Annotated in this window: 54 protein-coding genes and 1 tRNA gene (1 of these 55 only partly in view); 33 read left to right on the forward strand and 22 right to left on the reverse strand. The window is 64.8% G+C overall.

What is annotated here, in order from left to right; translation table 11 throughout:
* The 7 genes from V5F77_RS21375 to denD form a co-directional block, all read left to right on the forward strand.
* Nucleotides 1-1,645, forward strand: a 1,645-nt coding sequence (locus tag V5F77_RS21375) for a TonB-dependent receptor (RefSeq protein ID WP_429007373.1), incomplete at its 5' end; no start/stop codon positions are given.
* Between the two features lie 89 nt (nucleotides 1,646-1,734).
* Nucleotides 1,735-2,415, forward strand: a complete 681-nt coding sequence (locus V5F77_RS21380; protein WP_429007374.1) for a Fe2+-dependent dioxygenase — start codon at nucleotides 1,735-1,737, stop codon at nucleotides 2,413-2,415.
* A gap of 68 nt (nucleotides 2,416-2,483) precedes the next feature.
* Nucleotides 2,484-3,665, forward strand: coding sequence for a low temperature requirement protein A (locus V5F77_RS21385; RefSeq protein ID WP_429007375.1), 1,182 nt, complete (start codon nucleotides 2,484-2,486; stop codon nucleotides 3,663-3,665).
* Nucleotides 3,666-3,782: 117 nt separating this feature from the next.
* Entirely contained in the window at nucleotides 3,783-5,609 is a 1,827-nt protein-coding gene (locus tag V5F77_RS21390; RefSeq protein WP_429007376.1) for an IlvD/Edd family dehydratase, read from the forward strand.
* A 9-nt stretch (nucleotides 5,610-5,618) separates the two neighbouring features.
* Nucleotides 5,619-6,329: a GNAT family N-acetyltransferase gene (locus V5F77_RS21395; protein WP_429007377.1), complete on the forward strand. Its 711-nt coding sequence runs from the start codon at nucleotides 5,619-5,621 to the stop codon at nucleotides 6,327-6,329.
* A 36-nt stretch (nucleotides 6,330-6,365) separates the two neighbouring features.
* On the forward strand, nucleotides 6,366-7,109 hold the full coding sequence (locus V5F77_RS21400; RefSeq protein ID WP_429007378.1) for an SDR family oxidoreductase: 744 nt from the start codon (nucleotides 6,366-6,368) through the stop codon (nucleotides 7,107-7,109).
* 44 nt (nucleotides 7,110-7,153) lie between these two features.
* On the forward strand, nucleotides 7,154-8,131 hold the full coding sequence (denD, locus tag V5F77_RS21405; protein ID WP_429007379.1) for a D-erythronate dehydrogenase: 978 nt from the start codon (nucleotides 7,154-7,156) through the stop codon (nucleotides 8,129-8,131).
* Nucleotides 8,132-8,277: 146 nt separating this feature from the next.
* On the opposite strand, the gene V5F77_RS21410 is transcribed toward denD, so the two are convergent.
* The gene (locus V5F77_RS21410; RefSeq protein ID WP_429007380.1) at nucleotides 8,278-8,733 is read right to left on the reverse strand and encodes an arsenate reductase/protein-tyrosine-phosphatase family protein; all 456 of its coding nucleotides are present in this window, start codon (nucleotides 8,731-8,733) and stop codon (nucleotides 8,278-8,280) included.
* A gap of 252 nt (nucleotides 8,734-8,985) precedes the next feature.
* On the opposite strand from V5F77_RS21410, the gene V5F77_RS21415 reads away from it, so the two are divergent.
* Nucleotides 8,986-9,960, forward strand: a complete 975-nt coding sequence (locus tag V5F77_RS21415) for a hypothetical protein (protein WP_429007381.1) — start codon at nucleotides 8,986-8,988, stop codon at nucleotides 9,958-9,960.
* 129 nt (nucleotides 9,961-10,089) lie between these two features.
* Here the strand turns inward: V5F77_RS21415 and V5F77_RS21420 are convergent, their stop codons facing one another.
* The 5 genes from V5F77_RS21420 to V5F77_RS21440 form a co-directional block, all read right to left on the reverse strand.
* Nucleotides 10,090-10,875 carry a succinate dehydrogenase iron-sulfur subunit gene (locus V5F77_RS21420; protein ID WP_429007382.1) on the reverse strand — a complete coding sequence of 262 codons (786 nt, stop codon included), beginning with the start codon at nucleotides 10,873-10,875 and terminating at the stop codon, nucleotides 10,090-10,092.
* A 70-nt stretch (nucleotides 10,876-10,945) separates the two neighbouring features.
* The gene (sdhA, locus tag V5F77_RS21425) at nucleotides 10,946-12,784 is read right to left on the reverse strand and encodes a succinate dehydrogenase flavoprotein subunit (RefSeq protein WP_429007383.1); all 1,839 of its coding nucleotides are present in this window, start codon (nucleotides 12,782-12,784) and stop codon (nucleotides 10,946-10,948) included.
* A 1-nt stretch (nucleotide 12,785) separates the two neighbouring features.
* Nucleotides 12,786-13,187: a succinate dehydrogenase, hydrophobic membrane anchor protein gene (gene sdhD, locus V5F77_RS21430; RefSeq protein WP_429007384.1), complete on the reverse strand. Its 402-nt coding sequence runs from the start codon at nucleotides 13,185-13,187 to the stop codon at nucleotides 12,786-12,788.
* Nucleotides 13,188-13,199: 12 nt separating this feature from the next.
* Nucleotides 13,200-13,601 carry a succinate dehydrogenase, cytochrome b556 subunit gene (gene sdhC / locus V5F77_RS21435; RefSeq protein WP_429007385.1) on the reverse strand — a complete coding sequence of 134 codons (402 nt, stop codon included), beginning with the start codon at nucleotides 13,599-13,601 and terminating at the stop codon, nucleotides 13,200-13,202.
* Between the two features lie 403 nt (nucleotides 13,602-14,004).
* Complete coding sequence (locus V5F77_RS21440; RefSeq protein ID WP_429007386.1) at nucleotides 14,005-14,688, reverse strand: OmpW/AlkL family protein; 684 nt, start codon at nucleotides 14,686-14,688, stop codon at nucleotides 14,005-14,007.
* 222 nt (nucleotides 14,689-14,910) lie between these two features.
* On the opposite strand from V5F77_RS21440, the gene V5F77_RS21445 reads away from it, so the two are divergent.
* Both V5F77_RS21445 and V5F77_RS21450 read left to right on the forward strand, forming a co-directional pair.
* Nucleotides 14,911-15,858, forward strand: coding sequence for a class I SAM-dependent methyltransferase (locus V5F77_RS21445; RefSeq protein WP_429007387.1), 948 nt, complete (start codon nucleotides 14,911-14,913; stop codon nucleotides 15,856-15,858).
* Nucleotides 15,859-16,031: 173 nt separating this feature from the next.
* Nucleotides 16,032-17,204 (forward strand): alpha/beta hydrolase family esterase, encoded by a 1,173-nt coding sequence (locus V5F77_RS21450; protein WP_429007388.1) that lies wholly within the window; start codon nucleotides 16,032-16,034, stop codon nucleotides 17,202-17,204.
* 99 nt (nucleotides 17,205-17,303) lie between these two features.
* On the opposite strand, the gene oxlT is transcribed toward V5F77_RS21450, so the two are convergent.
* Nucleotides 17,304-18,608, reverse strand: coding sequence for an oxalate/formate MFS antiporter (gene oxlT / locus V5F77_RS21455; RefSeq protein ID WP_429007389.1), 1,305 nt, complete (start codon nucleotides 18,606-18,608; stop codon nucleotides 17,304-17,306).
* Nucleotides 18,609-19,261: 653 nt separating this feature from the next.
* Nucleotides 19,262-20,311 (reverse strand): MaoC family dehydratase, encoded by a 1,050-nt coding sequence (locus tag V5F77_RS21460; RefSeq protein WP_429007390.1) that lies wholly within the window; start codon nucleotides 20,309-20,311, stop codon nucleotides 19,262-19,264.
* A 194-nt stretch (nucleotides 20,312-20,505) separates the two neighbouring features.
* Here V5F77_RS21460 and V5F77_RS21465 point away from each other — a divergent pair, with 194 nt between their 5' ends.
* Together V5F77_RS21465 and V5F77_RS21470 are read left to right on the forward strand one after the other, a co-directional pair.
* Nucleotides 20,506-21,426, forward strand: coding sequence for a cation diffusion facilitator family transporter (locus tag V5F77_RS21465; RefSeq protein ID WP_429007391.1), 921 nt, complete (start codon nucleotides 20,506-20,508; stop codon nucleotides 21,424-21,426).
* A 306-nt stretch (nucleotides 21,427-21,732) separates the two neighbouring features.
* Entirely contained in the window at nucleotides 21,733-23,250 is a 1,518-nt protein-coding gene (locus V5F77_RS21470; RefSeq protein WP_429007392.1) for a sensor domain-containing diguanylate cyclase, read from the forward strand.
* Nucleotides 23,251-23,313: 63 nt separating this feature from the next.
* Here V5F77_RS21470 and V5F77_RS21475 read toward each other — a convergent pair whose 3' ends face one another.
* The 3 genes from V5F77_RS21475 to V5F77_RS21485 are packed head-to-tail and all read right to left on the reverse strand — an operon-like array spanning nucleotide 23,314 to nucleotide 25,095.
* Nucleotides 23,314-23,517 carry a DUF1737 domain-containing protein gene (locus tag V5F77_RS21475; protein ID WP_429007393.1) on the reverse strand — a complete coding sequence of 68 codons (204 nt, stop codon included), beginning with the start codon at nucleotides 23,515-23,517 and terminating at the stop codon, nucleotides 23,314-23,316.
* 13 nt (nucleotides 23,518-23,530) lie between these two features.
* Entirely contained in the window at nucleotides 23,531-24,211 is a 681-nt protein-coding gene (locus V5F77_RS21480) for a DJ-1/PfpI family protein (protein WP_429007394.1), read from the reverse strand.
* A gap of 5 nt (nucleotides 24,212-24,216) precedes the next feature.
* Nucleotides 24,217-25,095: an HpcH/HpaI aldolase/citrate lyase family protein gene (locus tag V5F77_RS21485; protein ID WP_429007395.1), complete on the reverse strand. Its 879-nt coding sequence runs from the start codon at nucleotides 25,093-25,095 to the stop codon at nucleotides 24,217-24,219.
* Between the two features lie 491 nt (nucleotides 25,096-25,586).
* Between V5F77_RS21485 and V5F77_RS21490 the strand changes: the two genes are divergently transcribed.
* Nucleotides 25,587-27,098, forward strand: coding sequence for an acetyl-CoA hydrolase/transferase family protein (locus V5F77_RS21490; RefSeq protein WP_429007396.1), 1,512 nt, complete (start codon nucleotides 25,587-25,589; stop codon nucleotides 27,096-27,098).
* A gap of 75 nt (nucleotides 27,099-27,173) precedes the next feature.
* On the opposite strand, the gene V5F77_RS21495 is transcribed toward V5F77_RS21490, so the two are convergent.
* On the reverse strand, nucleotides 27,174-28,208 hold the full coding sequence (locus V5F77_RS21495) for an aspartate-semialdehyde dehydrogenase (protein WP_394084893.1): 1,035 nt from the start codon (nucleotides 28,206-28,208) through the stop codon (nucleotides 27,174-27,176).
* Nucleotides 28,209-28,451: 243 nt separating this feature from the next.
* Between V5F77_RS21495 and V5F77_RS21500 the strand changes: the two genes are divergently transcribed.
* The 3 genes from V5F77_RS21500 to cysW all read left to right on the forward strand — a co-directional run bounded on the left by V5F77_RS21500 (nucleotide 28,452) and on the right by cysW (nucleotide 30,529).
* Nucleotides 28,452-28,769: a hypothetical protein gene (locus V5F77_RS21500; RefSeq protein ID WP_429007397.1), complete on the forward strand. Its 318-nt coding sequence runs from the start codon at nucleotides 28,452-28,454 to the stop codon at nucleotides 28,767-28,769.
* A gap of 62 nt (nucleotides 28,770-28,831) precedes the next feature.
* Entirely contained in the window at nucleotides 28,832-29,653 is an 822-nt protein-coding gene (cysT, locus tag V5F77_RS21505) for a sulfate ABC transporter permease subunit CysT (protein ID WP_429007398.1), read from the forward strand.
* Nucleotides 29,654-29,656: 3 nt separating this feature from the next.
* Entirely contained in the window at nucleotides 29,657-30,529 is an 873-nt protein-coding gene (gene cysW, locus V5F77_RS21510) for a sulfate ABC transporter permease subunit CysW (protein WP_429007399.1), read from the forward strand.
* A gap of 112 nt (nucleotides 30,530-30,641) precedes the next feature.
* On the opposite strand, the gene V5F77_RS21515 is transcribed toward cysW, so the two are convergent.
* The 6 genes from V5F77_RS21515 to V5F77_RS21540 all read right to left on the reverse strand — a co-directional run bounded on the left by V5F77_RS21515 (nucleotide 30,642) and on the right by V5F77_RS21540 (nucleotide 37,084).
* The gene (locus V5F77_RS21515) at nucleotides 30,642-30,974 is read right to left on the reverse strand and encodes a lipopolysaccharide assembly protein LapA domain-containing protein (protein WP_429007400.1); all 333 of its coding nucleotides are present in this window, start codon (nucleotides 30,972-30,974) and stop codon (nucleotides 30,642-30,644) included.
* On the reverse strand, nucleotides 30,971-31,255 hold the full coding sequence (ihfB, locus tag V5F77_RS21520) for an integration host factor subunit beta (RefSeq protein ID WP_348846829.1): 285 nt from the start codon (nucleotides 31,253-31,255) through the stop codon (nucleotides 30,971-30,973). The genes V5F77_RS21515 and ihfB overlap by 4 nt, the downstream gene beginning before the upstream one ends.
* Before the next feature lie 123 nt (nucleotides 31,256-31,378).
* Nucleotides 31,379-32,350 (reverse strand): signal peptide peptidase SppA, encoded by a 972-nt coding sequence (gene sppA / locus V5F77_RS21525; RefSeq protein ID WP_429007401.1) that lies wholly within the window; start codon nucleotides 32,348-32,350, stop codon nucleotides 31,379-31,381.
* A 182-nt stretch (nucleotides 32,351-32,532) separates the two neighbouring features.
* The gene (rpsA, locus tag V5F77_RS21530; protein ID WP_429007402.1) at nucleotides 32,533-34,233 is read right to left on the reverse strand and encodes a 30S ribosomal protein S1; all 1,701 of its coding nucleotides are present in this window, start codon (nucleotides 34,231-34,233) and stop codon (nucleotides 32,533-32,535) included.
* 389 nt (nucleotides 34,234-34,622) lie between these two features.
* The gene (locus V5F77_RS21535) at nucleotides 34,623-36,107 is read right to left on the reverse strand and encodes a M48 family metalloprotease (protein WP_429007432.1); all 1,485 of its coding nucleotides are present in this window, start codon (nucleotides 36,105-36,107) and stop codon (nucleotides 34,623-34,625) included.
* A 62-nt stretch (nucleotides 36,108-36,169) separates the two neighbouring features.
* Nucleotides 36,170-37,084 (reverse strand): thermonuclease family protein, encoded by a 915-nt coding sequence (locus tag V5F77_RS21540; RefSeq protein WP_429007403.1) that lies wholly within the window; start codon nucleotides 37,082-37,084, stop codon nucleotides 36,170-36,172.
* Nucleotides 37,085-37,337: 253 nt separating this feature from the next.
* Between V5F77_RS21540 and V5F77_RS21545 the strand changes: the two genes are divergently transcribed.
* Nucleotides 37,338-37,814 (forward strand): MarR family winged helix-turn-helix transcriptional regulator, encoded by a 477-nt coding sequence (locus V5F77_RS21545; protein WP_429007404.1) that lies wholly within the window; start codon nucleotides 37,338-37,340, stop codon nucleotides 37,812-37,814.
* A gap of 11 nt (nucleotides 37,815-37,825) precedes the next feature.
* On the opposite strand, the gene V5F77_RS21550 is transcribed toward V5F77_RS21545, so the two are convergent.
* Entirely contained in the window at nucleotides 37,826-38,026 is a 201-nt protein-coding gene (locus V5F77_RS21550; protein ID WP_429007405.1) for a hypothetical protein, read from the reverse strand.
* A gap of 73 nt (nucleotides 38,027-38,099) precedes the next feature.
* Between V5F77_RS21550 and V5F77_RS21555 the strand changes: the two genes are divergently transcribed.
* The 5 genes from V5F77_RS21555 (at nucleotide 38,100) to V5F77_RS21575 (ending at nucleotide 42,230) form a co-directional block, all read left to right on the forward strand.
* A complete protein-coding gene (locus V5F77_RS21555) occupies nucleotides 38,100-39,503 on the forward strand; it encodes a UbiD family decarboxylase (protein WP_429007406.1) in 1,404 nt (467 codons plus the stop codon).
* Between the two features lie 43 nt (nucleotides 39,504-39,546).
* A complete protein-coding gene (locus V5F77_RS21560) occupies nucleotides 39,547-40,332 on the forward strand; it encodes an ABC transporter ATP-binding protein (RefSeq protein ID WP_429007407.1) in 786 nt (261 codons plus the stop codon).
* A gap of 156 nt (nucleotides 40,333-40,488) precedes the next feature.
* Nucleotides 40,489-41,112 carry an ABC transporter permease gene (locus V5F77_RS21565; RefSeq protein ID WP_429007408.1) on the forward strand — a complete coding sequence of 208 codons (624 nt, stop codon included), beginning with the start codon at nucleotides 40,489-40,491 and terminating at the stop codon, nucleotides 41,110-41,112.
* Nucleotides 41,113-41,115: 3 nt separating this feature from the next.
* Complete coding sequence (locus V5F77_RS21570) at nucleotides 41,116-41,658, forward strand: TIGR02444 family protein (protein ID WP_429007433.1); 543 nt, start codon at nucleotides 41,116-41,118, stop codon at nucleotides 41,656-41,658.
* On the forward strand, nucleotides 41,658-42,230 hold the full coding sequence (locus V5F77_RS21575) for a UbiX family flavin prenyltransferase (protein ID WP_429007409.1): 573 nt from the start codon (nucleotides 41,658-41,660) through the stop codon (nucleotides 42,228-42,230). The genes V5F77_RS21570 and V5F77_RS21575 overlap by 1 nt, the downstream gene beginning before the upstream one ends.
* Nucleotides 42,231-42,422: 192 nt before the next feature.
* Here the strand turns inward: V5F77_RS21575 and V5F77_RS21580 are convergent, their stop codons facing one another.
* Together V5F77_RS21580 and V5F77_RS21585 are read right to left on the reverse strand one after the other, a co-directional pair.
* On the reverse strand, nucleotides 42,423-43,319 hold the full coding sequence (locus V5F77_RS21580; protein WP_429007410.1) for an amidohydrolase family protein: 897 nt from the start codon (nucleotides 43,317-43,319) through the stop codon (nucleotides 42,423-42,425).
* On the reverse strand, nucleotides 43,316-45,022 hold the full coding sequence (locus V5F77_RS21585) for an IlvD/Edd family dehydratase (RefSeq protein ID WP_429007411.1): 1,707 nt from the start codon (nucleotides 45,020-45,022) through the stop codon (nucleotides 43,316-43,318). Before V5F77_RS21585 ends, V5F77_RS21580 begins: the two co-directional genes overlap by 4 nt.
* A 192-nt stretch (nucleotides 45,023-45,214) precedes the next feature.
* On the opposite strand from V5F77_RS21585, the gene V5F77_RS21590 reads away from it, so the two are divergent.
* The 10 genes from V5F77_RS21590 (at nucleotide 45,215) to V5F77_RS21635 (ending at nucleotide 53,669) form a co-directional block, all read left to right on the forward strand.
* Nucleotides 45,215-46,498, forward strand: coding sequence for an ABC transporter substrate-binding protein (locus V5F77_RS21590; RefSeq protein WP_429007412.1), 1,284 nt, complete (start codon nucleotides 45,215-45,217; stop codon nucleotides 46,496-46,498).
* Nucleotides 46,499-46,522: 24 nt separating this feature from the next.
* Nucleotides 46,523-47,461, forward strand: a complete 939-nt coding sequence (locus tag V5F77_RS21595; protein WP_429007413.1) for a carbohydrate ABC transporter permease — start codon at nucleotides 46,523-46,525, stop codon at nucleotides 47,459-47,461.
* Between the two features lie 2 nt (nucleotides 47,462-47,463).
* The gene (locus V5F77_RS21600; RefSeq protein WP_429007414.1) at nucleotides 47,464-48,333 is read left to right on the forward strand and encodes a carbohydrate ABC transporter permease; all 870 of its coding nucleotides are present in this window, start codon (nucleotides 47,464-47,466) and stop codon (nucleotides 48,331-48,333) included.
* 12 nt (nucleotides 48,334-48,345) lie between these two features.
* Nucleotides 48,346-49,497: an ABC transporter ATP-binding protein gene (locus tag V5F77_RS21605; RefSeq protein ID WP_429007415.1), complete on the forward strand. Its 1,152-nt coding sequence runs from the start codon at nucleotides 48,346-48,348 to the stop codon at nucleotides 49,495-49,497.
* Nucleotides 49,494-50,507: a Gfo/Idh/MocA family protein gene (locus tag V5F77_RS21610; RefSeq protein ID WP_429007416.1), complete on the forward strand. Its 1,014-nt coding sequence runs from the start codon at nucleotides 49,494-49,496 to the stop codon at nucleotides 50,505-50,507. The genes V5F77_RS21605 and V5F77_RS21610 overlap by 4 nt, the downstream gene beginning before the upstream one ends.
* Entirely contained in the window at nucleotides 50,504-51,214 is a 711-nt protein-coding gene (locus tag V5F77_RS21615; protein ID WP_429007417.1) for a GntR family transcriptional regulator, read from the forward strand. Before V5F77_RS21610 ends, V5F77_RS21615 begins: the two co-directional genes overlap by 4 nt.
* A 97-nt stretch (nucleotides 51,215-51,311) precedes the next feature.
* The gene (locus V5F77_RS21620) at nucleotides 51,312-52,100 is read left to right on the forward strand and encodes an SDR family oxidoreductase (protein WP_429007418.1); all 789 of its coding nucleotides are present in this window, start codon (nucleotides 51,312-51,314) and stop codon (nucleotides 52,098-52,100) included.
* A gap of 9 nt (nucleotides 52,101-52,109) precedes the next feature.
* Nucleotides 52,110-53,039, forward strand: a complete 930-nt coding sequence (locus V5F77_RS21625; protein ID WP_429007419.1) for a dihydrodipicolinate synthase family protein — start codon at nucleotides 52,110-52,112, stop codon at nucleotides 53,037-53,039.
* 191 nt (nucleotides 53,040-53,230) lie between these two features.
* Nucleotides 53,231-53,307 (forward strand) — tRNA-Arg (locus tag V5F77_RS21630).
* 146 nt (nucleotides 53,308-53,453) lie between these two features.
* Nucleotides 53,454-53,669 carry an Arm DNA-binding domain-containing protein gene (locus tag V5F77_RS21635; RefSeq protein WP_429007420.1) on the forward strand — a complete coding sequence of 72 codons (216 nt, stop codon included), beginning with the start codon at nucleotides 53,454-53,456 and terminating at the stop codon, nucleotides 53,667-53,669.
* 102 nt (nucleotides 53,670-53,771) lie between these two features.
* Here the strand turns inward: V5F77_RS21635 and V5F77_RS21640 are convergent, their stop codons facing one another.
* A complete protein-coding gene (locus V5F77_RS21640; protein WP_429007421.1) occupies nucleotides 53,772-54,257 on the reverse strand; it encodes a hypothetical protein in 486 nt (161 codons plus the stop codon).
* Between the two features lie 799 nt (nucleotides 54,258-55,056).
* On the opposite strand from V5F77_RS21640, the gene V5F77_RS21645 reads away from it, so the two are divergent.
* Nucleotides 55,057-55,845: the 5' portion of an IclR family transcriptional regulator gene (locus V5F77_RS21645; protein ID WP_429007422.1), read on the forward strand. It continues 18 nt past the right edge of the window; 789 of the gene's 807 nt are visible here — the first part of the coding sequence; it begins with the start codon at nucleotides 55,057-55,059; the stop codon falls past the right edge of the window.

The following is a 55,845-nucleotide window of genomic DNA, read 5'->3' on the forward strand; positions in this document are numbered from 1 at the left end:
TGCGGATCGGGACAATGTCAATGCAACCCGCTGGGGTGTCGCGCCATCGGTGACAGTCAACCTTTCCGACCGCACCACGATGACGGCGTCCTATTATTACCAGTATGAGGACGGTGTGCCGGACTACGGCGTGCCCTACCTGCCGGCGCCGACGCTCTCCACCTCAGCGGCTAATTTCGGCGCAAGCGTAGGCGGATATTACGGGAACGGTCAGGCAACCACCCCGGTCCCGGTGAACCGCAGCAATTGGTATGGGATCACCAACGGCCCGTTGCGCGATCGCGTGACAACCAGCACCAATGTCGCGACCCTGCAGTTCGAGCATGAGCTGAACGATTGGGTGACGCTGACAAACGGTACGCGCTACACGACGAACGATCGCATGGCCCGGGTGACGGCTCCACGCACCCTTGGAACTTCTAGTAACGCTGCGCTTGCCAGCCCTCTGCCGGCGCAATATTACAATTATCCCGTCTCGCTCATGACCATCGGCAGACAGCGCTTCCAGACAGAGACGGACAGCACCAACCTCACAAACATCACCGACATGGTGGCGAAGTTCCAGACTGGGATTTTCGAGCACACCATGAATGCGGGCATCGAGGCGTCGCACGAAACCCGCTCTCAAGTGCGCTACAACCTTTGCAATCAGACAGCCGTTGCCTGCCGCACCAGCCTCGCTAATCCGATCAATGTATCCTTGAATGGTGGGGTCGGCGGCTACACCACCTTCATACCCACCACCAACGATACATCCATGAGCAACGTTGCCCTGTACGGGGGCGATCAGATCAAGATCGGCAAATATTGGCAGGTGATGGCAACTGGCCGGTGGGACAATGCCGATACCGAGTATCAGGCGTTCTCAGCGACGGGCACTCCGCCGATAACGCGCCTCAACAACTCCGAGAGCTTGTTCAACTACCGTGTCGGCGCAATTTTCAGCCCGATCGAAACGGTCAACATCTATGTGACCTACGGCACCTCATCGAACCCGTCGTCGGAATACGGTGTGCTTGACTCTGGGACGGTGACCCTCGCACCGGAGAAAAACACCACCCTGGAAGGCGGCGTGAAGGCGCAGGTTCTGGACGGCCGGGTGATCCTTACCGCCTCTGCCTTCCAAACCATGAAGACCAACACACGCGTGCCCACCGATCCCACCGCCGGCCTCCCGCCCACGGTGCTCGGCGGCGAGCAAGAGGTTCAGGGCATCTCGCTCAGCGCCGGTGGCGCGATCACCGACAAGTGGAACCTCACCGCGAGCTACACCTATCTGCAGTCGGAGATCCTCAGCGTCGGCCCCGGCACCCTGGCGAACCAGACTCAGGTCGGTAAGCAGTTGCCCAACACGCCGCCAAATTCCTTCTCCATGTGGACGAGCTACAATATCACCCCGCAATTCATTGTCGGCGGCGGTGCGACCTATAATGACGATACATTCGCCAACACGACCAACACGGTGTACGTGCCCTCCTATTGGTCCTTCGACGCCATGGCGAGCTATCAGTTCACCAAGAACTTCCAGCTTCAGCTGAACGTCTACAACATCACCGACGAACTCTATTACGCGCAGTATTACGGTGGCCATGCCGTGCCGGCTGCCGGCCGCTACGCGGCGCTCACCGCGCGGGCGACCTTCTGACCTGAAGGCTCGCTTTCGCAGCACCCGCACTGCCTGGTGACCTCCGGCGGTGCGGGTCTTTTTATTTTCGCCTTCCAGGAACGCCGGCCATGATGATCCACATTCCCAACGTCCTCACGCCGGAGCAGGTGGCGCGATGCCGGGCCGTCATGGCCGAGGCCGCCTGGGCCGACGGGCGGGCGACTGCCGGCTTCCAGTCGGTGGCCGTGAAGCGCAATCTCCAGCTTGCCGACGGCAGCCGCGAAGCGGCGGATCTGGGGGCCATGGTGCACGCCGCCCTGGAACGCTCGCCTTTGTTCATGTCGGCTGTGTTGCCCAAGCAGATCATGCCGCCCATGTTCAATCGCTATGATGCTGGCATGACCTTCGGCTCGCACGTGGACAATGCCATCCGCGTGGTGCGAGGCACCGGCCTTGCCATGCGCACGGATGTCTCCACCACGCTGTTTCTCAGCGACCCAGAGGAGTATGACGGCGGCGAATTGGTGGTCGAGGATACCTACGGCTCCCATCAGGTGAAGTTGCCGGCGGGCGATGCCATCATCTATCCCGCGACATCGTTGCACCACGTCACGCCCATCACACGCGGCTCGCGCGTCGCATCGTTCTTCTGGACCCAGAGCCTGATCCGCGATGTGATCCAGCGGGCGCTGCTGTTCGACATGGACATGGCCATCATCCGCCTGAATCAGGACCATCCCAGCCACCCCTCGGCGGTGCAGCTCACGGGCGTCTATCACAACCTCCTGCGCCAATGGGCGGAGGTCTAGCTCCAGCGTCTGTTGACCTTGGCGGCCCTTGCCCCTGAGATGGGCCCAGCACAAGGAGCGGGCAGGGCATGAGCTGGAACACGCGGACCATCCTGCGGGAGACCAAGGGCGAGCATCACCGCGTCACCTTCGCGGAATTGTTCTTCGACCTCGTCTTTGTGTTCGCGGTCACGCAATTGTCCCACACCCTGCTGCACCACCTCGACCCCATGGGGGCACTGCAGGTGGTGTTTCTGTTCCTCGCGGTCTGGTGGGCCTGGATCGACACCGCCTGGGTCACCAACTGGATCGATCCGGACAAGGCGCCGGTGCGCCTCCTGCTTCTGCTGCTGATGTTGGCGGGACTGGTGATGTCCATGTCCTTGCCCGCGGCTTTCGGCGACCTCGGCCTTGCGTTCGCTTGCGCTTACGCCGTCTTCCAGTGCGGCCGCTCCGCCTACATGTTCCATGCGCTGCGCCACGAGGACCCGGCGCTGCGCCGCAACTTCCAGCGCATCCTCGCCTGGCATCTCGTGATCGGCGCATTCTGGATCGCCGGCGGGCTGGCGGACGGCAATGGCCGGCTTGCCTTATGGGCGCTCGCGCTGGTGCTGGAGAATGCGGCGCCGATCCTCGGCTTCTTCGTTCCCGGCCTGGGCAAGTCGCAGACCACGGAATGGACGGTGGAAGGCGGCCATATGGCCGAGCGATGTGCCCTGTTCGTCATCATCGCCCTTGGCGAGTCGATCCTGGTCACCGGCGCCACGTTCGCGGAACTGCCGTGGAGCGCGATCAATATGGGCGCCTTCCTCGTGGCCTTCCTCGGCACGGTGGCCATGTGGTGGATCTATTTCGACACCGGCGCCGAGCGCAGCACTGCCCGAATCACCTCCTCCGACGATCCGGGCCGGCAGGCGCGCCTCGCCTATACCTATCTGCACATGCTGATCGTGCTCGGCATCATCCTATGCGCGGTGTCGGACGAGGTGCTGCTCGCCCATCCCGCAGACGTGCCGGGCGGGGCGGCGGCGGCCGTCATCCTTGGCGGCCCGGCGTTGTATCTGCTGGGCGTCGGCCTGTTCAAATGGCCGCTGCTGCGGCGCTTCCCGCTGTCGCACCTGGTGGGGCTGGGCGTCATTCTCTTGTCCTGCCTGCTGGCGCCGTTTGCCAGCGCCCTTGTGCTCGCGGGCTGCGCGACGCTGGGCCTGTTGGCGACGGCAGCGTGGGAAACGTTTGCATTGCGCAAGATCGGCGTGGTCGGCGCCGACTGATTGGGACGCTTCCAAATGCGTTGATTTCGCCTGGGGGCGGGCGCATATATCGAAAAATCAAATCGTTTGAAAATGCCGGCCGAGCTACTTATCAGGCCGGAGGGACGGGAGACGTCGATGTCCGAGAATGAAAAAAGGTCGGGAGATCAACCCGAGCTGCACGGTCGCAAGCTGCGGTCCCAATTATGGTTCGACAATCCCGACAATCCCGGCATGACCGCGCTCTATCTTGAGCGCTACCTCAATTTCGGTCTCACCCGCGCTGAGCTGCAATCCGGCAAGCCGATCATCGGCATTGCACAGACGGGCTCCGACCTCTCGCCGTGCAACCGCCACCATATCGAGTTGGCAAAAAGGGTGCGTGAGGGCATCGCCGCTATGGGCGGCATTGCGTTCGAATTCCCGGTCCATCCGATCCAGGAGACCGGCAAGCGCCCCACCGCCGCTCTGGACCGCAACCTCGCCTATCTCGGCCTGGTGGAGATCCTCTACGGCTACCCCCTCGACGGCGTGGTGCTCACCACCGGCTGCGACAAGACCACGCCCGCTTGCATCATGGCGGCTGCGACCGTGGACATTCCCGCGATCGTGCTTTCCGGCGGGCCGATGCTGAACGGCTGGTGGAAGGGGGAGCGCACCGGCTCCGGCACCGTGGTGTGGAAGGCGCGCGCCCAGCACGCGGCGGGCGATATCGATTACGACACCTTCATGGATATCGTCGCGTCCTCCGCCCCCTCGGTCGGTCATTGCAACACCATGGGCACCGCCTCCACCATGAACGGGCTCGCCGAGGCGCTCGGCATGTCGCTGCCCGGGTGCGCCGCCATCCCCGCGCCGTATCGCGAGCGCGGCCAGATCGCCTATGAGACCGGCAAGCGCATCGTCGACATGGTCTGGGAGGATTTGCGCCCCTCCGCCATCCTGACCCGTGAGGCGTTCGAGAACGCCATTCGCGTTAATTCCGCCATCGGCGGTTCCACCAATGCGCCGATCCACCTCAATGCCATTGCGCGCCATGTGGCCGTGAAGCTGGATGTGGACGATTGGCAGGAGGTCGGCCACAAGATCCCGCTGCTGGTGAACCTGCAGCCCGCCGGCGAATATCTCGGCGAAGAATTCCACCGGGCCGGTGGCATTCCCGCCGTGGTCGCGGAACTCATCGCCAAGGGCAAGATCCACGAAGGCGCGCTGACCGTGAACGGGCGCACCATGGGCGAAAATTGCGCGGGCAAATTTTCCTGGGATCGTGAGGTCATCCGAGCCTATGACACGCCACTGAAGGAAGATGCCGGTTTCATCGTGCTGCGCGGCAATCTGTTCGACAACGCCATCATGAAGACCAGCGTGATCTCGGATGAGTTCCGCGCCCGCTTCCTCTCCAACCCGGCAGATCCCGATGCCTTCGAGGGGCCGGCCATGGTGTTCGAGGGGCCGGAGGATTACCACCACCGCATTGAGGATCCCTCGCTCGGCATCGACGAGCACACCTTGCTGTTCATTCGCGGCACGGGGCCGCTGGGCTATCCGGGTGGCGCGGAAGTGGTGAACATGCAGCCGCCGGCAGCGCTGCTGAAGAAGGGAGTTTCAGCCCTGCCTTGCATCGGCGACGGACGCCAGTCGGGAACGTCCGGTTCTCCCTCGATCCTCAATGCCTGTCCGGAAGCGGCGGCGGGCGGCGGCTTGTCGCTCCTGCGCACCGGTGACCGGGTGCGTATCGATCTGCGCAAGGGAACCGCGGATATGCTGCTCTCGGACGCCGAACTGGCGCAGCGCCGCGCCGAGCTGGAGGCCAAGGGCGGCTTTCCGATTCCCGCCAGCCAGACCCCCTGGCAGGAAATTCAGCGCGGCATGGTGGCTCAGTTCGACGAGGGCATGGTCTTGAAGCCGGCGGTGAAATATCAGCGTGTGGCTCAGACAATGGGCGTGCCGCGCGACAATCACTAGGTTTGCAATATGACCGAGACCTGTGCGGCCGAGGGGCAACCCCTCGGCGCGATCCTTGAGGGTGGCCCGGCGGCCGCGCCGACGCGGGTGCCGCTGATCGGCCGCCTGGTCCATGTGGTGCCGCTCGACCCTGCCGCCCATGCGGCAGAGCTTTATGCCGCGTCCCATGGCGCGGGTGATGCGGCGCTTTGGACGTATCTGATTTCGCGCACTTTTCCTGATCCCGTGGCGTTCCGCGCTTATTACGAGGCCGCAGCATTGCGCGACGACCCTCTGCTCTTCGCCATCCTCGACGCGGCGACCGGCAAAGCGTTGGGCCATGCCGCTTATATGCGGATCGAGCCGGCGCACCGGGTCATAGAGGTGGGCAATGTGCTGTTCACCCGCGCGCTCCAACGCTCCGCGGCGGCGAGCGAGGCCATGTATCTCATGGCGCGCCATGTGTTCGAGGACCTCGGCTATCGCCGCTATGAATGGAAGTGCGACGCGCTGAATGCGCCTTCGCGCCGGGCGGCACTGCGTTTTGGTTTCAGTTTTGAAGGCATCTTCCGCCAGCACATGATCGTTAAGGGCCGCAGCCGCGACACGGCCTGGTTCGCCATGCTCGACCATGAATGGCCGGCGGTGCGCGCCGCATTCGAGGCTTGGCTTGCGCCGGAGAATTTCAGCCCCGACGGGCAGCAGAAGCGCCGGCTGGAGGACATCCGCGCCGGTCTGTGAAACGCAACCCCAAGAATCAATGCAAGAGGAAATGCCATGGGTGGACGTTTGGACGGCAAGACCTGCCTCGTGACGGCGGCAGGGCAGGGCATCGGGCGGGCGATTGCGGAGGCCTTCGCGAATGAAGGCGCGCGCGTCGTTGCGACCGACCTCGACGCCGCGAAAGTGGCCGACTTCAAGGGCGAGCATCGCGCGCTCGACGTGCTCAGCACGCCAGCCGTGGAGGCGCTGGCGCGCGAGATCGGCGCCATCGACGTGCTCGCCAATTGTGCCGGCTACGTGCACCAGGGATCGATCCTCGACACGAGCGAGAAGGATTGGGACTTCTCCTTCGACCTCAACGTGAAGTCGATGCATCGCACGCTGAAAGCCTTCTTGCCGGGCATGCTGGAAAAGGGCAGGGGCTCGGTGGTCAACATCGCCTCCGCCGCCTCCTCCATTCGCGGCGTGCCGAACCGCTACGCCTATGGCGCCACCAAGGCGGCTGTGATCGGGCTGACCAAGTCCATCGCCGCGGACTTCATCACCAAAGGCATCCGCGCCAACGCCATCTGCCCCGGCACCATCCAGTCGCCCTCGCTGGACGAGCGCATCGCCGCCGTCTCGGCCGCGACCGGGCGCAGCCTGGACGATGTGCGGGCGGATTTCGTCGGCCGCCAGCCCATGGGCCGGCTCGGCACCGCCGAGGAGATCGCGGCGCTTGCGCTGTATCTCGCCAGCGACGAGAGCGCCTTCACCACCGGGCAGATCCATATCATCGACGGCGGCTGGGCGCTCTAGGCGCCCGAGCTCCGCGCAGCGATGCCCCTTCAGGAGTCTTCTACATGCGCATTCTGGTTATCGGCGGCGCCGGCATGGTCGGCCGCAAGCTCATCGAACGGCTCGCGCGCGACGGGTCGCTGGGCGGCAAGGCCATCGGCCACCTGACCGCCCAGGACGTGGTCGCGCCGATCCCCATTTCCGCTCCGTTCCCCATCGAGGCGCGGGTGGGAGATCTCGCGGTGCCGGGTGAGGCGGCGGCCTTGGTGTCGTCGCGCCCCGACGTGATCTTCCATCTCGCAGCCATCGTCTCGGGCGAGGCGGAAGCGGATTTCGAGAAGGGGTACCGAATCAATTTCGACGGCAGCCGGGCGCTCTTCGAGGCGGTACGGGCCATCGAGGGCTACAAGCCGCGGCTGGTCTTCACCTCCTCCATCGCGGTGTTCGGCGCGCCGTTCCCGGATGCCATCGGGGACGAGTTCTTCCTGACCCCACTGACCTCCTACGGCACGCAGAAAGCCATGGGCGAGCTGCTGCTGGCGGATTATTCCCGGCGCGGCTTCTTCGACGGCGTGGGCATTCGCCTCCCCACCATTTGCGTGCGGCCGGGCAAGCCCAACAAGGCGGCCTCGGGCTTCTTCTCCGGCATCATCCGTGAGCCGCTGGCGGGGCAGGAAGCGATCCTGCCGGTTTCGGAGGATGTGCGCCACTGGCACGCCTCGCCGCGCTCGGCCGTGGGCTTTCTGCTTCACGCCGCTACCCTGGACACGGTGCCGCTGGGTGCCCGCCGCAGCCTGACCATGCCGGGGCTTTCTGTGACCGTTGGTGAGCAGATCGAAGCCCTCCGCCGGGTGGCGGGGCAGCGGGCGGTCTCCCTCATCCGCCGCGAGCCGGATCCGGTGATCGAGCAGATCGTTGCCGGCTGGCCGCGCAATTTCGATCCCGCGCGGGCGCTTTCGCTGGGTTTCCGTGCGGAATCCTCATTTGAGGAGATCATCCGCATCCATATCGAGGACGAATTGGGTGGCCAGATCGCCGTCTGAAGGCGTCGCTGATACCAAGGGCCGAGGAGTCTCACTCATCGGCCCTTGGTCGAGCCGGCCCCACAATTGAGCGAACCGGTCCGGCCTCGTCGAACACTATGGTCGTTGGCGGCGAACGATCCAAGCCACGACGGCGCCAGGGACCGTCAGGCGGCAGCGGCGAACGTCCGCGCACCAAGAACGCCGATGGCCGCGCGCAGGTCGGGCAGCAGCCGCCGATAAGCGAGACGGCGCTCGTGAATGTCGCCGAGGTCGGACACATCTTCCATTTGCCAATGATGATGATGCCGAGCGCTCGGCCGCAACGCGCTGCACTCGACGCTCGCACGGGCGCCTTGAACCAGGGAGACGACCGCGTCGATATGCGGTGCGCCGGGCAAGGTGAAGACCTCGATCGGTTTGCAGGAGAGGCCATCGGCAGGCACGCCTTCCGCGTGCAGGCATTCCACCGCCGCGAGATCGACCCGCGCCTGCAGCATCAGGCCGGCGCTGAAGGCCCGCAGATGCGGCTGGGTGTGGTTGGAAATGGCTTCAGCCAACAGGCTCAGGCCGGCATTGTCACGGCATACGAACAGGATCGAAGGCTTTGGCGCCAGCGCCATTTTACGTCTCCCAGGCAAGTGCGACCGAGCCCTCCCCGCCCCGAATCGCATCTGCCACAACCATAGATAGGGTATCCGACAGTGCGGTGACGTCCCCCGTACAGGCGACAAACGGCTGGGGATTGCGGTTTTTGCGGGTGGTCGACAGCCACGTTAACCAAATCGAAGGAAACACCAGCGATGCATCGCTTTAGGCCGGAGGAACACGATTCTGTGAGCAGTCCGGGCCTACCGGCTGATTCGGAGGCTGAAATGGCGAAGAGCGAAGTGACGAGCGCCGAGGTGAGCAAGATCGCTGCCAGGGCCCTGCGCGATCCCGCGAGCGTGACCCCTGACGAGATCAAGGCGCTGGCGGCTTCCGCACTGACCCAGGCCGCCGACAAGAAGGCGCCAAAGCCTGCGGCCGCCAAAGCCGGCCTCGCCAAAGCCACTCCTGCGAAGGCAGCCGTTGCCAAGACCGCTGTGAAAGCACCCGCGAAGGCTCCCGTTACGAAGAAGGCTCCGGCCCCCAAGGCGGCGCCAGCAATGAAGGCTGCGCCCGCCAAGGCCGCTCCCGCCAAGCCCGCTCCCGCCGAGAAGGCTTCCACCAAGAAGACTCCCAGCAAGCCGATCACGGTCGAGCCTGCCGCTCCTGTCGTGGCCGAGGTGCCGCAGGCCGCTGCCAAGGCGCCGGCTTCCAAGAAGCCGACTGCCAAGCCAGTTGGCGCCAAGAAGCCAGTCGCCAAGAAACCAGCCGCAGCCAAGGCCCCGGTCGCCGCTCCGGTCGCGATCGCTGCTCCGATTTCCGCCAAGCCCGCCTCGGTCAAAAAGGCTCCGGCCAAAGCTGCTGCCAAGCCCGTCTATGCCAAGGCTGCTCCGGCCAAGGGTCCCGTTACAAAGCCCGCCGTCACCAAGCCCGTCGCTGCCAGCGCCGCTTCTGCCAAGGCGACGAAGGGCAAGCCCGCTCCGGTCACCACCGCTCCGGTGCCCGCCGAGCCGGTGAAGGCCGCTTCTCCTGCGAAGCCGACCGCCAAGGTGAATGGCGCTAAGATTGTCGCAAAGCCGAAGACCGCCCCGAAGGTCAAGACCGCCCCCAAGGCCAAGGTCGCTGCTTCCGCACCGAAGATGGAGGCTGCGTCTGCACCTGCTGCGGATCAGGTTTCGCCGGCCAAAGCCGCCGCTCCCAAAGCCGCCGCTCCGAAGGCTGTGGCCTCGAAGCCGAAGACCAAGGCGCCCAAGAAGTCCTGAGATGACCGGGGGGCGCGGTCTCGCGCCCCCCGCATCATCCATCCGGGAAACAAAAAAACGCGCGGTGCGAGCCGCGCGTTTTTTAAACTCTCTCTCGAAGCCGGGGGCGCCTTGGCGCCGGCAAGCCGATCAGATCTGGCGTTCCACCATCATCTTTTTGATTTCGGCGATGGCCTTGGCTGGGTTCAGCCCCTTCGGGCAGGCCTGGGCGCAGTTCATGATGGTGTGGCAGCGATACAGCCGGAAGGGATCTTCCAGATTGTCGAGGCGCGAGCCCGTGCGCTCGTCGCGGCTGTCGGACAGCCAACGATGGGCCTGGAGCAGGGCTGCGGGGCCGAGATAGCGGTCGCCATTCCACCAGTAGCTAGGGCAGGAGGTGGAACAGCAGGCGCACAGGATGCACTCGTAGAGCCCATCCAGCCGTTCGCGATCATCCTTGGACTGGCGCCATTCCTTCTCGGGGGCTGTGGTGTCGGTCTGCAGCCAGGGCTCGATAGAGGCGTGCTGGGCGTAGAAGCGGGTGAGGTCGGGAACCAGATCCTTCACCACTTCCATGTGCGGCAGCGGATAGACCTTCACAACGCCCTTCACCAGCACCTCGTCCATGCCCTTGGTGCAAGCCAGGGTATTGGTGCCGCCGATGTTCATGGCGCAGGAGCCGCACACGCCCTCGCGGCAGGAGCGGCGGAAGGTGAGGGTGGGGTCGATCTTGTTCTTGATGTAGATCAGCCCGTCCAGGACCATCGGGCCGCAATCCTCGCGGTCGACATAATAGGTGTCGAGCCGCGGATTGCGTCCGTCGTCCGGGTTCCAGCGGTAGATGTGGAATTCGGTCACCTTCTTCGCGCTGGCGGGCTTCGGCCACACCTTGCCCTTGGTGATCTGCGAATTCTTCGGAAGGCTGAGCTCAACCATGGGTCATCCTGCTTCACGAAGGCGGCTGCGCCGCCCGTTCGGAACCTCGCGACGAGGGGCGCTCCGCCCCTCAGTAAACCCGCTTCTTCGGCTCGATATACTGGATGTCGTTGGACAAGGTGTAGGTGTGGACCGGCCGGTCATCCAGCCGAACCTGGCCGCTCGCCGTGTCGAGATAGGCGAGGGTGTGTTTCATCCAATTGTGGTCGTCGCGGTCCGGGAAGTCCTCGCGCGCATGGGCGCCGCGGCTTTCCTGGCGGTTCGCGGCGCTTTCCATGGTGACGACGGCCTGGGCGATCAGGTTGTCGTATTCCAAGGTTTCCACCAGATCCGAGTTCCACACCAGCGAGCGATCCGTGACGCCCACATCCGACGTCGCATTGAACACGTCGTGGATCAGCTTGCGGCCTTCGTCCAAGATCTCGCCGGTGCGGAACACCGCGCAATTGTTCTGCATCACCCGCTGCATGCGGCCGCGCAACTCGGCGGTTGCGGTGCTGCCCTTGGCGTTGCGGAAGTGATCGAGGCGGGAGAGGGCGAGGTCGGCGCTGTTGGCCGGCAGTTCGCGATGCTTCTCGCCGGGGCGCACGGTCTCCGCCGCGCGCAGGGCAGCGGCACGGCCGAACACCACGAGGTCGATCAGCGAGTTTGAACCCAGGCGATTGGCGCCATGTACGGAGACGCAGGCCGCCTCGCCGATGGCCATCAGGCCGGGCACAACGGTGTCAGGGTCGCCGTTCGACTTATTCAGCACTTCGCCGTGATAGTTCGTGGGAATGCCGCCCATGTTGTAGTGCACGGTCGGGATGATCGGGATCGGTTCGCGGGTCAGGTCCACGCCGGCGAAGATCTTCGCGCTCTCGGAGATGCCGGGCAGGCGCTCGTGGAGGATCGCCGGGTCCAGATGATCGAGATGCAGGAAGGCATGATCCTTGTTCTTGCCGACGCCGCGTCCCTCGCGGATTTCCATGGTGATGGAGCGGGACACCACGTCGCGCGAGGCCAGATCCTTAGCGGAGGGGGCATAGCGCTCCATGAAGCGCTCGCCTTCCGAATTGGTGAGATAGCCGCCTTCGCCGCGCGCACCCTCTGTGATGAGGCAGCCCGAGCCGTAGATGCCGGTCGGGTGGAACTGCACGAACTCCATGTCCTGCAACGGCAGGCCAGCGCGCAGCACCATGGCATTACCGTCGCCGGTGCAGGTGTGCGCGGAGGTGGCGGAGAAATAGGCGCGGCCGTAGCCGCCGGTGGCGAGCACCGTGGTATGGGCGCGGAACCGGTGGATGGTGCCGTCGTCCAGCTTCAGGGCGATCACGCCGCGGCAGCGGCCATCCTCGTCCATGATCAGGTCGATGGCGAAGAATTCGATAAAGAATTCCGCCTTGTGCTTCAGCGCCGCGCCATAGAGCGTGTGCAGCATGGCGTGGCCGGTGCGGTCGGCGGCGGCGCAGGTGCGCTGGGCGGTGCCCTTGCCGAAATGCGTGGTCATGCCGCCGAACGGGCGCTGGTAGATCTTGCCGTCCTCGGTGCGGGAGAAGGGCACGCCCCAATGCTCCAGCTCATAGACGGCGGCTGGCGCATTGCGCACCAGATATTCGATGGCGTCCTGGTCACCCAGCCAGTCCGACCCCTTGACGGTGTCGTACATATGCCATTCCCAGCGGTCCTCGCCCATGTTTGAGAGCGAGGCGGCGACGCCGCCCTGGGCCGCGACGGTGTGGGAGCGTGTGGGGAACACCTTGGTGATGCAGGCGGTGCGCAGGCCCGCCTCGGAACAGCCGACGACTGCGCGCAGGCCGGCGCCGCCGGCGCCCACCACGAGCACGTCGTAGCTGTGGTCGATGATCGGATAGGCCGCGCCGTTGATGCCCGGGGCGGCTGAGCCGTTGGTACCGTTGGTTTCGGCCATGTCAGCCTCCCAGGCTGATCTTGAGCACGGCGAACGCGCCGGCGAGGCCGACCGCAACCGTGAAGAAGGTGTTGGCGACGATGCAGAGCACCTTCGCGCCTTCGTTATGGACATAGTCCTCGATCACCACCTGCATGCCGATTCGCATGTGGGTGGTCACGGAGAGCAGGGTCAGCAGGATGATGACCGCGATCACCGGGTTGCCGAGGGCGGCACGCACGGTGGCGTAGCTCTCGCCGGCCAGCGAAATCACGATCGCGATGAAGGCGATCGCCAGGAACAGGTTGGCAAGGCCAGTGACCCGCTGGAGGAAGAAGTGGTCCGTGCCGGAGCGGGCGGAGCCGAGGCCGCGGACGCGGCCCAGGGGCGTGCGCATGGGGGTATGCGCTTTGGGACTGTGCATGATGCTGTCTCCTCAGCCCTTGACCGCGAGGCCGATCGCCCAAACCACCAGGGTGAGGACGATGGAGCCCGCCAGCGTCGCTTTCGCGAGCAGCACGCGCTCCTTCGGGCCGAAGCCGATGATGAAATCCCACATGAAGTGCCGGATGCCGCCGAGCGCGTGATGAATCAGCGCCCAGGTGAAGCCGAGCAGCACGAGCCGCCCGATCCAGGAGCCGGCCACGGCGGAGAAAGTGCCGTAGGCATCCGGAGAGCCGGCCGCGGCCAGCAGCCACCAGACCAGCAGGACGGTGCCGAAATACAGGGCGCAGCCGGTGATGCGGTGCACGATGGACATCATCATCGTGAAGAGCGGTCGGTAGATCTGCAGGTGGGGAGAGAGCGGACGCTCAATACGCAGCGGGCTGTCGGCCATGGGCCTCCTCCGAAAATCGACCGATCAGGTATCTCAATCGTTGGCAGTTCGCAACGATTCCAAAGGAGAGTATCGGCGCATTTGCATAAAATGACGCAGCGCAAATATTTGCGAGCGCCATAGCGTCCGGCGGGGCGAACCGCCCCGTCCACACCGATCACGCGCCATTTCCCGCGAGGGATCGGACGACGCAAGGTGCCGGACAGGACGTTACTCCCGATCGCGCCTCCAGCGCCAGGGTACCGATGGCAGGAGCACTTCTCGCAAAGCAAAAAAAACCGCTCTGCCGCTGTGGCGGCGGGAGCGGGCTATCGCTGGGGTATAAAAAAGCGCGGGACGAATCCCGCGCTCAGGTTCCTGGCTTGCACGCCCCGGCCGACGGACGCGGCCGGCGGCGCGGCCGTCAGAAGCGGTAAGTTACGCCCGCGCCGATCAACCAGGGGTTGAGATTTGCAGTTCCGGTCAACGGCAGCGCGCCGGGCGAGGTGGTGATGGTGAAGTCGGGCTCCAGGAAGAGCTTCTTCACGTCGATGTTCACACCCCAATGCTTGTCGATCATATAATCGAAGCCGGCCTGGAGGGCCCAGCCGAGGGTGTTCTTCACGTCCAGGGTGGCCACGTCCTTGGCGTCCTGGTTGAAGAACATGGTGTAGTTCAGGCCGACACCGAGATACGGCTTGAAGGCGCCGAGTTCGGTGAAGTGATACTGCAGCATCAGGGTCGGCGGCAGCAGCCACACGCGACCCACGTTGGTGCCGGCGAGCGAGCCCTGGCCATAGATGTTGTGCGGGGTCACGCCGAGGACCAGTTCAGCGGCGATGTTCTTCGTGAAGAAGTAGCTAATGTCCAGCTCCGGCACGACCGAGTCGGAATAGGACAGGTCGGAGAAGGGGACGTTGTTCACGTGGCCGCCGTCGGTGGGGAGCACTGCAAGCGCGCGCAGGCGAATCATCCAGGGGCTCTGCTCGACCACCGGAGCAACCGGAGCCTTCACCGGCGTATAGAGGTCGGCCGCATCGGCGCCCGTGGTTGCGACCAAAGCCGCCAGACCCGCAAGGGCCGCCCGGCCCCAATTTCCCATGCCCATCTTGCTACCCCAGATTTCAATTCGATGGACACATGTTTGGGCGCAGCGCCCCGTGGCGGATTTGACCGAGATCAAAAAAATGTTTCCGTAGGTTTCGTGGTGTTCTCGTGTTGCCCTTGAGCAACAGCCAATGCGCGCCGCAGCCGAAGTGCCGAGCGGTGTTTGGGCGCCGGCGCCAAAGCGGCTAAGGTCGATCTGGGGCGTTGGAGACCCAAGGCAAATATGGATCCGATTGTCATACGCGTGCCCGCCACCCTCTCGACCTATGACGAGGCGGGCTATCTGGCAGCGAATCCAGATGTGAGAGCGGCGGTCGCGAGCGGGGAATTGCCTTCCGGCCGTGCCCATTTCGACCACACAGGCCTTCGGGAAGGGCGCCACCAGCGCCGCGGCGGACCGCATCTGGCTCTTGCGCGGCAACTGAAGATGATGCGCCTGCGGCCGTTCCTGCGCACCGACATGGCCCATGCCTGGGTCGACGGTAAGGTCAATTTCCTTACCGAAGAGCTGCGCACCGACAATCGGATCGTCGATACCGACAATGTCTCCGCGAACAATTACGACTCGGTGGTGCGCGATCTCATCGACACCCACCGCGATGGCTTGGTGCTCGATTGCGGTGCCGGGCAGCGGGACGTCTATTATCGCAACGTGGTCAATTTCGAGATCGTCAATTATGATTCGACAGACGTGATCGGTGTCGGCGAACGCCTCCCGTTCCGCGACGATACGTTCGATGCAGTGATTTCGGTGGCGGTTCTGGAGCATGTACGCGATCCATTCCGGTGCGCACGCGAGATCAGCCGGGTGCTCAAGCCGGGCGGCCAATTGTTCTGCTCCGTGCCGTTCCTCCAGCCGCTGCACGGCTATCCGCACCATTATTTCAACGCCAGCCCGCAGGGCATCCGACGCCTGTTCGAGGACGAGTTGACGGTCGAGGACGTGACGGTGTTTCCCTCGATGCACCCGGTTTGGGCCCTGACATGGATACTGGACAGCTGGGCGCAGGGGCTGTCTGGCTCCACGCTGGAGCGCTTCAATGCCATGACGGTTGCAGACCTCAGGCAATTGCCGCAGGACCTGGTGAAGGATCCCATCGCCAGCGAATTGTCGATGGAGAAGCAATTGGAACTGGCCTGCGCCACAGTGCTGACAGCGCGCAAGGCTTAAGCTCGGCAAGCCGCGGGCATGAGAGCGACCTTCACGTGCTTATGCCACGCCTTGCGGTGGACATGAATGCAACCGGCGCGCAGGGGCGCCAAATCGGCCCCGGCCCTACCGGGGCCCGGTCGATCGATTTCCAAGGCAGCGCGGGTCGCGGACAAGAGACACAGGTCCTGTTGATGGTGAAGAAGCGAGATCCCGCCGCCGGGGCGGCGGGCAAGACGGGCAGCGCGGGGGGCTTGCCGGAATTGGCACGGCGGTTCGCTTATCTGCCGGCGCGAGCGGCCCTCGTCCTGGCCCTGTCCTGCGGTCCGCTGGCGGCGCAGACCGTGACGCAGAACGCCGTTGCGCCGAAGAATGTGGTGCAGGAGCACACGTTGCAGGTGGGCGATGAAAAGCGCACCTATCTCCTTTCGCGCCCCCAGGGTGTGGCCGGTCCGCGCCCCACAATCATTGCCCTGCACGGGGCGGCGCAGACCTCGCAGAGCTTCATGGGCTATTTCGGCCTGGAACCGACCGCCGTTCGCGAAGGGCTGGTGGTTGCTTATCCGCAGGGCATCGGCCGGGTCTGGGACGATTCCCGCCCCGCAGCGATGCGCCTGAAGGCAGCGCTGCGGCCGGGAGAGGATGCGCCTTATCTCCTCATGCTCGCGCAAAGCCTGGTGGCGGAGGGGATCGCCGATCCCAGCCGGATCTATCTCGTCGGTATCTCGAATGGCGGCTTCATGGTGGAGCGCATGGCCTGCGAGCATGCCGAGGTCTTCGCCGCCTATGCGGTGATCATGGCGACCGCTCCGGCCAACACCCGCGAGACCTGCCGTCCGGCGCGGGCGGTGCCCATCATGTTCATCCATGGCACCGCCGATCCGGTGATCGGCTGGGACGGCTTCTGGACCCCGCTCGGGGCCACGCTGTCTGCACCAGACAGCGCGCAGCTCTATGCCAAAGCCAATGGATGCGGGGCCGCGCAGGTGACGCAATTGCCGGACGTCGCACCGCTCGATGGTACGCGGGTGTCGGTGCGCCGCTGGGAAGGTTGCCGCGACAATGCGGAGGTCGCACTGTTCCGGGTGGATCGCGGCGGCCACCAGCCGCCCGCCCAAGTGGAGACAACGGGGGAATTGGCGCAGCCCTTTCTCGGGTTGCGCAGCCAGGACATCGATTCTGGCCAGGAGATCTGGGCCTTCTTTTCTCGCTTCGCGCTCCCCTCCCCGGCGGGCGCTGTGGTGCCGCTTGGCGCGGTCGTGTCCCCGTCCTCGCCAGGGGGAAGGGCCCTCGCCGGGGTGCCTTTGCCCCAGCCTTCGCCGGTCAAGAGTTCGCAGGGCGTGCGGCCAGCGGTGCGCCAGCAATAGCCCGGTCCCGAGACGCGCGGTCAGCCGATAGGAAAACGGGCCGGCAAGCCGGCCCGTTTCGCGATGAACAGGGGCCAGGCGAGCCGGCCCGTCGTTTCCTCAGGGTGCCGTGCGTTCCTTGAAGGTCTTGGGTGCAGCATCCACCTGCGTCGCGGTGCGGGCGAAGATCCGGGCGCGCCAGGGCTTGAGGATGAAGATGGCGAGGAACGCCGCGGTCAGGTTGAGGCCGACCGAGATGGCGAACACCATAGACCAACCGTAGGCAGCCGCGACGATGGAAGCGATCGGCACCAGAAGCGCCGCGGTGCCTTTCGCGGTGTAAAGCATGCCCGCATTGGTGGAAGCGAACTTGGAGCCGAACGTGTCGCCGCAGGTGGCGGGGAACAGCGAGTAGATTTCGCCGAACACGCCAAAGAACACGGCCGAGAAGATCACGAACACATAAGGATTGTGACCGTTGTAGACCAGCATCAGCAGTGAACCAGCGGCGATCGTGAAGGCGATGAACATCGTGTTCTCGCGGCCGATGCGGTCAGACACCCAGCCGAAGAACGGGCGGCCGAAGCCGTCGAGGATGCGGTCGAGCGAGATCGCGAAGGTCAAAGCCGCCATGGTGACGCCGAACAGGCTGACCGGCACGTCCGCAACCTTGAAGTCATGGGCGATGGGGCCAATCTGGGCGGCGGCCATCAGGCCGCCGGCGGCGACCATCACGAACATGGCGTAAAGCAGCCAGAAGATCGGGCGACCCAGCGTCTGCCGCGGAGTATATTCCACCGCGCTCTGTACCACCCGGCTCTTCTTGGGAGCCGGCGGCATTTTTCCGTGGGGATGGCGCAGCAAGAACGACAGCACCAGCACGACGGTGCCCTGGCCAATGCCGAAATAGAAGAAGGCGGCCTGATAGCCCTGGGCCTGGATCATGTGGGCGATGGGCGTGACAGTGATGGCCGCGCCGGCGCCGAAGCCTGCCGCGGTGATGCCGGCTGCAAGGCCGCGATTGTGCGGGAACCATTTCAGCGCGTTGCCGACGCAGGTGCCATACACCGAGCCGGCGCCGATGCCGGCCATGACCGCAGCCGTGTAGAGCATCAGCAGGGAGTCGGCATAGGAATTCATCACCCAAGCTCCGGCGATCATCACGCCGCCGAAGGCCACCACAAGGCGCGGGCCGTAGCGATCCACGAACCAGGCCTCGACCGGCACCAGCCAGGTTTCGGTCAGCACGAAGATGGTGAAGGCGGTCTGGATGGCCGCGCGGCCCCAATGGTGCTCGGCCTCGATGGGATCGACGAAAAGCGTCCACCCGTATTGGAGATTGGCGATCATCGCCATGCAGATCACGCCAAACGCGAGTTGAAACCAGCGTTTTGACGAGCCCTCGGATTCTGTGGCTTGTACCATGGCTATCCTCGTTCGTTCCCTCGTGGGCGGCCATTCTCGGTGGCCTTAAGGCCCGCCCGCGGTCGTGATGTGGAAAACGGGCCGCGCCGGGCGCGGCAATTCGCTTGCTCCTTCGAGACGTGACGTCTCTTCGACTGGCTCCCAAACCCCTAGGTATTTGGCATGCCAGATACGCAGGATGCGAAGCACAGCAGACGATGCGCGCGGGCGCAAGTCGTGACGTTACGAAATGCTAAGTCAGATCAACGGGTTACGTAGGGTCCGCACGCTACGGCATGCCGTTAGGTCTTCCGCAACGCGATGAGCGTGCGCGCGGCTTCCGCAAAGCAGCATTCTTTGCCTTACGCGCTGAGCAGGGCGTGCACGAACCGCGGAGCGCGGGAATGGCATTGCCCCTGGGGCAGAGCAAAAATGGCGGCAGTTCCATGACTTACCGCAAAGCCCGCGTCGGGGGTCGCCGCAGGGCTTTGAAAGCTGCGCTGCACGCTAATTTGTGGTGCGGCGCAACCGATTGCTCACTGCAACTCTAACGCCGAGTTAATCTACACGATCACGCGAGCGGCGTCATTGCGTCGCAGGCCGTGGCCGGAAAATGGACTGGGGGCAGCAGATGCTGCCCCCAGGAATCGCGCCAGGTCATCGACCTCAGGTCATCAGCGGGGGATCAGCACCCAATAATCCAGGTCGAGGACCACGCTCGGATCGTAGTCCTCGCCGTCCTTCAGTGGGAAATCGGAGCAGGGCCTGTCCTTGGTGGCGATGGTGCGCACGCGCAACGCGCCCACGTCGTCGCGACCGGACACTTCTGCCGTATCGAGAATCTCGCTCCAGGCGAACACGGTGAGCCCGGCGAACAGGGGCGAAACGTGCCGCCCGCCGTTGATCGCGGCGACATGGAAGGCATTGGCGAGGCCGTTGAAGGAGAGCGCGCGGGCCAGCGAGATGACGTGCCCGCCATAGATCAGCCGCCGGCCAAATCGGCCCTGACCCTCGGTGAATTGGTTGAAATGCACCTTCGCCGTGTTCTGGTAGAGGCGGGTGGCGATCATGTGCTCGGCTTCTTCCACGGTGGAGCCGTCCACATGGTCGATCCGCTCGCCGATCTCGTAGTCGGAGAAGCGATAGGGGCTGCCGGAAAGATCGTCGCGCCAGCCTTCGAGGTCGAGCGGCGGCACGGCATCACCCAGGGCATCGGCGGCGAGCGCGGCCGGCAGGACCGGAATGAGTGTTTCCTGGGCCATGGCGTGCGGGTCGCGCTTGCGGACCATCACCCAGCGGACATAGTCCAGCACCTCGGTGCCGTCCTGGTTGAATCCGGTGGAGCGCACATAGACGACCCCGCTCTGCCCGTTGGAATTCTCCCGCAGGCCGATGACCTCGGAGACGGCGTGCAGCGTATCGCCGGGATAGACGGGGGCGAGGAAACGCCCGCCGGCATAGCCGAGATTGGCCACCGCATTCAGCGAGATGTCGGGCACGGTCTTGCCGAACACGATATGGAATACCAGAAGGTCGTCTACCGGCGCGCGGGGATAGCCGAGGCCCTGGGCGAAACTGTCGCCCGACTGGACCGCGAAGCGCGAGCCGTACAGTGCGCTGTACAAGCTGACGTCGCCGACCGTCACCGTCCGCGGGGTCGCGTGGCGGATGATCTGGCCGATGGAAAAGTCCTCGAAGAAATTGCCCGAATTGGTCTTGGACATGGGGCCCCCTGGCGAACACTGCCCTATGTTGCCCAGCGCGCCGGGGCAGCGCAACGCCCAGCTCGGGCAAACCCTGCCGCCGCTGCCATTTGGGGCGGAATTTCCGACAAATCCGGGTGGTGCGCTGGTGTTGGCGCTTGACGGGTCGTCCGTGGGCAGTCCTCATGCGCGCTGGCGAGAGAAGGGGGCTTTGCGTGTCGGGATCCAGCAGCCAGAATCTGTCATTCCAGGCCATGATTTTTGTGGCGTGCCTGTTCCCCTTCTACGTGCTCGCTGCCACCATGACCAATTCGGCGGCGGTGCTCACGGATCTGCTGGCCACCTCCTTCGACCTCACGTCTCTGACCGCCTGCTGGCTGGTGCTGCGCATCGCACACAAGGGGAGCGCCGGCCGCTATGCCTATGGCCTCGGTAAGTTGGAGAATCTCGCCGAGCTGATGATCGCGATTCTCCAGGTGGTGCTGGTCATCATTGCCAGTTCGCGTGCCATCATGGGCGTCCTGCATCCCGAGCCGGTGAGCGGCGCCGGGCTCGGCCTCGCGGTCACCTTCGTTGCCGTGGTGGGCAATACCTATCTTAATCGCAAGGCGGCGCGCCTTGCGCGCGAGACCAAGTCGCCGGTTCTGGCTGCCCAGGCGCGCGTGCATCTGGTCTCGGCCTGCTCCAGTGGCTCGGTGTTCGTCGTCACCGTGATTACCTCGGTCTTCGATGAAATCGCCTGGGTGGCCTATCTCGACCCTGCGGCGTCCTTCGTCGTGGTCGCCTTCATGATCTACAACATCTACGAAATGCTCACGAACTCGCTCGGCTCACTGCTGGACCAGGCGATCGGCGAGGCCGGGCAGCTCCGCATCCTCAAGGCACTCACCGCCCATTTTGACGATTTCGAAGAGCTTGGCGACATCCGCACCCGCTCCCACGGCGGTAAGATGATGGTGGAGCTACACCTTGGCTTTGACCCTGCTTGGACGGTCGCCCAGGCGCGCGATGCGGTGGCCGTGCTCTCGGCCTCGGTGAAGGCGGAGTTCGCCAAGGCAGGCGACGAAGTGGATGTGGCGGTTGTGCTGCTGCCGCCCACCGCCCGCACCTTCGCCGGCGTCATGGCCGGCGGCTAGGGTCCACGGGGCCAGGTTAACGCGAGGCGGTCGCCCGACCTGTTCGAATATCTCTCCCACAAGGAGAAGGCGGCCGGTGGAAACCGCGAGGCCGGCGTGCGCGGCGTTCGATGCCTCCTACGGGGCGATGCGCGCGAGATGGCGGCTTCGTCACCGCGTGGCCGCCTGCCGCGGCGCTCCGCCGGTGGGAGCGGGCCGGCTTCTCCACAGGTTAGCCAGAGGCAAGCTGCGGCTGGTACCGATGATCTCGTGCAACTGCGCTGATTGAGGCTACTATGTTGGGCCTTCGGGAGGACCGTCTGGCCCATGAGAGAACCGCAATTGGCGTCTCCTCCGGCCCTGGTCGGCGCACCGGAGCGCCGGGCACCGACCCCTCCGGGCATCGCGCGCTTCCTCTTTCTTGGCAGCTTGCTGGCGGCGGCCCTGGTTCTGGTTCTGGCTGGGGTCACGCTTTGGCAGGGTCGACAGGACACCTGGGAGCGGGCACAGCGGGCGTCGGACAACCTCGTGCACAGCGTGACCGGATATGTGGACCGGCACATGCGCATCTATACCTTCGCCCTTGAGGTGGTCGCGGGTGCGCTGAGCGATCCCGATGCCGCGGCCCCGTCCGCCGAGGCCAAGCAGCGCATATTGAATACGGCTGCGGCAAGCACCGATTATGTCGGGAACGTCCTCGAAATCGATGCCGAAGGCAATATCGTTCGCAGCGCCCATGCGGTGCCGGGCTTCACCACCAATCTTGGTGCCCGCGACTTCTTCACGGTTCAGCGGGACAATCCCGACCTTGGCATCTATGTGAGCGAGCCTTATCGCAGCGCGCTGCGCGGGGGCGATCCGCTCATCGCCTTCAGCAGGCGCATGACGCACGCCGATGGCAGCTTCGCCGGCGTGATCGTTATCCTAGTCCGCCTTGCCTACATCGAAGCTTTCTTCTCCAATATCAACATGGGTCCCAACGGAGCCCTGCTGCTTCTCAGCGCGCAGGGGCGGATCGTGACGCGCCAGCCGCCGAGGGAAGGACAGGGCGGGATCGGCACGGACCTGTCGCACACCGAAACGTTCAAGCGCATGAGCCATGCCAATTCCGGCTCGTTCGTCGCCATCGCGGCGGTGGACGGCGTTGAGCGCTTTTACACGTTCGCGCACATTCCCAATCAGCCTCTGATCATCAACGTCGCCTTCGCGACCAAGGACTTGTTCCGGGACTGGTGGCGCAGGTCCGTGGTGATCGGCATGATCACGCTGGCGACCTGCGCGGTGATCGTCGTGCTGGCTGCGGTTTTGCGGCGCGAACTGTACCGACGGGCCCTCGCGGAGGCGGATCTGGCTTTTCTCTCCATCACGGATGGGCTGACGGGCCTTGTGAACCGGAGGCGGTTCGACGAAGTCATTCAGAGAGAATGGCGGCGCACCGGTCGCACCGGCGCTTCCCTCGCCATGCTCATGATCGACGTCGATCGGTTCAAGCAATTGAACGATCGCCATGGTCATGCGCGCGGCGACGAGGTGCTGAAGGTCCTGGCGCGCGTCATCGGCGAAAGCATCCGACGGCCCGGGGACACTGCGGCGCGCTATGGCGGGGAGGAGTTCGCGGTCATCCTGCCCGATACCGACAACAATGGGGCGGTATCGATCGCGGAAACCATCCGTGCCCGCTCGGAGGCCGGCGATGCCGGCTTGCCGCCTTTCACCGTGAGCATCGGCGTCAAGGCCATGCGCCCGTCATCCGGGGATTCCCTGACGCAGTTCCAGGAGGATGCGGACAAGGCGCTGTACCGGGCCAAGGCCGAGGGACGCAACCGCGTGGTCCTCGCGGCGTGATATGCGCTTTCGTGCCCGTAACGGTTGGCGACCCTGGTGCGTGACCTCCTTATGCCCGCGCGGTCAGTGATCTGACAGCACCACATCGTCGGACCAATCGCCCGGCACCTCTTTGACGATCGCCTGACCGCAGATCACCCGCGCCTTCACGGGATCGAAGGCGAGGGTGGGGGCGCCGTGCAATTGCCAACCTTTGTTGAGCGCCGCGCTCACGCGCTTGCAGAAGGTGACGTCGTCGGGGCCGGTGAGATAGCGATAGAGCTTCATGGGGATATCCGATTCAGGAATTGTTGAGCCGCCGGCCCACTTTTTCCGCGACCTCTTCGCGGCGGCGTTGGAACGCGGCGGTGCGGGCGCGCACTTCCTCCACCAGGCGAGGGTCTTCCTCGCGCATGGGCGGGAAGGGCGGCTGGGGATCATATTCGATGGCAAGACGGATGCGCCGCGCCTCTTCCTCTCCGGCGATCTCCTGGGCGAGCCGCAAGGCGAAATCGAGGCCCGACGTCACGCCCGCGCCGGTGATACGGTTGCGGTCCACCACCACGCGTTCCGCCACCGGAATGGCGCCCAGGAGCGCCAATTGGTCGAGCGAGAGCCAGTGGCAGGTTGCGCGATAGCCGCGCAGCAGGCCGGCGGCGGCGAGCACCAGCGAGCCGGTGCACACCGAGGTGATGTAGCGCGCGCCCTTCGCCTGGGCATAGAGGAAGTCGAGCACATCCTCGTCTTCCATCAACGCCAGCTGGCCTGGGCCGCCGGGGACGAACAGCACGTCGCCGGGCACCGCCTTGGAGAATTTCACGCTCGGCAGAATGGAAAGGCCGGCGGCGTCCGCGACCGGCTTGGTCTTCTTCCAGGCGATCTGGACCGTCGTGTCCGGCAGGCGGGCGAACACCTCGAACGGGGCGGTAAGATCGAGCTGGGTCATGCCGGGATAGGCCAGCATGGTGATGGTGAGGCCCATGGCGGTCAGTCGCGGCCCGCGATGGCGTCGGCGAGCGCCACGGTGCGGCGGGCGATATCGGCGTGCATGCGCTCCACCATGCGCCCGTCCAGCGTCACCACGCCCTTGCCGGCGTTCTCCGGCAGGTCGAACACATTGATGATGGCGCGGGCGCGAGCAATCTCGGCCTCCGGCGGGCTGAAGGCGGTGTTGCAGGGCTCGATCTGGGTGGGATGAATCAGCGTCTTGCCGTCCATGCCCATCTCGACGCCCTGTGCGCATTCGGCAAGGAAGCCGTCCATGTCCTGGAACTGGTTCCACACGCCGTCCAGCACGTCGATGCCATAGGCATGGGCGGCGGCGACCGCCATCATCAGCCAGCCGTACATAGGCGCGCGGCCGGGCACCAAAGCGGCGCGGGTCTCCTTGGCGAGATCATTGGTGCCGAGCACGAACACGTCGAGCCGGGTCAGCGGGTCGCGCGCGGCCTGGGCAATCTCCTTGAGGGCGAAGATGGCAAGCGGGGTCTCGATCATCGCCCATACGCGGGTCTCGTCCGGCACGCCGAGCGTCTTCAGGCGCGCGCCCACCACCTGCAATTGTTCGGGATCCTGGACCTTGGGAAGGAGGATGGCGTCGGGGGCGGCATCGGCGGCGGCCGCAAGGTCGTCGGTGCCCCACGGTGTGTCGAGGCCGTTGATGCGGATGACCACTTCGCGATGGCCGAAGCCGCCGGCCTTCACGCTGTCCACCACCCGCGCGCGGGCCTCCACCTTGGCGTCCGGGGCGACCGCATCCTCAAGGTCCAGGATCACCGCATCGGCCGGCAAGGCACGGGCCTTTTCCAGGGCGCGCGCATTGGAACCGGGCATGTAGAGGACGCTGCGGCGCGGACGAATGCTCATGGTGGCTTGTCTCCCCCTCAGGAATTGTGCCCTGCAACCTAGCTGGGGATGCGGGATGATGCCAACGTCAAACCTGCGCCCTCGCCAGCACCGGATGACCATGCAGAACGCCCCCTTCGCCCTGCGCATCGCATTTTTGAAGGCCGCCGGTGTGCCGACCGAGGCACTCACCGTGGCGACCGCGCGGATGCTGCGGATGGGGCTCGACGATCTTGTCGATGCCTGCGCTGCGCCTGGACCGCGATGCGGGTGGCGCACGGCATCGCGCTTTCCTATCCCGACCCGCCGGACTGCGACACCCTTCGCGTGCCCGTGGCCATCCGCGCCTGATGGGGGTGATACTTAGAGTCGACTAAGCTCTTCGCTGCGCGCACACCAGCCCTGCGAGCGACGGCCAAAAAACTGCGACCATCGGGGAATACCGGGGTCGCGGCGTGCATGCCAATGGTGTCTCTTGCCCTTGTCCTTGGGATCAGTAGGAAGCCTCGTTCATGCCGCACGACCGGATTCGCCTTGCCTCGCTCCTCGAAAAGGTGGTCTCAGCCGAGGAGGCAGCGTCCCATATCAAGGACGGCATGATGGTGGGCATGAGCGGCTTCACCCGCGCCGGCGAGGCGAAAGCCGTGCCCATGGCGCTGGCGGAACGGGCGAAGCGCGAGCCGTTCAAGATCACCCTCGTTACCGGCGCCTCGTTGGGCAACGATCTGGACAAGCAATTGGCGGAAGCTCACGTGCTGTCTCGCCGCATTCCCTTCCAGGCCGATCCGGCGCTGCGCAAGGCGATCAATTCCGGCGAGGTAATGTTCGTCGACCAGCACCTGTCGGAGACCGTCGAGCATCTGCGCACCCACCAGCTCGGGCCGATCGACGTGGCGGTGGTGGAGGCGGTGGCGATCACCGCCCAGGGCGGCATCATCCCCACCACCTCGGTGGGCAATTCGGCCACCTTCGCGATCCTGGCCGAGAAGGTGATCATCGAGATCAACCTCTCCCAGCCGCTGGAGCTGGAGGGGCTGCACGACATTTACATCCCGACCCGCCGGCCGTTCCGCGAGCCCATTCCCGTGGTGTCGCCGGAGAGCCGGGTGGGCCTGCCCTTCATCGCCATCCCGCCGGAAAAGATCGTCGCCATCGTGGTGACGAAGAAGCTGGATTCCGCCTCCACCGTCCTGCCGCCGGACCCGGAGACCGCCGCCATCGCCGGCCATCTGATGGACTTCCTGAAGCACGAGGTGGCGCGCGGGAGGCTGACCAATCGTCTCCAGCCCTTGCAGGCGGGCATCGGCACCATCGCCAATGCGGTGATGCATGGCTTCATCGAGAGCCCGTTCCACGATTTGACCATGTATTCGGAGGTACTGCAGGATTCCACCTTCGATCTGTTCGATGCCGGTAAGCTGAACTTCGCCTCCGGCTCCTCCATCACCCTGTCCAAGACGAAATATGACGCGGTGATCCCGCAGATCGGCCGCTACAAGCCGCGCCTGATCCTGCGGCCGCAGGAAATCTCCAACCATCCCGAGATCATCCGCCGCCTCGGCATCATTGCCATCAACACGGCGCTGGAGTTCGACATCTACGGCAACATCAATTCCACCCATGTGGGCGGCACGATGATGATGAATGGCATCGGCGGCTCGGGCGATTTCGCCCGCAATGCCCATTTGTCGGTGTTCGTCACCAAAGCCATCGCCAAGGAGGGCGCCATCTCCTCCATCGTGCCGTTCGTGTCCCACGTGGACCACACCGAGCACGACGTGGACGTGGTGGTGACCGACATCGGCCTTGCGGACCTGCGCGAATTGGCGCCGCGCGAGCGGGCACGCCTCGTCATCGCCAATTGCGTGCATCCGCTCTATCGCGACCAGATCGCCGATTATTTCGAGCGGGCGCTGGCGCGCGGCGGGCATACCCCGCACCTGATTGAGGAAGCGCTCTCCTGGCATGTGCGGGCGCGCGAGACCGGCTCCATGCTGCCGCCCCAGGCCCGAAAGAGCGCTTGAACACGGCTGCCCCCTAAACGAAAACGGCCCTCCGAAGAGGGCCGTTCGCACGTCACTTGTTCTAGAAGCAGAACCTCACGCGGCCTTGCGGCGCGAGGTGATCAGCTTGCGGTTGATGAGCACTTCGGCGATCTGCACCGCGTTCAGCGCCGCGCCCTTGCGCAGATTGTCGGAGACGCACCAGAAGGCGATGCCATTGTCCACGGTCGGGTCGTCGCGCAGGCGCGAAATATAGGTCGCGTCTTCGCCCGCCGCCTCGTGGGGAGTGGCATAGCCGCCCGGCTCGCGGGTATCGAGCAGCAGGATGCCCGGCGCATTGCGCAGGATCTTACGCGCCTCCTCGGCGGAGAGCGGCTTCTCGAATTCCACGTTGACCGATTCGGAATGGGAGATGAACACCGGCACCCGCACGCAGGTAGCGGTGAGCTTGATCTTGGGATCGAGGATCTTCTTGGTCTCGACCACCATCTTCCATTCTTCCTTCGTGTACCCGTCCTCCATGAATGTATCGATCTGGGGGATCAGGTTGAAGGCGATGCGCTTGGGGAAAATCTTTGGCTCGACCGGATCGGAGACGAAGATCGCCCGGGTCTGCGCGAACAATTCGTCCATGGCGTCCTTGCCGGCGCCGGAGACGGATTGGTAGGTGGAGACCACCACACGCTTGATCGTCGCGGCATCGTGCAGCGGCTTCAGCGCCACCACCAATTGCGCGGTCGAGCAATTGGGATTGGCGATGATGTTCTTCTTCTTGAAGCCGACGATGGCGTCGGCATTCACTTCCGGCACGATCAGGGGCACGTCGGGATCGGTGCGCCACTGCGAGGAATTGTCGATGACGACACAGCCCGCCGCGCCGATCTTGGGTGAGAATTCCTTCGACACGGCTCCGCCGGCCGACATCAGGCAGATGTCGGTATCGGAGAAGTCATACGTGGCGAGATCCTTCACTTTCAGGGTTTTGTCGCCGAACGAGACCTCGGTCCCCATGGACCGGCGCGACGCGAGCGCAACCACCTCGTCCGCGGGGAAGCCCCGCTCGTCGAGGATCGAAAGGATCTCCCGGCCCACATTGCCTGTGGCGCCGGCGACGGCGACCTTGTAACCCATGATCTTCCCTTGATGTTGCCGGTCTCATATGCCGGAAGGCCGTGATTTAAGCTCTCGCGGGGCTTAGCGCAATGGAGGGGGCGGCGAACGCGACGGGCGGGACGCGGCGAGGTGTTGCCGGCGGGTCACGCGATCGCGTCCTCAGTAAAGGAACCGACCTCGACCGTGAGGGTTTCCTTGCTTACAATGCCATCGTGCCGTAACCGGAATCGTGACGGCTCATGTGCCGTGCTGGAGGGTCCTATGCGTTTCGCGCCGCTTCTCACCATCGCCGTTGCGTTGACGTTCGCGTCCGTCGGCATGGCCGAGGCCCAGACCGCCTCGAGCACGACCACCACTGCCAAGCAGACGACGGCGAAATCGTCCAAGGCCCGCACCAAGATCGTCATCACCAAGCGCTCGCCGCTTGATGCCGGCACCGTGGTGAAGCCGGGTTCCAAGTCCTATCTCGATTATGCCCTGCCGGCGGAATATAATTATCCGACCTATGGTGCTGGCCAATCGGGCATCGTTCCCGGCCGCTATCCCTTGCCGGACCGCTTCTACCTGCCGGGTTACTGATCGCCCGAGCTTCGGAGCGGCGCTTACCGCGGTGCTCCGGCCAGGATTAAGAAGGACTTTTCATGTTCAGCGTGATACCGGGCTTCCGTCTGTCGCTCGGCATCACGCTCACCTATCTCGGCTTCATCGTTCTCCTGCCCATCGCGGCTTTGCTGTTGAAGGCGGGGGATGTGGGGCTGGCGCGCTATATCGCCATCATCACCTCGCCGCGCACGCTGGCTTCGTTCCAGGTGACCTTCACCACCGCCGCCGCTGCCACCGCGTTTAATGCGGTATACGGCCTTGCGCTCGCCTGGGTGCTGGTGCGCTATGAGTTTCCCGGCAAGCGCTGGCTCGACGCCCTGGTGGACGTGCCCTTTGCTTTGCCTACCGCCGTGGCGGGCCTCGCCCTGACCGCTCTGTTCGCGAAGAACGGCTGGTTCGGCGCGCCGCTGGCGGAATGGGGCATCCAGGTGGCCTATGCCCCGGCCGGCATCGCCTGCGCCATGGCCTTCACCAGCCTGCCGTTTGTGGTGCGGACCGTGCAACCGGTGCTGGAGGATCTCGCCGCCGACGTGGAGGAGGCTGCCACCACCCTTGGCGCCTCGGATCTGCGGGTGTTCTGCACCGTGATTCTGCCGGCGATCTTCCCGGCCTTCCTCGCCGGCTGCTCGCTCGCCTTCGCGCGTTCGCTCGGCGAGTTCGGGGCGGTGGTGTTCATCGCCGGCAACCAGCCGTTCCGCACCGAAATCGTGGCGCTGCTCGCCTTCATCCGCATTGAGGAATACGACTACCCCGCCGCTGCCGCCATTGCCGCGACCATGCTGGGGCTCGCCTTCCTCCTGCTGGTGAGCGTCAATCTCATCCAGGCGTGGCACCAGCGCCGCGCCATCCGGGAGGATTGAGCCATGAGCGAGCAGGGGGCGCCCGTGCGGCGCCGGGTCGGCGACGGTCTGCTCACCCGGGCGATCCTGATCGCGCTGGTGCTGGGCGTCACTTTGTTCGTGCTGCTGGCGCCGCTCGCGACCATCTTCTCGGAAGCCTTCCTGCGCGGCTGGTCGACCTATGTCGATAGCCTCACGCGCCCCGATACGCTCCACGCCATGGGCCTCACCTTGTTCGCCGCGCTGGTGTGCGTGCCGGTGAATGTGGCCTTCGGCATCGCGGCGGCCTGGACTGTGGCGAAATTCTCCTTCCCTGGCCGCGGCCTGCTGCTGGCGGTGATCGAACTGCCGTTCTCCATCTCACCCATCGTTGCAGGCGTCGCCTATCTGTTCGTTTATGGCGCGCAGGGGCTGCTGGGGCCGTATCTCCAGGCCCATGACATCAAGATCATGTTCGCCATACCGGCGATCATCCTCGCCAGCCTGTTCGTGACCGCCCCCTTCGTGGCGCGGGAGATCGTGCCGCTGATGATGGCGCAGGGGCGCGAGGAGGAAGAGGCCGCGGTGACGCTCGGCGCCTCGGGCTGGCGCATCTTGCGCACCGTCACGCTGCCTAATGTGCGCTTCGCGCTGCTTTATGGGGCGACGCTGTGCAATGCCCGGGTGATGGGCGAATTCGGCGCGGTGTCCATCGTCTCCGGCAACATCCGGGGCCAGACCTCCACCTTGCCGTTGCAGATCGAATTGCTCTACCAGGACAGCCAGGTCGCCGCCGCCTTTGCCGCCGCGACGGTGTTGGCGGCGGTGGCGCTATTCACCTTGGTGGCGAAGCTGGTGATCGAGCGGATGGATTCCGAACGGGCCCGACTGGAAATCCCGCGCGGCGTCGGCCACTGATATCAAAAGCCCCTGCGGTTGACCGATGGCCTTTGGTCAAGTTCGCGCGGCGCCTGAGGACACTCCTCGGCACCGGTCGGGGGGCACCAACAAGGCCGGCCGACCTGGATCGTCAGGCATTGCGGATGGGGGCGGGCAGGGCTGGAGCGCCGGAAGCCGCGCGCGGCGGCTCGGGCGGCAGGATCTTGCGGGCGCGCCGAGCTTCTCTGCGGAAACGCCCCTGGCTCAACCAGGTCACGCCGCCGCCGATGACCACGCCGAGGATCAGGGTGGCGAAGATCAGCGCGAACAAGGGCAGGGTCACCGCGAGTGTCGCCGAATCGGGATTGAAGGGGTCCAGCGAGACCGTCACCATCTTGCGATTGGCGACCGCCAGGGCGACCACGGCGATGCAGACGGGAAGGCCGATGAGAAGGGAAAGAAAGCGCCGCACGAACAAGGTCATCCCTCGATATTGAGACGCTCGCGCATCTCCTTGCCGGTCTTGAAATAGGGGACGATCTTCTCGTCGACGTCCACCTGCTTGCCGGTGCGCGGGTTGCGCCCGGTGCGCGCGTCGCGCTTCTTCACGGAGAAGGCGCCGAAGCCGCGCAATTCCACCCGGTCGCCGCGGGCCAAAGCGGATACGATCTGCTCCAGAATGGCGTTGACGATGTTCTCCACGTCCCGCTGGTACAAATGCGGGTTCGCCTCGGCGATCTTTTGGACCAGCTCGGACTTAATCATGGCCGCTCAGTTTCCTTCAGGACCGTTCCACAACCGCGCTCAACCGGGATGGCATGCGGGCTTCATTTCGCATCCCCTGGTTGCGGGGACGATCAGTTGAACTGTCGGGTCCAGCCTGCGGCTTCACGACCCGACCTGAGGGTGCCAGAGGGCCAATAACCCGTCAAGTTGAGTGCGTTCCAGGGCGCCTTGGGCGAGGTGCGACACAAGCTGCGCCGCCTGCTCCAGTCCGAGCGACGACAGCAGCCAGGATGCGCTGCCCCGCAGCCAGCCGAACTCATCGCCGGCGGTCTTGCTGGACCAGGTGCGGGTGCGCAGGCTTTCAGGCACGCCCTTTTCGCGCTTCAGCCAGGCGCGCGCGGTGCGTTCGTCGCCGAGCTCGTCCACGAGTTGCAGCTCCAGCCCCTGATGGCCGGTGAAGACGCGCCCGTCCGTCACGGTCGCGAGCTTGGCGTCCGAGAGGGCGCGGCGGTTGGCCACCAGGCCCTTGAACCAGTCGTAGCTGTCCACCACCAGGGAATTGATGGCCGCGCGCGCCTCGGGGCTGGTGGGCTGATAGCCGTTCGGGGCAGCCTTGAGGGGGGAGGACTTGATGTCTTCCACCGTCACGCCCACGGATTTCAGCAGTTCGGTGACATTGGGAAACTGGAAGATCACGCCGATGGAGCCCACCAGGGCATTGCGGCGGGCGACGATATGGTCGGCGCCCATGGCGGCGATATAGGCGCCCGAGGCGGCCATGCCCTCTACCACCGCCACCACCGGCTTCTTCTCGGCGAGGCGACGCAGGGCGTTGAACAATTGCTCGGAGCCGGTGACCGTGCCGCCGGGGCTGTCGATGGAGAGGATGACGGCCGAGGCACGCGATTTCGCCACACGCTCGATCAGTTCAACCCGGTCGCGGTCATTGCGGATGATGCCGCCGATGACGATGCGCGCCACGTGGGGAGAGGATTCAAGGTCGCTGCGGCCGACTGCATAATAGGTGGTGCCGCCGATGGCGGCGACCAGTGCAAGCACCGCCAGGGTGCGCCAGAACGTGAGCTTGTGCCGCAATCTACGACGATCGACGATCTGGTCCACGTCCAGCGACATCACGCTTCTCCTGCCGCCCCCGCGCGGGGCACACTTATAGGCCCCGCCTCGCGATTGGCAAGGCATCACCGGCGTGCAGCGAAGACCTGCCGCACGCACCGGGCCTGGCGCGTGCGACAATAAAAAAGGCCGGCGCGAGGCCGGCCTTTCTCATCTTGAAGCGGAAGCCCGAAGGCGACCGATCATTCCTTGGAGTCGTCCGCGCGCTGGCGCAGGGCCGCGCCCAGGATGTCGCCGAGCGAAGCGCCGCTGTCCTGCGACCCGTAAGCTGCCACGGCTTCCTTCTCCTCAGCGATCTCCAGCGCCTTGACGGAGACCTGCACCTTGCGCGCCTTGCGGTCGAACAGGGTGACGCGGGCATCCATCTTCTCGCCGACCGAGAAGCGCTCGGGGCGCTGGTCGTTGCGCTCGCGCGCCAGTTCGGAGCGCTTGATGAAGGCGGTGAGGTCGGTGCCCGTGAGCTTCACCTCGATGCCGCCGTCCTTCACGTCGGTGACTTCGCAGGTGACGATGGCGCCCTTCTTGACATCGCCGGCTTCGGCGAACGGATCGCCCGCGAGCTGCTTGATGCCGAGCGAGATGCGCTCCTTCTCGACGTCCACGTCGAGCACGATGGCCTTGACCACGTCGCCCTTGCGGAATTCGTCGATCACCTGCTCGCCGGGACGGTTCCAGTCGAGATCGGAGAGATGGACCATGCCGTCCACATCGCCGTCGAGGCCGAGGAACAGGCCGAACTCGGTCTTGTTCTTGACTTCGCCTTCGACCACTGCGCCGGGGGCATACTTCTCGCCGAACGCTTCCCACGGATTCTGAAGCGTCTGCTTCAGGCCGAGCGAGATGCGGCGCTTGGCGGGATCCACCTCGAGCACCTGCACTTCGACTTCCTGCGAAGTGGAGACGATCTTGCCGGGGTGGACGTTCTTCTTGGTCCACGACATTTCGGAAACGTGGATCAGGCCTTCGATGCCCGGCTCCAGTTCCACGAACGCGCCGTAGTCGGTGATGTTGGTGACGCGACCCTTGAAGCGGGCGTCCACCGGATACTTGGCCTCAATGCCCTCCCACGGATCGCCGAGGAGCTGCTTCATGCCGAGCGAGATGCGGTGGGTCTCGTGATTGATCTTGATGATCTTCACCTTCACCGTCTGGCCGATGTTCAGCACTTCGGTGGGGTGGTTCACGCGGCGCCAGGCGATGTCGGTGACGTGCAGCAGACCGTCGATGCCGCCGAGGTCAACGAACGCGCCGTAATCGGTGATGTTCTTCACCACGCCGTCGATGGCCTGACCCTCTTCGAGGTTCTGGACCAGCTCGTGGCGCTGCTCGGCTCTCGTCTCTTCCAGCACGGTGCGGCGGGAGACGACGATATTGCCGCGGCGGCGATCCATCTTGAGGATCTGGAACGGCTGCTGGTTGTGCATCAGCGGGCCGACGTCGCGGATCGGGCGGATGTCGACCTGCGAGCGTGGCAGGAAGGCCACGGCGCCGTCGAGGTCGACGGTGAAGCCGCCCTTGACCTGGTTGAAGATCACGCCCGTGACCTTCTCATTGGCCGTGAAGGCCTTCTCGAGCTTGACCCAGCTCTCTTCGCGGCGCGCCTTGTCGCGCGAGAGAACGGCTTCGCCCATGGCGTTCTCGACCCGCTCGAGATACACCTCGACCTCATCGCCCACGGCGATGGGCACATCCCGGCCGGGGCCGGCGAATTCACGAAGGGCAACGCGGCCTTCCGTCTTCAGGCCGATATCGATGATCGCCAGATCCTTCTCGATGGCGACCACAATGCCCTTGACGACGGCGCCTTCCTGCAAATCGGCGCGGCCGAAGCTCTCGTCGAGCAACGAGGCAAAATCTTCACGCGTGGTTTCTGCGAACGACATCTAGTCTCCGAACTGTCTCGCGCCGGCGTCTTTGATATGGACGCCCGTATCGTGCGGATGGTCCGGGAGACACCCGAACCGCCACCGGTAAAGCCGATGGGCCGGCGCAAAGGCCGCTCGATACGAAGCAGGTTGAGGTGTGCAAGGTCAGGCACCGAGCGAAAGCCAAGGCGGGCTGCCTCCGACATTTCGAGGGCAGCGTATCCCGCGCCCCCGGCCCGCCCGAACGGCCCTCGCATGAAGGTCACTGTCTCGGACGCGGCTTACGTAGTGCAGAAAAGCCCATTTTGCAAGGCTTCTGTGGGGGGGCGTGCTGGGGCGGGGGCGCGTGGCGCCCATGGTGCGGTGCACCGGAGCCCGGTTCGGCCCGGACGCACGGACGGTGGCGCTCACTCTGTGACGATCTTGACCTTCTCGCCATAGCGTAGCTTGGCGTCCTTATCGAGCCCGTTGAGGATCAAGAACCGCTCCATGGGCCGATCGGGCACCTGCATGCGGGACACCATCTTGTCCACCGTATCGCCGAGGCCGACCGACACCACGCGGATCCGCAGCGGCTTCACCGCTTCGGCCTCGTCGCTGGCGACGCGGCGGAAGGTATCGGCCGCCTCACGGAACTGCTTGTCCAGCTCCGGGGTGAGGTTCCGCGCCGCGAAGATCAGGCGGTATACGTCCGAGCCGAAGCGGATGGCAAACATGCGGAACGACCATTGCTCGCCCCGCGCCACCGCGGTCGCCGCCATGAAGCCATTGACCGTCAGGGTCTCCACCGAATTGATCTCCACTCCCTCGATCCAGCCCGAGGAGAGATATTGGCCCAGCGACTGGTCGCCGTTCACCCGCACCGCGTCGAGCCGCAGCGCCTCGGAGCCAGAGGCGGTGGCGCCGAGTACGGCCTGGGAGGTGTTCTCCAGCGAGAAGCCCTCCGGTGCAACGAAGGTGAAGCCGAGCTTGGGATGGAAGAATTTGCGACCGCGTACAAAGCCTTCCTTCGGATCATCGCCATAGACCATGCCGTCGATGGCGCCGAGATAGGCGGCCTTGTCGCGTTCGCCCGGGCTGGCGCCCGAGGCTCCGCTGCCATTGGGGGTGGCATATTGGCGGGCGTTGGCATTGGCGATGGAGATACGTTCAGGCGTCGCGGGGTGGGTCGAGAGGAAGTCCATGTCCGGCGTGGTGCCGGAGGCCATGCCGCCGAGCCCGCCGCCGCTGCTGCGCAGGCTGGCCTGCTTGCCCATGTCGGTGAGGAAGCGCGAGGCGCCGAAAGGATCGAACCCGGCGCGGGCGGCGATACCCACGCCGATGGCGTCGGCTTCCAGCTCCTGGCCGCGCGAGAAGCTGGCCAGCGACATGCGGCTCTTCGCCATGGCGAGGGCGCCGAGATCGGGATCGTTCACCACGTCCGAGATCACCCGGCTCACCAGCACTGCCTGCTTGGTCTGGTCCTCGCGGATGGAGGCGTGGCGGGCGATGACGTGCGCCATTTCGTGCGAGAGCACGGAGGACAGTTCGGACGTGTCATTGGCGAGCGCAAGGAGGCCGCGCGTCACATAGAGGGAACCATCGGGCAGCGCGAAGGCATTGATGGCGGGGGAATTCAGCACCGTCACGCGATAGCGCAGGTCCGGCCGCTCGGAGGCCGCAACAAGCCGCTCCACCACCTGCTGGATCAGCGCCTTCAGCTCGGGATCGTCGTAGGCGCCGCCATAGCTCGCCACTAGGCGCTCGTGCTCGCGCTTCTGGGCCGGGGTCATTTCCGGCAATTGGGTGCCCGCGGCGCCCTCCGCGACCGGCGAGCCGAACCGATCAACATCGATCCCGGCACAGGCGGTCAACGCCGTGCACAGACCGAGCGCAAGCAGGATCGCGCGCAAGGCCCGCCCGCCGGGATAGACCCGGCTTGCCTGTTGCCTCGACCGGAGCCCGCCAACCCCCTTCACTGCCTCTGCTCCCCGAAATCCAGCGCAGCCGTCGACGCCAGGGCGAGCAACGGCCCGCCTTGCTCGTTAACCACGCCGCGCACGCGCACAAAAGTGCCGGCCAAAATGGCGGGAGCGAGGCCGCCAGACGGTATTCTCGCAGCGCGGGAGGCTGAAAGGGTTACCGTTACGTCGTCCCGCCATCGGGAGCCGAAATTGAGATAGAGCAGGCCGAGCACAAGGTTGGCCGCGCGGACGCGGCCCTCGACGAGCGTGAACAGACCGATCCGCGCGGCGACTGCCGAGGCATCGCCGGCGCTGAGGACGGCGGAGGCGGAAGACCACAGGCCGGCGCGGCTTTGCCGCGCCCGCAATTCCGCCGCCCGCAGCTCTTCGGTACAGGCCGGCACCGCGGCGGGGTCGGCATAGGCTGCGCCCGCCTGAAGCAGCAGCAGAGAAAGAGGCAGGGTCTCGGATTCGCCCTGAACGAACGCATCGGCAACGTGACGGCCATGCCGGTCCCGCTCGCCTTGGGCGAACCGGAGGGTGCGGCCCAGGAGCAGCGCGCGTGCCGCCGCCTCCGCCCGTTCGGTCAGCTCGGCCGCGGGATTGAGGCGAGTGGGAATGACCGCGCCGCGCGGCACCAGGCGTTCGCCGCCGGACAGCAGGATCGCGCCGTCGGCGATGCCCGTCACCACCTGTAGGTGGCCGGCCGGCGCGCGGTCGCCAGGCTGGCTGTCCGTGTTGGTGATGCCGGCGGTGCCTGCCTCAGATTGGATGGCCTGGGATCGCATCGCCTGTGATTGTCTTCCGAGCGAGGGCGAAGTGCCGACCTCGGGCAGCGAAACGGCCTTGAGCTTCGGGCAGCCAGCCGCATTGGCCGCCGCTCCGCTGAGCAGCGCCATCATGACCGGCAGGACTGCGCGCCGCACCCGATGCCTCAGAACCGTCCTCCTCGAAGTGCCCGCACCATTCGAGCCCTGAGGCCAAGTGTACCTGTGGCGACCGGTTGCTCCAAGCACGCGCAGGGCGCATGCCGTTCACCCTTTCTTTCCTTCCGTGTCCTGGCCGCCGCGAGGGCGGGCGCTGGATTTTAGCAAGGGAAGGTGGTTCCCTCTGCGGCGTTGAGTGAACATGCGGATTCGTCGCATGCATTGGCATGCGCAGCAAAAAAGGGTGTGGGGCGTGTCGGAACGTGCAAGGCGCAAGGCCGAAGGACTTTTCAAGCGGCCCGGCTTCCTGATCCGGCGCCTGCATCAGATCTACGTCGCGCTCTATCTGCAGGAGTGTGAGCGGTTCGGCACCACGCCAGTGCAGTCGAGCGTGATGCAGGTTCTGCTCCTGCAGCCGGGCGTGGACCAGGCCACGCTCGCCGCCGAGATCGGTGTCGATCGCACCACGACCTCCAATGTGCTGGCGCGCCTGGAGAAGCGCGGCCTGATCAAGCGCGAGGCGACCGAGGACGACCGCCGCATCCGCCGTGCCTTCCTTACCGAGCAGGGCGAGGTGATGGTGGGCGAGATGCAGGCGGCATTGGAGAATGCGCATAGTCGCCTGATCGCGCCGCTGCCGGTGGAGGAACGGGCGCAATTCATTCGGCAGCTGCTGCTCCTGGTCGAAGCCAATAATGGCGAAGGGCGCGCGCTGCTGCGCACTTTCTAGGCAGCCGCCGCTCAGAAATTGGCGTTGACGCCCGAGCAGTCCGTCAGCACACTGATGAAATGGCGACGATGAGGGGCGGTGTGAGAGCGCGGCTCCTGATAGTCAGTATGCTGATAATGAGGGGCGGCGGATCGCGGAAACGGCGTCGAGTTCCGCCGAAGTTCGTCGAATTCGGTGTTCGCCGGATCGACGCGTGGAAAAGCAGAAAACATCTGCGGAATTCCTCGGAATTCGCGCATGAGGCGACGAGAAAAACAAAGAATTCGGCCACGAAAGGGTAGTTCCGTGCAGAACTTGGATATTTTGGACAGCCAGGGCCTTCGCGGCTTCCTGAATATGGTGGAGCATCGGTTTCCCGAGGAAATGCTGCGTATTCAAGGGCGTGTCGATATCGACCTGGAATCCACTGCGGTCGTGTTCGAGCTGGAGCGGGCCGGCCGGAGCCCGGTGGTGGTGTTTGAGGATCTGGGCGGCAGGGGTATGCCCTGCGTTACAAATACTGCGGCAAATCGAAAGTTGCTGGCTGCCTGCCTGAATGTTTCTGAAGCAGAACTTCCGCTCGCGTTTCGCGAGCGGTGCCAGAACTACATGCCGTGCGAGATCGTCGACACGGCGCCCTGGAGCGAGGTGGTCATTGAGGGCGATGACATCGACCTCACCAAGCTTCCGATTCCCCTGCAATTTTCGGTAGATGCGGCACCTTATATCACCGCGGGCCAGCTTACGGCGCGCGATCCGAAGACCGGCGTCGACACCACCGGGTTTCACCGCCTGATGCTGCGTGGCAAGAACAGGCTCGGCGTCTCCCTGCATTCGCGCCGCCGCATGTATGAATTTCATCGCCGCGCCGAGGAAATGGGTCAGAATCTGCCGGTCGCTATCACGATCGGCATTCATCCGCTGCATTATATGGGGTCGATGACCTATGCGTACCCCCCGCATGTGCGCAAGTTCGAGATTATCGGCGGCCTTTTCGGCGAACCCTATCGACTCGCACGTTGCGGCGTGGGTGATCTCGAGGTTCCCGCGGGAGCCGAGATGATCATTGAGGGTGAAATACTCGCCGATGTGCATGAGCCGGAGGGTCCATTTGGCGAATTCACCGGTTATGCATCCTATCGATCTACGCAGAACGTCTTTGTTGCAAAGCGCATCCGTATGCGGCGGGACGCGATGTTCCACAGCATCACGTCCGGGATGGCGAAGGATCACATCCTCATCTCCTGCGTGACGCGGGAGGGGGAAATCCTCAATGCACTCAAGAGAAACCTGCCGAATGTAAAGGCGGTGCACGTTCCCCACTCCACCTGCGGCGCCTTCGTCGCCATCATTTCCATGAAGAAGACGGCCGAAGGCGAGCCGCAGATGGCAGTCATGGCGACGCTGGGGACGGAACTCTATACGAAATACGTCATCGTCGTGGACGACGACGTCGATATCTTCGATATCAATGATGTTTTCTGGGCCATTGCGACGCGGGTGCGGGCGGAGAAGGACATTTTCTTCATTCCCGGCGCCAAGGGTGCGATCCTGGATCCGAGCTCCGATCCCGAAAATTTCACCCTCACCAAGATGGGCATCGACGCAACCCGGCCATCCGGCCGCGATTTTGCCGAGCGGCTCGTTATTTCCGAGGCGGACCGCGCACGCGCACGGGCCATCCTCGAAGAGGCAGGTCTGAAGCTATAGCATAATTGTCGTATCAGGCTCACGGGTCGAGGGTCCAAGTCGGATGAGCTTCATCGAAATCAGAAACGTCGATCTCAGATACGGGTCTTCGGCCACCGGGACCTTGGCGGTCTCGGGTGCCAACTTCGATATCGAGCTCGGCGAATTCGTCGCCCTCGTGGGGCCGAGCGGGTGTGGAAAGTCAACTCTTCTCAAGCTGATAGCCGGGCTTGTGAAGCCGAGCGCGGGACAGGTGCGGGTCGCCGGCCAGGAGGTGACGCAGCCCCTCAAGACAGTGGGCATGGCGTTCCAGAACGCCACCCTGCTGCCGTGGCGGACGATCCGCGAGAACATCATGCTGCCGCTCGAAATTGTCGAGCCGCACCGGCGCACCTTGCGGCAGGACCGGGAGAAAAACCGCGCCAAGGTCGACGCCCTGTTGGAAAAAGTCGGCCTCACCGGCTTTGCCGACCGCATGCCGTGGCAGCTTTCCGGCGGCATGCAGCAACGCGCGCAATTGTGCCGCGCTTTGATTCACGAGCCCTCCATCCTTCTGCTCGACGAACCCTTCGCTGCACTGGATACGTTTACGCGGGAAGATTTGTGGTCGGTGCTGCAGGACCTTTGGCTGTTCCGCAAGTGCACCATCATATTGGTGACCCATGAGCTGCGCGAGGCGGTTTACCTTGCCCAGACCGTGCACGTCATGTCGTCCCGGCCGGGCCGCATGATCCGGAACCGGAGTGTGGATCTCGGTCGCCCGCGCACCCTGGAGACCACCTTCGAACCGGCGTTCGTGGATGTGGTCCACGAACTGCGCCAAGCCATCAGCGAGGGGAAAACCCCATGAGTTCCAAGGCCCTTGAACGGATCGCCCCCTGGATCACGACGCTGGTCCTGGTGCTGCTGTGGTGGCTGGTCATCGTCGTGTTCGACGTGAAGGCCTATATCCTTCCGACCCCCCGGGGAGACGCTCCGGGCGCTCTACCAATATCGCTATCCGCTGATGACGAATGGACTCGCCACGCTGACGACCACCGTGGTGGGGTTTGCGATCGCTGTGGTATTCGGGCTCGGCCTCGGGATCATCGTCGGCTCTTCGCGTCTTGCCTATTGCGCCGTCTATCCCGTGATCGTCGCCTTCAACAGCGTGCCCAAGGCGGCGCTGGTGCCGATCCTGGTGGTGTGGTTCGGCCTCGGCTTCATTCCGGCCGTGATCACCGCCTTCATGCTGTCGTTCTTCCCGGTGGTGGCCAATGTGGCGCTCGCCTTCGCGACCATCGAGCCGGAACTGACCGAACTGATGCGCTCGCTGGGCGGCTCGCGGCGGGACATGATTCTGAAGATCGGCTTTCCCCGCTCCCTGCCGTATTTCTTTGCCTCCCTCAAGATCGCCATCACCCTGTCATTCGTCGGCTCGGTGATTGCCGAAATCATTGGCGGAAATACCGGAATCGGCAATGTGATGCTGGTGGCAAGCTCCAATTTCAACATGCCGCTGGTGTTCGCCGCCCTGGTGGTCGTGGGGGGAATGGGGATCGGCATGTACGCGTTGTTCGATCTCTGGGAGCGTCGGTTCACATCCTGGTCGGTGCGCGACGTGCCGACGTCGACGCCGGGTGGCGGGTGAGTGATGGAGGACACCTCGCTCAAGACCTTCGCGCTGGACCTGTATGGCCGCGAGGGCGTCTCGGCCGCATGCCTGCGGCTGCAGGAGAAGGCCGGCCTCAACGTGAACCTCCTGCTGTTCGCGGCCTGGTTCGGCGGCTGCCGTCGGCGCGAGCTGTCGTCGGATACGGCGATGGCTGCCGAGGCCCACGTCGCGGCCTGGCACCGGGAGGTCGTGCTTCCCCTGCGCGCGGTGCGGCGGAGGCTGAAGACCGGCCCGCCCCCCGCGCCCGGTGAGCGCTCGGCGATGCTGCGCTCCAAGGTCCAGGCCATTGAAATCGAAGCGGAAATCGTCGAGCTGGATGAGCTCGATGGTTACGGCCGGGGACTTGCCCTTCTCGTCTCGCCGGCAGCGCCGCTTCACCTTGCCGAAGCGGCGATGCTGGAGGTGGTGGCGCAGGCCGCCGGGCGGACCGCGGACGATCAGGAACGCGCCGACGTCGCAGCCATCGCCAATGCCATCGCCGTCCTGCCGGCATCGTTCCATCCTAAAGACGAGAGCCATTGATGCGCCGTTTGATCATCGCCCTCACCGGCGCCTCGGGTGCGATCTACGGCATCCGCGCGCTTCAATTGCTCCAGCAGATGGCGGATGTGGAGACCCATCTGATCCTGACATCCTCCGGTGTGCGCACGGTCCTCGCGGAAACCGACATGACGCCGGACGCGGTCAAGGAACTGGCGAATTATGTCCATAATCCCAAGGACATCGGCGCGAACCTCTCGTCGGGGTCGTTCGTCACCGACGGGATGCTGGTGGCGCCGTGCTCCATCAAGACGCTCAGCGGCATCGCCAATTGCTTCAATGAGGAATTGGTGGTGCGGGCGGCGGACGTGTGCCTGAAGGAGCGGCGGCGCGTGGTGCTGCTGCTGCGGGAAACGCCGCTTCACGCCGGACATATCGAGCTGATGGCCCAGGCGACGCGCAACGGCGCCATCATCATGCCCCCTGTCCCGGCCTTCTATCACCGGCCGACCTCGGTGGATGACATCGTCACCCAGACCGTCTCGCGGGCGCTCGACCTGTTCGGCATTCAATCGCCCGCGACCAAGCGCTGGAACGGCAAGGACGTGGATTAGAATTCGCCAAGACCCGTGCAGCGGCGCTGTTTGCGAGAAAATGTTTCACGTGAAACAATGATTTAGCGAAGAAGAACAGCGGATAATTGTCTGTTGTTCACGCTCTTCGCCGCGCGAAAAAGCAAATTCCGCGAGAACTTCTGCATCCGTGTTCGCGGTATCCAAACGCCGGGCGTTTCGACGCGGGCGCGGTCACGCAAAATAGAGGCGGGCGGGCGTGTCCACCAGAACCTGCCGCCGCAGATCGTCCGTCGGCAGCCAGCGGGCGACGAGATCGACCAGATCGGCGGTGTCGGGCATGGCATCCCACAGCTCGGAATGGGGCCAGTCGCTCGCCCAGAGCAGCCGGTCCGGTCGGGCGGCCACCAGGGCCTCCACCAGGGGCAGCAGATCGTCGTAGGGCGCGCCGATCCGGCTGGCGCGATAGGGCGCGGAGAGTTTTAGCCACAGCCGGCCGCTCTCCAAGAGCCGCAGCAGATGGACGAAGGGTTTGCTCGCGGTGCCGAGCCGGGGATCGGGCAGGCCGAAATGGTCCACCACCAGCGGCACGGGCACCATGCGAAACAGATCGTCGAGTTCGGCGAGGCGCTCCAGGGAGGTCTGGAGCTGGATGTGCCAGCCGAGCGGGGCGATGCGGGCGGCCAATTGCGGCACGTCCTCCAGCTTCAGGCCGCCGGGATTGCGGGCATTGACGCGGATGCCGCGCACCCCTTTGGCATGGAGCGCGGCAAGCGCGGCATCGTCAGTGTGCGGCTCCACCACCACCACGGCGCGGAACCGGTCGGGTGCCCGCGCCAGGGCGTCGAGCTGGGCGCGGTTGTCGGTGCCGTAGACGCTGGGCTGGATCAGCACCGCCCGCGCGATGCCCGCATGGGCCATCACCTTGAGATAATCGTCGAGCGTGCAGAGCTGCGGCGTGTAGTTGCGAACCGCCGAGAGGGGATAATCCGCCCGCGGTCCGAACACGTGCATGTGGCAGTCGCAGGTGCCCTCAGGCAGCGCGAAGGCGGGCGTGCGATCGGGGGCGCGGGGCGGCAGGCAGAGCGGCGCCTGCGCCGCGCCTGCCCCTTCCGCTTCGTCGGTGCTCATCCAACGCCGGTCCGGCGCAGGAAGTCGAAGTCGCAGCCTTCGTCGGCTTGCAACACCCGATCCGCGAACAGGCGCGCATAGCCGCGTTCGGGCAGGAGAGGGGCCGGCAGCAGCGCGAGGGCGGCGCGCCGGGCGTCCAGCTCGGCCTCGTCCACCAGAAGGTCGATGCGCCGGCCTTCCACGTCCAGGCGGATGCTGTCGCCGGTCTTCACCAGGCCGAGGGGACCGCCGGCGGCGGATTCGGGCGTCATGTGCAGCACGATGGTGCCGAAGGCGGTGCCACTCATGCGCGCGTCGGAAATGCGCACCATGTCCTTCACGCCCTGGCGGGCGAGCTTCTTCGGGATCGGCAGATAGCCAGCCTCCGGCATGCCCGGCGCGCCCTTCGGGCCGGTGTTGCGCAGCACCAGCACATCCTGCGGCGTCACGTCCAGATTGGGATCGTCCACGCGCGCGGCCATGTCCTCCACCGATTCGAACACCACGGCCCGGCCGGTGTGCTGCAGCAGCCCCGCCGTCGCGGCCGCCTGCTTGATGATGGCGCCGCGCGGGGCGAGATTGCCATAGAGCACCGCCATGGACCCTTCGGCCTTGATGGGATTGTCGCGCGAGCGAATCACATCCTGCCCCGGAACCTCCTCGGCGCGGGCGACCACGTCGCCAAGCGTCCCGCCGGTGAGGGTGGGGGCGTCGAGATCGATCAGATCACCCAATTGCTTCAAGAGCTTGGGCAGGCCTCCGGCATGGTGGAAATGCTCCATGTAATGGGCGCCGGAGGGCTTGAGATCCACCAGCACCGGCACCGTGCGGCCCAACTCGTCGAGCGTGTCGAGGTCGAACCCGTATTTGGTGCGATTGGCGATGGCGGTGAGATGGATGATGCCGTTGGTGGAGCCGCCGATGGCCTGGAGCACCACGGCGGCGTTGCGGAAGGCGGTGGGGGTGAGCAGTTCGCTCGGCCGCGGGCCGTCCGCCACCGCCATCTGCGCCGCCACGCGCCCGCTTTCCTCGGCGAGCCGAATGCGCTCGGCATGGGGGGCGGGAATGGTCGCGCTCATGGGGAGGGAAAGGCCCATGGCCTCGGTGATGCAGGCCATGGTGGAGGCCGTGCCCATCACCATGCAGGTGCCGACGGACGGCGCCAAACGGGAATTGACGGTCTCGATCTCCACAGCGTCGATTTCGCCGGCGCGATGGGCGCTCCACAGGCGGCGGCAATCGGTGCAGGCGCCGAGCACCTCGCCTTTGTGATGGCCGACCACCATGGGGCCGACCGGAATAACCACGGTGGGCAGATCGACGCTGACCGCCGCCATGATCTGGGCCGGCAGGGTCTTGTCGCAGCCGCCGATCACCACGACCGCGTCCATGGGCTGGGCGCGGATCATCTCTTCCGTGTCCATGGCCATGAGATTGCGCAGGAACATGGAGGTGGGGTGGGCGAAGCTTTCGTGGATCGAGATGGTCGGGAACACCATGGGCATGCCGCCCGCAAGCATGACGCCGCGTTTAACCGCTTCCACCAATGCCGGCACGTTGCCGTGGCAGGGATTGTAGTCGCTATAGGTATTGGTGATGCCGATGATCGGACGATCGAGGGCATCGTCCGAATAGCCCATCGCCTTGATGAAGGCCTTGCGCAGGAACAGCGCAAATCCTTCGTCCCCATAGCTCGTCAATCCTTTGCGCAGCCCCTTGGCCATGCCTCGTCTCCCATTGGCCGATCTGTCGCGCCGACCCAGCGGGCACCCTATCGGTGGCCTCAACATTGTCAATAATTTTAGAGGACTATGGCGGGCTTCGCATATTTGTCCCCGAAATTAGGAATCATTATTGACAATCTTGCGGCACGCAGTCCACCTTCCGGGCAAAACAAACCTAGGGAGGACATGCCGATGAGATGGGGTCAATTCGGGTGCGCGATCGCGGGAGCGACTTTGGCGCTAGGATGTGTGGGGCCTGCCCTGGCGCAGCCCACGCAGATCAACATGTGGAGCAACTGGCCCGACGAGCCGGCGAAAAAGGACTGGGTCACCGCCCGGGTCAAGGAATTCGAAGAGGCAAATCCGAAGTGCTCGGTGAAGCTGAGCTTCATTCCCAAGGCCGATATCTACACGCAGGCCAAGTCGGCCGTGCGCACCGGGCAGGCGCCCGACATCTTCTATCTCGAGCCGGACCAGCCGGAGTTCCTCGCGGGCGGGTTCCTGGAGCCGCTCGACGGCTATATCGACCTTGCCGGTCACGAAGACTGGGCGAAGCCCGCCTGGACCTCCAAGGGCAAGGTCTACGGCCTGCCGGTCGAGGCCTATACGGTCGAGCTTTATTACAACAAGGATCTGGTGAAGAAGGTCGGCGTCGACGTGCCGGCCAATTTCCAGCTCTCCCAGGCCCAGTTCACGGACCTGGTGAAGAAGGGCGTCGCCGCCGGCATCACGCCGATCTCGCAGGGCGTCGGCGATCGTCCGTTCCCCGGCGGCCTCGTGCTCTATGAAGCGCTGCTGCGCAAGCTCGGCCCCGACGATTACGGCAAGCTGCTGGACGGCACGCTCTCCTACAAGGATCCGCGCGTCATCGAAGTGATGGACTGGGTCAAGGGGCTGGTGGATGCCGGCGCCTATCCCAAGAGCTTCTCCACGCTGAAGCTCGGCGAATCCCACTTCTATTTCTACAATACCCCGGGCTCGCTCACCTTCCCCGATCCGAGCTGGTTCACGGGCCGCGCCTTCGCCGCGCCGGAAAGCGGCGGCATGCCGGCCAACTTCCCGCTCGGCATCATGCAGTTCCCCGCCATGGATGGCGGCAAGTGCCCCGAGTGCAAGACGCTCGCCGTCGCCGGCAGCTTTGTGATGTATTCCAAGGGTAAGAACAAGGACTGCGCCGGCGCCTTGCTGAAGTCCATGGCCACCCGCGACAACGGCACCAAGTGGATGGAGCAGGTTTCGCTCCAGACCGGCCTTGCCTCCGATCCCAGCAAGATCAAGAGCGCGCATGCGGACTATTTCGCCGAGCTGAACGCGCGCAACAAGGGCGTGAAGTATTTCTTCGGCACGCCGCTGTTCCACTACCGCGCCAAGTGTGCCGATACCTATACGCAGGTGATGAACAACGCCTTCCCGGCCGGCCTCATCAGCGTGCAGGACGCCGCCGACAAGATGAACGCCGCCTGCTTCAAAGGGTGAGGGTGCATGTCTGAGGACGTGACGATGACTTCCACACTGGCCCGGTCGGACGACGTCAAGTCGCCCGGCTCGGTGGCGGACCCACGCCGGACCTCATGGCCCGTGCTCGTGATCTTCCTGGTGCCCGCGCTGGCGATTTACGTGGGGCTGACGGCCTATCCGGCCTTCCGCACCATCTATGACAGCTTCTTCACCATCGAAGGGCTCGACGCGACCTTCGTCGGCCTCGACAATTACCGCGCGCTGATGTCGGACGAGACCTTCTGGGTCGCCGTGCGCAACACCTTCGTGTGGTCCTTCATCGCGCCGATCCTCGACGTTTCCACCGGCCTGCTGCTGGCGCTGGCCCTCTACGCCGGCGTGCCGTTCGCCCGTTTTCTGCGGGTCGCATGGTTCACGCCGGTGCTCCTGTCCTATGTGGTCGTCGCGATCCTGTGGATGTGGATCTACAATTATGACTGGGGCATCCTCAACGAGCTGCTCCGCGCGGTGGGCCTGGGCGCGCTGGCGCAATCCTGGCTCGGCGACCCCAATCTCGCGCTCGGCGCGCTGATCGTGACCCACGCCTGGAAATGGGCCGGGTTCAACATGGTGGTCTGCCTTGCCGCCATCCACTCGCTGCCGCGCGAAGTGCTGGAGGCGGCGGACCTCGACAATTGCGGCTGGGGCGCCAAGTTGCGGCACGTCATCGTGCCCATGTTGCGGCCGACGTTGCTGAACCTCTACATCCTCGCCTTCATCGGCAAGATGAAGATCTTCGATTTGGTCTGGATCATGACCGGCGGCGGCCCGCTCTGGGCCACCGAGACCGTCTCGACCTATGTCTACAAGCGGGCGTTCAACTGGAACACGTTCGATCTCGGCTATCCCTCCGCCATCGCGGCGGTGTGGTTCGGCGTGGTGTGCGCCGCCGTGGTCATTCTGAACCGGGTGCTCGCCTCCAAGGACAGGCTGGAATACTGACCATGGCCCTCTTTTCCATGCTCGGCGCCCGCGACGCCGGCGCCACCCCCTTGCCGCGCCTGTTCGCGCGGGGTGGGCTGGCGTTGGTCATCGGCGCCTATACCATCTACACGCTCGGCCCGTTCCTGTGGCTCGCCACCATGTCGGTGCGCACGACAGGCGAGATCAGCCTCGACCATTACGCCTGGCCGAGCCCGTTCCATTGGGAGCAGTTCCGCATCGCCTGGGTGGATTCCAATTTCGCCACCTATTTCTGGAACTCCACCCTGGTGGTGGTGGGCGCGGTCGCGGTCGTCACCCTGGTGGGTGCGGCGGCGGCCCATGCGCTGGCGCGCTACCGGTTCCGTGGCAACCGGCTGATCTATGCGGTGCTGTTCTCGTCCATCATCTTCCCCCCGCAGATCACCTTGATCTCGCTGTACCAGATCCTGGTGGACTATAATCTCTACAACAGCCTGCTCGGGTTGAGCCTGGTCTATATCTCGCTTCAACTTCCCCTGACGGTCTATCTGCTGGAGGGCTTCTTCGCCCGCATCCCGCAGGACCTGTTCGATGCGGCGAAGATGGACGGATACGGCGATATCGAGATCTTTCGCCGTATCGTGCTGCCCATCGGCATGCCGGCGATCGCCACCACGCTGATCCTGAACTTCATCCAGCTCTGGAACGAGTTCCTGTTCGCGGTGGTGCTCATCACCGATCCCGACAAGCGCACGCTGCCGATCGGCATCCGCGCCTTCATGGGCGATCATTTCCAGGACATCGGCATGATCGCGGCGGGCGTCATGATCTCGGTGGTGCCGGTGATCATCGCCTACATCTTCTTCTCGGAAAAACTCATCCGCGGCATGACTGCCGGCGCGGTCAAGTAAGGGTAAAGCGCAATGTCGGTCGTCATTCTCGACAAGCTCTGCAAGCGCTACGGCACCAGCCAGTATGCCGTGGACCATGTGGACCTGCACATTCGCGACGGGGAGTTCATGGTGCTGCTCGGGCCGTCGGGCTGCGGCAAGTCCACCACCCTGCGCATGGTCGCCGGCCTTGAGGCCATCAGCGAGGGCACCTTGTCCATCGACGGGCGGGTGGTGAACAACGTTGCCGCGAAAGATCGCGACATCGCCATGGTGTTCCAATCCTATGCCCTCTATCCACACATGAGCGTGGGCGAGAACCTCGCGTTCGGCCTGCGCCGGCGCAAGGTGAATTCCGCCGAAATTGCGCGGCGGGTGAAGGAGGCCGCCGATATCCTCGGCCTCGGCGCGCTGCTGGAGCGCAAGCCGAGCGCGCTCTCCGGTGGTCAGCGCCAGCGCGTCGCGCTCGGCCGCGCCATGGTGCGCGAGCCCATGGTGTTCCTGTTCGACGAGCCCTTGTCCAACCTCGACGCCGCGCTGCGGGTCAACACCCGCAACGAATTGATCAAGCAGCATCACCGCCTCGGCTCCACCATGATCTACGTGACCCACGATCAGGTGGAAGCCATGACCATGGGCACGCGCATCTGCGTGATGAACGGCGGGAAGGTGGCGCAGATCGGCGCGCCGCTGGAGGTCTATTGGGAACCGGCCGACACTTTCGTCGCCCGCTTCCTGGGCTCGCCGCCGATGAACCTCTTCACCGCGCCACTGCGGCGTGAGGGCGAGGGCTTCCTGCTTGACGAGGGGGCATTCCACGCGCCGCTGACCCGCTGGAGCGCCGCGGCGCTGGCCCCCTATGCCGACCGCAAGATTACCTTTGGCGTGCGCGCGGAAGACCTGCATCTCGACCCCGCTGCGGCAGGAGAGGGCCTGCGCGGCCGCATTCGCGGCAAGGCGTTCGCCATCGAGCCGCTGGGCGCGGAAACCCTGGTCGTGCTGGAAACCCCGCTCGGGGAATGCACTGCGCGCCTGCCGCGCAATGTCATGATGCGTCCGGGGGATGAGGTCGATCTCGCCTTCGCCGCCAGCGCCGCCTATCTGTTCGATGCCGAAACCGGCCGGGCGGTCCCCGGCGAAAGCAATGCGCAAGGCGCGCTCCTGGCCGCGCGAGGCTTGCAGTGAGCCGGGAGCTTCGCATCGGCCTGATCGGCGCCGGCTGGGTCACGCAATATCATCTTGCGGGCTGGCGGGAACTGGCCGGCCGGGCGCGCGTGGTGGCCATCGCCGATCCCTCGCCGGAACGGGCCGCCGAACGCGCCGCGCAGTTCGACATTCCCGCCATCTTCGCCAGCGCCGAGGCGATGCTGGAGGAAGCCGAGCTGGACGCCGTCGATATTGCCGCGCCGCGCGCGGTGCATGCGGAACTGGTGCGCCTTGTCGCCGCGCGCGGCCTGCCGATCCTGTGCCAGAAGCCGCTCGCCCCGACGCTCGCGGAAGCCGAGCAATTGGTCGCCGATGTCGCCGGCTCCGTGCGCCTGATGGTGCATGAGAACTGGCGGTTTCGGACCTATTATCGCGATGCCGCCAGATGGCTGCGGGAGGGCCGCATCGGCACGGTGAAGGCCGCCCGCCTCATCCTCGCCACCAGCGGAACGATCGCCGACGCCGAGGGCAATTATCCCGCCTTGGTGCGCCAGCCCTTCATGCGCCATGAAAAGCGCATGCTGGTCGCGGAAGTGCTGATTCACCACCTCGACACGCTGCGCATGCTGCTCGGTCCGCTGAAGGTGGAGGCGGCTTCGCTGACCCGCACCTGCCCGGTGCTGGCGGGAGAGGACGGCGCCGTGATCCAGCTTGCCACACCCGAGGGGAATGGCGTCAGCGTGTTCGCGAGCTTCGCCGTGCACGGCGCGCCGCCGGCGCAGCCGGATTGGATGGAGATCCTGGGCGAGACCGGCACCCTCCGCCTGGAAGGCAACACGCTCTCCTGCTTCGGCGCGCACGGCGAAGTGTGCGCCTACGATCTGCCCGTCGCCTACCAAGGCTCCTACAGCGGCACCATCGCCCATTTCGTTGCGGGACTGGAAACCGGGGCGCCGTTCGAGACCGCGCCGGAAGATAATCTTGAAACCCTGCGCCTTGTGGAGGATTGCTACCGGCTATCCGGCTGGGACGGGAGGGCGCGGGGATGATGGAAGGCTCGATACCGGAAGGCCCGCTCCCCACCGGGCGCGATGCCAGCCAGGCGGAAATCGTCCGCCACATCGAAGAGGACATCATCTTCGGCCGTTTCGGGCCGGGCTCGCGCCTGGTCGAGGATACCTTGATGGCGCGCTACGGCGCGAGCCGGCACTTCGTGCGCCAGGCGCTGGTGCATCTGGAGCGCACCGGGATCGTCCGGCGGGAGAAGAACGTCGGCGCGACGGTGTGCTCCTATTCGGCGCAGGAGGTGCAGCAGATCTACGAGGTGCGCGAAATGCTCACCCGTCAGGCCGCCCTCATGATCGCGCTGCCCGCCTCCGCCGAGCTGATCGAGAAGCTCACGGCGATCCAGGCCGATTACGTCCGCTTTGCCGAGCAGGGCGATCTGCGCGGCATCCACGAGACCAACGACGCCTTCCACATCGCCCTTTTTTCCGCCTGCGGAAATCCGTATCTGGTGCGTTCGTTGCAGGATTACATGGGCCTGACGCTGCCGATGCGCGCCAAGAATCTCGCCGACCGGGAGGGGCTCGAAGTCTCGCGCCGCCAGCACGAAGCCATGATCGAGCTTTTGCGCGGACGCGATTCCTGGGCGTTGGCGCAATTGTGCGTGGAACATATGCATCCCAGCAAGGCGGACTATCTCAAACGCGTGGCGGCGGGCGCACAGCCTGCGCGCCTCGGCATCGCCGGCTAGGGTGGGATCCGCTCGGGTTCGATCGACCTGAGCGGTTCCCCGTCTCTGACGGCCTCTGACAACCCAGCCCTGTCACGGGGCCGCATGAGGACTTTCCATGGATCTCGGACTTAAGGACAAAACCGCCCTGGTGCTAGGCGCCGGCGGCGGTCTCGGCAGCGCCATCGCCGCGACGCTGGCGCGGGAAGGGGCGAAAGTTGCGCTCGGCGACATCGATGCCGGCGCCCTCGCGCGCGTCGCCGCGAGCATTACGGACGCCGGCGGCACCGCCTTCGCGCTCCCGGCCTGGGATCTCGCCGATCTCTCCCTGATCGAAAGCCAGATTGCCGCCATCGAGGCCAAGTTCGGCTCGGTCGACATTTTGGTGAACAACACCGGCGGCCCCCCGCCCACCCCGGCCGCGGGCCAGGACCCGGCACTGTGGAGCAAGAGCTTCCAGCAGATGGTGCTGTCCGTCATCGCCCTCACCGACCGGGTGTTGCCCGGCATGAAGGCGAAGAACTGGGGCCGCATCGTCACCTCCACCTCCTCGGGCGTGGTGGCGCCGATTCCCAACCTCGGCATCTCCAATGCGCTGCGCCTGTCGCTGGTGGGCTGGTCGAAGACGCTCGCCCGCGAAGTGGCGCGCGACGGCATCACTGCCAACATCGTGCTGCCGGGCCGCATCGCCACCGACCGCATCAAGTTCCTGGACGAGCAGAAGGCCAAGCGCGAAGGCAAAAGCGTCGAGCAGGTCTCCACCGAGAGCACCGGCACCATTCCCATGGGCCGCTACGGCGACCCGCAGGAATACGGCAACGTGGTCGCCTTCCTCGCCTCCGCCCCCGCCTCTTACCTGACCGGCTCCGTCATCCGCGTGGATGGCGGGTTGATCGCCTCCATCTGAGTGACCGCCATGCTTCTCGACGCGACCGCCTCCGGGCTGTTTCCCATCGCACCCACCCCCTTCCACGCTGACGGCCGCATCGACGAGGCGTCGGTCAACACCTTGATCGAGCGCTATCTCGCCGCCGGCGCGACCGGCGTCACGGTGCTCGGCATCATGGGCGAAGCGCCCAAGCTGGAGCCTGAGGAATCGCTCGCGATCACCTCCCGCTTCATCGACGGCTTCGGCAAGCTGCCGGTGATCGTCGGCGTTTCCGCGCCGGGCTTTGCCGCCATGCGCTCCCTGGCGCGCCAGGTGATGGAGAAGGGCGCGGCCGGCGTGATGATTGCCCCGCCGCCCGCGCTGCGCACCGACGACCAGATCACCGGCTATTACCGCCAGGCGGTGGAAGCCATCGGTGCCGACGTGCCGTTCGTGATCCAGGACTACCCGCTCACCCTCACGGTGCAGATGACCCCCAAGGTGATCCGCCAGATCGTCGAGGAGAACCCCTCCTGCGTGATGCTGAAGCACGAGGACTGGCCGGGCCTGGAGAAGATCTCGACCCTGCGCAAGTTCCAGGCGGAGGGCTCGCTGCGGCCGATCTCCATCCTCACCGGCAATGGCGCGCTGTTCCTCGACTTCGAGATGGAGCGCGGCGCCGACGGTGCGATGACCGGCTATGCCTTTCCGGAAATGTTGGGCGATGTCGTGCGCCTGCAGAAGGAAGGCAAGCGGGATGAGGCGCACGATCTATTCGACGCCCATCTGCCGCTGGTGCGTTACGAGCAGCAGCAGGGCGTGGGCCTCGCAACCCGCAAATACGTGCTGATGAAGCGCGGCTTCATCGCCTCCGACGCCCAGCGCAAGCCAGGCGCGGCCCTGACGGATGCGGCGCGCGCCGAGATCGATTATCTGCTCGCGCGCCTCGCCCGCCGTGATCCGCGGGCGCGGATCTAAGCGTGGTCTTTCCGCGGGCGCGGATCTGAGCGGCGCGGACGGCATCCGTAAAGACGGCGGCGCGGGCCTTGTTCGCGCCGCCGCTTTTTTGCCCGCGTCCCCGCCCGGCCGCGCGCGAGGCCGCGCTGGGATGTGGACCCCGCATCCCCCGTCTTCCAACGCGCCAGCCCTTGCGTTAGAACAGCCATGGGCTCCCGGTAGCTCAGCAGGATAGAGCACAGGTTTCCTAAACCTGGGGTCAGGGGTTCGAATCCCTTCCGGGAGGCCAAACTTACGCTTCAGGGCGTCGCATAAGGCTTCAAAATCATTTTAAATCAATGACTTAATCCCATTCCGTGGCGTCTGTTGCCGTGTCGTTGCATCTCATCAATTTGCAGGCATGTTCGGAGGCATCCGCGCGTGCCGGCAAAAGAGATGCCACCCCTCCAGCTGACCGGCCTCGCGCTTCGCAATGCCAAGCCGAAGGACAAGCCTTACAAATTATTCGACGGCGGCGGCTTGCATGTGCTGGTCAGTCCGAACGGCAGCCGTATCTGGCGCCTGGCCTATAGGTTCTCCGGCAAGCCGAAGCAGCTTTCCTTCGGTCCCTCTCCCCAGGTCGCTGGCCGACGCGCGCCGCAAGCGCGATGAGGCCGCAGGCTTTCAGCCACGTCCGCTTGTGGGGGGTGCATAGATGAACGCGGCGCCGGTGTTGCCGCTTCAAGACTTATTTGCCGCTTCGGGCCATCATCCTCAACACGCAACGCCCCAGGTGCCGCGCAGGGTGCGCGAAACCCCACCTTGGCCGATCAATAGCTGCGCCGGCCCGGTGCTGCTGTCGCTGGCGGGATTGTGCGTGATGCGTCCTGTGCGCCGAAGCTTCAGGCTGATCCCATCGCAAACTGCGGATTCCCTTGCGTCCATGAACGCGTCGGCATTCGCGATGTGGCAGACGTGAAGTCCCGAAAGCGTGCGGAACATCAGCTCTCCGTCGATCAGTTGCACATAATCCTTGGGGGAGACGCTAAACAAAAACATGCAGCCGCTCTGCTGCGAACTCCTCTCGTCATCCTCGGAAAGCGGCACCAAATTCGCGGCATCTTGCGGCAGAGGCGGGCTCGAAGTCTCCTGAGCGTGCCCAGCCTCCCCGGCAAGAGCACCACGCCCCACAGTAAGCGCGACCGCTGAAATCGATGGGACAAGCACAGCGAGGGCCACGAGAACACGCAATCCATTCATGAACGCAGCTCCCAAGAGGTGAAGTGGCTTAACGCGGCAGTCCGAGGCTAAAGTTTTCACAGCAGGTTTGAATCCGGATTTCAACCTGCTGATGTGCGCTGTTGACCCATTAGGCGAAGTTCGGAACGTCCGCTCGTCGAACCGGGCGGAGGGCGTAAGCAACTCCATCCGCCGCTGCGAGCAAGCCATTAGACATCGCGCAGGCCTTGCAGGCTGACACTCGTCCCCGCGCTCAGTTGCACTAGCTTAGTTGGCCGGTTGGGAGCAAGTCCGGCGCAACGAGAACGCTGGCTGAGGGCGGCGGCATGGCTGACGAACTGGTCGGCGGACACTTAAGTTTCTCAACAACGGTGCCGCCGAGCCAGAGGCACTAGACTCGCGCTAAACTACATTCATGCCAAGCATAGCTCGCAAGCATTTTCAGATCCACACCAGCCACGCCGCACAAAATCTTCCCGCGTACGATACGCCAATCGCAAGGAGTGTGAGCTCACCGGCGCGCCAGGAGCGTGAGCTCACAGGCCGAACGGAATTGGCACCTGCCATTCAGCCAGATGTTGCGCGAGAGACCGAGCGGGCCGGCTAAGGTGCCGCGCCCATCGGCCGGACGTCAGCGAGCCGCCTGCCGATCACGGAGCGTTTGTTGATCAAGGCGGTCTTTGGCTTAGGGAACCCGCCAGAGCACGGAACTCCCATTGCTAGAAAGTCAGCAATCCGGCCCTGCAGAACTTGACATGCACCGATCACCGACGCAGCATAGATCACATGTGGTGAACGCCGTTCACTTGTGGTGAACAAAATGACATCTGAACCTAAAAGACACCTGCACTCCCTCAACACCTCCCTTGATGTGCTGGAGCTTTTGGCCGATGCAGCAGACTCCCTAAGCATCAGCGAAATCGCCGCGAAGCTTGGTCTGGGCAAAGCGACCGTCCACGGCGTGGTGTCGAACCTCGAGGCACGCCGCTATGTCGAGCGACCTGGAGGGCGAGGGGGCTACAGGCTCGGGCAAAGGCTCTGGGAACTGGGTGTCATTGCCGGCGATTTTATCGAGATCAAGAATATTGCTCGCACTCATCTTGTTCAGCTGACGGAGATCAGCGGTGAAAGCTCCCAGCTTTCAGAATATGTGGACGGACGGGTCATTTATCTTGATCGCATCGAGAGCCCGAACCCCGTTCGTGCGAACATTCAAGTCGGACGTTTCTTTCCTGCGCATGCCGTCGCGACCGGCAAGGCAATGCTTGCCTACCAGCCAGAGGCGGAGATCGAGCGCATTTGTGCCGGTGGACTGACGGCTTACACGCCAAAAACCAAGACCGATCCGCAGGCCTTGCGGGAAGAACTCGCAGAGGTGCGGACGCGAGGTTTTGCGCTCAATCACGGGGAATACCGGGGCGAAATTGTCGGCGTCGCTGCGCCGATCCGCAATAGCTCCGGTGTCGTCGTCGCCGCGGTGAGCGTGTCGGGACCGGCCTATCGCTTCTCGTCAGAACGAGCGGTCTCGCTCGCCCCAACAATACAAGCTGCAGCTACGGAGATTTCGCGGAAATTGGGCTATCAGGCGAATGCGAGCCTGACGAAACTT

Source organism: Roseixanthobacter psychrophilus, assembly GCF_043195195.1.
Lineage (GTDB): Bacteria > Pseudomonadota > Alphaproteobacteria > Rhizobiales > Xanthobacteraceae > NCEH01.

Coding starts and splice junctions, on each gene's coding strand:
- V5F77_RS21380 (WP_429007374.1), top strand. CDS start 1,735: ATGATGATCCACATTCCCAACGTCCTCACGCCGGAGCAGGTGGCGCGA.
- V5F77_RS21385 (WP_429007375.1), top strand. CDS start 2,484: ATGAGCTGGAACACGCGGACCATCCTGCGGGAGACCAAGGGCGAGCAT.
- V5F77_RS21390 (WP_429007376.1), top strand. CDS start 3,783: ATGTCCGAGAATGAAAAAAGGTCGGGAGATCAACCCGAGCTGCACGGT.
- V5F77_RS21395 (WP_429007377.1), top strand. CDS start 5,619: ATGACCGAGACCTGTGCGGCCGAGGGGCAACCCCTCGGCGCGATCCTT.
- V5F77_RS21400 (WP_429007378.1), top strand. CDS start 6,366: ATGGGTGGACGTTTGGACGGCAAGACCTGCCTCGTGACGGCGGCAGGG.
- denD (WP_429007379.1), top strand. CDS start 7,154: ATGCGCATTCTGGTTATCGGCGGCGCCGGCATGGTCGGCCGCAAGCTC.
- V5F77_RS21410 (WP_429007380.1), bottom strand. CDS start 8,733: ATGGCGCTGGCGCCAAAGCCTTCGATCCTGTTCGTATGCCGTGACAAT.
- V5F77_RS21415 (WP_429007381.1), top strand. CDS start 8,986: ATGGCGAAGAGCGAAGTGACGAGCGCCGAGGTGAGCAAGATCGCTGCC.
- V5F77_RS21420 (WP_429007382.1), bottom strand. CDS start 10,875: ATGGTTGAGCTCAGCCTTCCGAAGAATTCGCAGATCACCAAGGGCAAG.
- sdhA (WP_429007383.1), bottom strand. CDS start 12,784: ATGGCCGAAACCAACGGTACCAACGGCTCAGCCGCCCCGGGCATCAAC.
- sdhD (WP_429007384.1), bottom strand. CDS start 13,187: ATGCACAGTCCCAAAGCGCATACCCCCATGCGCACGCCCCTGGGCCGC.
- sdhC (WP_429007385.1), bottom strand. CDS start 13,601: ATGGCCGACAGCCCGCTGCGTATTGAGCGTCCGCTCTCTCCCCACCTG.
- V5F77_RS21440 (WP_429007386.1), bottom strand. CDS start 14,688: ATGGGCATGGGAAATTGGGGCCGGGCGGCCCTTGCGGGTCTGGCGGCT.
- V5F77_RS21445 (WP_429007387.1), top strand. CDS start 14,911: ATGGATCCGATTGTCATACGCGTGCCCGCCACCCTCTCGACCTATGAC.
- V5F77_RS21450 (WP_429007388.1), top strand. CDS start 16,032: ATGGTGAAGAAGCGAGATCCCGCCGCCGGGGCGGCGGGCAAGACGGGC.
- oxlT (WP_429007389.1), bottom strand. CDS start 18,608: ATGGTACAAGCCACAGAATCCGAGGGCTCGTCAAAACGCTGGTTTCAA.
- V5F77_RS21460 (WP_429007390.1), bottom strand. CDS start 20,311: ATGTCCAAGACCAATTCGGGCAATTTCTTCGAGGACTTTTCCATCGGC.
- V5F77_RS21470 (WP_429007392.1), top strand. CDS start 21,733: ATGAGAGAACCGCAATTGGCGTCTCCTCCGGCCCTGGTCGGCGCACCG.
- V5F77_RS21475 (WP_429007393.1), bottom strand. CDS start 23,517: ATGAAGCTCTATCGCTATCTCACCGGCCCCGACGACGTCACCTTCTGC.
- V5F77_RS21480 (WP_429007394.1), bottom strand. CDS start 24,211: ATGGGCCTCACCATCACCATGCTGGCCTATCCCGGCATGACCCAGCTC.
- V5F77_RS21485 (WP_429007395.1), bottom strand. CDS start 25,095: ATGAGCATTCGTCCGCGCCGCAGCGTCCTCTACATGCCCGGTTCCAAT.
- V5F77_RS21490 (WP_429007396.1), top strand. CDS start 25,587: ATGCCGCACGACCGGATTCGCCTTGCCTCGCTCCTCGAAAAGGTGGTC.
- V5F77_RS21495 (WP_394084893.1), bottom strand. CDS start 28,208: ATGGGTTACAAGGTCGCCGTCGCCGGCGCCACAGGCAATGTGGGCCGG.
- V5F77_RS21500 (WP_429007397.1), top strand. CDS start 28,452: ATGCGTTTCGCGCCGCTTCTCACCATCGCCGTTGCGTTGACGTTCGCG.
- cysT (WP_429007398.1), top strand. CDS start 28,832: ATGTTCAGCGTGATACCGGGCTTCCGTCTGTCGCTCGGCATCACGCTC.
- cysW (WP_429007399.1), top strand. CDS start 29,657: ATGAGCGAGCAGGGGGCGCCCGTGCGGCGCCGGGTCGGCGACGGTCTG.
- V5F77_RS21515 (WP_429007400.1), bottom strand. CDS start 30,974: ATGACCTTGTTCGTGCGGCGCTTTCTTTCCCTTCTCATCGGCCTTCCC.
- ihfB (WP_348846829.1), bottom strand. CDS start 31,255: ATGATTAAGTCCGAGCTGGTCCAAAAGATCGCCGAGGCGAACCCGCAT.
- sppA (WP_429007401.1), bottom strand. CDS start 32,350: ATGTCGCTGGACGTGGACCAGATCGTCGATCGTCGTAGATTGCGGCAC.
- rpsA (WP_429007402.1), bottom strand. CDS start 34,233: ATGTCGTTCGCAGAAACCACGCGTGAAGATTTTGCCTCGTTGCTCGAC.
- V5F77_RS21550 (WP_429007405.1), bottom strand. CDS start 38,026: ATGTTTTCTGCTTTTCCACGCGTCGATCCGGCGAACACCGAATTCGAC.
- V5F77_RS21560 (WP_429007407.1), top strand. CDS start 39,547: ATGAGCTTCATCGAAATCAGAAACGTCGATCTCAGATACGGGTCTTCG.
- V5F77_RS21565 (WP_429007408.1), top strand. CDS start 40,489: ATGACGAATGGACTCGCCACGCTGACGACCACCGTGGTGGGGTTTGCG.
- V5F77_RS21570 (WP_429007433.1), top strand. CDS start 41,116: ATGGAGGACACCTCGCTCAAGACCTTCGCGCTGGACCTGTATGGCCGC.
- V5F77_RS21575 (WP_429007409.1), top strand. CDS start 41,658: ATGCGCCGTTTGATCATCGCCCTCACCGGCGCCTCGGGTGCGATCTAC.
- V5F77_RS21580 (WP_429007410.1), bottom strand. CDS start 43,319: ATGAGCACCGACGAAGCGGAAGGGGCAGGCGCGGCGCAGGCGCCGCTC.
- V5F77_RS21585 (WP_429007411.1), bottom strand. CDS start 45,022: ATGGCCAAGGGGCTGCGCAAAGGATTGACGAGCTATGGGGACGAAGGA.
- V5F77_RS21590 (WP_429007412.1), top strand. CDS start 45,215: ATGAGATGGGGTCAATTCGGGTGCGCGATCGCGGGAGCGACTTTGGCG.
- V5F77_RS21595 (WP_429007413.1), top strand. CDS start 46,523: ATGACTTCCACACTGGCCCGGTCGGACGACGTCAAGTCGCCCGGCTCG.
- V5F77_RS21600 (WP_429007414.1), top strand. CDS start 47,464: ATGGCCCTCTTTTCCATGCTCGGCGCCCGCGACGCCGGCGCCACCCCC.
- V5F77_RS21605 (WP_429007415.1), top strand. CDS start 48,346: ATGTCGGTCGTCATTCTCGACAAGCTCTGCAAGCGCTACGGCACCAGC.
- V5F77_RS21615 (WP_429007417.1), top strand. CDS start 50,504: ATGATGGAAGGCTCGATACCGGAAGGCCCGCTCCCCACCGGGCGCGAT.
- V5F77_RS21620 (WP_429007418.1), top strand. CDS start 51,312: ATGGATCTCGGACTTAAGGACAAAACCGCCCTGGTGCTAGGCGCCGGC.
- V5F77_RS21625 (WP_429007419.1), top strand. CDS start 52,110: ATGCTTCTCGACGCGACCGCCTCCGGGCTGTTTCCCATCGCACCCACC.
- V5F77_RS21635 (WP_429007420.1), top strand. CDS start 53,454: ATGCCACCCCTCCAGCTGACCGGCCTCGCGCTTCGCAATGCCAAGCCG.
- V5F77_RS21640 (WP_429007421.1), bottom strand. CDS start 54,257: ATGAATGGATTGCGTGTTCTCGTGGCCCTCGCTGTGCTTGTCCCATCG.